General features: G+C 30.4%; 52 protein-coding genes and 2 pseudogenes. 18 read left to right on the forward strand and 36 right to left on the reverse strand.

Features of this window, described 5'->3' with window-relative positions; genetic code table 11:
* Positions 1-87 precede the first annotated feature (87 nt).
* The 4 genes from CLRAG_RS19665 to CLRAG_RS19680 all read left to right on the forward strand — a co-directional run bounded on the left by CLRAG_RS19665 (position 88) and on the right by CLRAG_RS19680 (position 5033).
* Positions 88-768 (forward strand): response regulator transcription factor, encoded by a 681-nt coding sequence (locus CLRAG_RS19665; RefSeq protein WP_065079965.1) that lies wholly within the window; start codon positions 88-90, stop codon positions 766-768.
* Positions 758-2191: a sensor histidine kinase gene (locus CLRAG_RS19670; RefSeq protein ID WP_065079966.1), complete on the forward strand. Its 1434-nt coding sequence runs from the start codon at positions 758-760 to the stop codon at positions 2189-2191. Before CLRAG_RS19665 ends, CLRAG_RS19670 begins: the two co-directional genes overlap by 11 nt.
* Positions 2192-2315: 124 nt before the next feature.
* Positions 2316-3839, forward strand: a complete 1524-nt coding sequence (gene pdxR / locus CLRAG_RS19675; protein ID WP_065079967.1) for a MocR-like pyridoxine biosynthesis transcription factor PdxR — start codon at positions 2316-2318, stop codon at positions 3837-3839.
* Between the two features lie 12 nt (positions 3840-3851).
* Positions 3852-5033: an aminotransferase-like domain-containing protein gene (locus CLRAG_RS19680; protein WP_065079968.1), complete on the forward strand. Its 1182-nt coding sequence runs from the start codon at positions 3852-3854 to the stop codon at positions 5031-5033.
* A 50-nt stretch (positions 5034-5083) separates the two neighbouring features.
* Here CLRAG_RS19680 and CLRAG_RS19685 read toward each other — a convergent pair whose 3' ends face one another.
* The 6 genes from CLRAG_RS19685 to CLRAG_RS19705 all read right to left on the reverse strand — a co-directional run bounded on the left by CLRAG_RS19685 (position 5084) and on the right by CLRAG_RS19705 (position 10160).
* Positions 5084-6340, reverse strand: coding sequence for a DEAD/DEAH box helicase (locus CLRAG_RS19685; protein ID WP_065079969.1), 1257 nt, complete (start codon positions 6338-6340; stop codon positions 5084-5086).
* Positions 6341-6502: 162 nt separating this feature from the next.
* A complete protein-coding gene (locus CLRAG_RS19690) occupies positions 6503-6700 on the reverse strand; it encodes a cold-shock protein (RefSeq protein ID WP_013238612.1) in 198 nt (65 codons plus the stop codon).
* Between the two features lie 202 nt (positions 6701-6902).
* Positions 6903-7388, reverse strand: coding sequence for a flavodoxin family protein (locus CLRAG_RS19695; protein WP_065079970.1), 486 nt, complete (start codon positions 7386-7388; stop codon positions 6903-6905).
* A gap of 87 nt (positions 7389-7475) precedes the next feature.
* On the reverse strand, positions 7476-8780 hold the full coding sequence (locus CLRAG_RS19700; RefSeq protein WP_338030896.1) for an ABC transporter permease: 1305 nt from the start codon (positions 8778-8780) through the stop codon (positions 7476-7478).
* Positions 8728-9429, reverse strand: coding sequence for a hypothetical protein (locus CLRAG_RS21345; protein WP_217302730.1), 702 nt, complete (start codon positions 9427-9429; stop codon positions 8728-8730). The genes CLRAG_RS19700 and CLRAG_RS21345 overlap by 53 nt, the downstream gene beginning before the upstream one ends.
* Positions 9430-9461: 32 nt before the next feature.
* Positions 9462-10160 carry an ABC transporter ATP-binding protein gene (locus tag CLRAG_RS19705; protein WP_065079971.1) on the reverse strand — a complete coding sequence of 233 codons (699 nt, stop codon included), beginning with the start codon at positions 10158-10160 and terminating at the stop codon, positions 9462-9464.
* A gap of 172 nt (positions 10161-10332) precedes the next feature.
* Between CLRAG_RS19705 and nudC the strand changes: the two genes are divergently transcribed.
* Positions 10333-11154: an NAD(+) diphosphatase gene (gene nudC, locus CLRAG_RS19710; protein ID WP_065079972.1), complete on the forward strand. Its 822-nt coding sequence runs from the start codon at positions 10333-10335 to the stop codon at positions 11152-11154.
* Between the two features lie 81 nt (positions 11155-11235).
* On the opposite strand, the gene CLRAG_RS19715 is transcribed toward nudC, so the two are convergent.
* Complete coding sequence (locus CLRAG_RS19715) at positions 11236-11433, reverse strand: cold-shock protein (protein WP_013238604.1); 198 nt, start codon at positions 11431-11433, stop codon at positions 11236-11238.
* Between the two features lie 473 nt (positions 11434-11906).
* On the opposite strand from CLRAG_RS19715, the gene CLRAG_RS19720 reads away from it, so the two are divergent.
* Positions 11907-12425, forward strand: a complete 519-nt coding sequence (locus tag CLRAG_RS19720) for a ferritin (RefSeq protein ID WP_065079973.1) — start codon at positions 11907-11909, stop codon at positions 12423-12425.
* A gap of 65 nt (positions 12426-12490) precedes the next feature.
* Complete coding sequence (locus CLRAG_RS19725; protein WP_065079974.1) at positions 12491-13180, forward strand: flavin reductase; 690 nt, start codon at positions 12491-12493, stop codon at positions 13178-13180.
* 401 nt (positions 13181-13581) lie between these two features.
* On the opposite strand, the gene CLRAG_RS19730 is transcribed toward CLRAG_RS19725, so the two are convergent.
* The 6 genes from CLRAG_RS19730 to CLRAG_RS19755 form a co-directional block, all read right to left on the reverse strand.
* A complete protein-coding gene (locus CLRAG_RS19730; RefSeq protein ID WP_065079975.1) occupies positions 13582-14955 on the reverse strand; it encodes a hypothetical protein in 1374 nt (457 codons plus the stop codon).
* 213 nt (positions 14956-15168) lie between these two features.
* Positions 15169-16632: a HAMP domain-containing sensor histidine kinase gene (locus tag CLRAG_RS19735; protein ID WP_242872189.1), complete on the reverse strand. Its 1464-nt coding sequence runs from the start codon at positions 16630-16632 to the stop codon at positions 15169-15171.
* Positions 16607-17308: a response regulator transcription factor gene (locus CLRAG_RS19740; RefSeq protein WP_065079977.1), complete on the reverse strand. Its 702-nt coding sequence runs from the start codon at positions 17306-17308 to the stop codon at positions 16607-16609. The genes CLRAG_RS19735 and CLRAG_RS19740 overlap by 26 nt, the downstream gene beginning before the upstream one ends.
* 155 nt (positions 17309-17463) lie before the next feature.
* Complete coding sequence (locus CLRAG_RS19745) at positions 17464-18396, reverse strand: DUF1848 domain-containing protein (RefSeq protein ID WP_065079978.1); 933 nt, start codon at positions 18394-18396, stop codon at positions 17464-17466.
* A gap of 12 nt (positions 18397-18408) precedes the next feature.
* Positions 18409-19299: a DMT family transporter gene (locus CLRAG_RS19750; protein ID WP_207644842.1), complete on the reverse strand. Its 891-nt coding sequence runs from the start codon at positions 19297-19299 to the stop codon at positions 18409-18411.
* Positions 19300-19316: 17 nt separating this feature from the next.
* The gene (locus CLRAG_RS19755) at positions 19317-20099 is read right to left on the reverse strand and encodes a PhzF family phenazine biosynthesis protein (RefSeq protein WP_065079980.1); all 783 of its coding nucleotides are present in this window, start codon (positions 20097-20099) and stop codon (positions 19317-19319) included.
* Between the two features lie 804 nt (positions 20100-20903).
* Here CLRAG_RS19755 and CLRAG_RS19760 point away from each other — a divergent pair.
* Together CLRAG_RS19760 and CLRAG_RS19765 are read left to right on the forward strand one after the other, a co-directional pair.
* A complete protein-coding gene (locus tag CLRAG_RS19760; RefSeq protein ID WP_065079981.1) occupies positions 20904-21296 on the forward strand; it encodes a hypothetical protein in 393 nt (130 codons plus the stop codon).
* A 1-nt stretch (position 21297) separates the two neighbouring features.
* A complete protein-coding gene (locus CLRAG_RS19765) occupies positions 21298-21501 on the forward strand; it encodes a helix-turn-helix transcriptional regulator (protein WP_013238592.1) in 204 nt (67 codons plus the stop codon).
* A gap of 51 nt (positions 21502-21552) precedes the next feature.
* On the opposite strand, the gene CLRAG_RS19770 is transcribed toward CLRAG_RS19765, so the two are convergent.
* The 4 genes from CLRAG_RS19770 to CLRAG_RS19785 all read right to left on the reverse strand — a co-directional run bounded on the left by CLRAG_RS19770 (position 21553) and on the right by CLRAG_RS19785 (position 25237).
* Positions 21553-22500 (reverse strand): AEC family transporter, encoded by a 948-nt coding sequence (locus tag CLRAG_RS19770; protein WP_065079982.1) that lies wholly within the window; start codon positions 22498-22500, stop codon positions 21553-21555.
* Positions 22501-22650: 150 nt separating this feature from the next.
* Entirely contained in the window at positions 22651-23322 is a 672-nt protein-coding gene (locus CLRAG_RS19775; protein ID WP_065079983.1) for a flavodoxin family protein, read from the reverse strand.
* A 1-nt stretch (position 23323) separates the two neighbouring features.
* Positions 23324-23896, reverse strand: a complete 573-nt coding sequence (locus tag CLRAG_RS19780; protein WP_065079984.1) for an NAD(P)H-dependent oxidoreductase — start codon at positions 23894-23896, stop codon at positions 23324-23326.
* Between the two features lie 138 nt (positions 23897-24034).
* Positions 24035-25237, reverse strand: coding sequence for an EAL and HDOD domain-containing protein (locus tag CLRAG_RS19785; RefSeq protein ID WP_065079985.1), 1203 nt, complete (start codon positions 25235-25237; stop codon positions 24035-24037).
* Positions 25238-25436: 199 nt separating this feature from the next.
* Between CLRAG_RS19785 and CLRAG_RS19790 the strand changes: the two genes are divergently transcribed.
* Positions 25437-26117, forward strand: coding sequence for a DUF3298 and DUF4163 domain-containing protein (locus tag CLRAG_RS19790; protein ID WP_065079986.1), 681 nt, complete (start codon positions 25437-25439; stop codon positions 26115-26117).
* 273 nt (positions 26118-26390) lie between these two features.
* Here the strand turns inward: CLRAG_RS19790 and pepT are convergent, their stop codons facing one another.
* A complete protein-coding gene (pepT, locus tag CLRAG_RS19795; RefSeq protein ID WP_065079987.1) occupies positions 26391-27617 on the reverse strand; it encodes a peptidase T in 1227 nt (408 codons plus the stop codon).
* A gap of 42 nt (positions 27618-27659) precedes the next feature.
* A complete protein-coding gene (locus CLRAG_RS19800; RefSeq protein WP_065079988.1) occupies positions 27660-28634 on the reverse strand; it encodes a D-2-hydroxyacid dehydrogenase in 975 nt (324 codons plus the stop codon).
* Positions 28635-28749: 115 nt separating this feature from the next.
* Between CLRAG_RS19800 and CLRAG_RS19805 the strand changes: the two genes are divergently transcribed.
* Positions 28750-29217, forward strand: a complete 468-nt coding sequence (locus CLRAG_RS19805) for an OsmC family protein (RefSeq protein ID WP_065079989.1) — start codon at positions 28750-28752, stop codon at positions 29215-29217.
* A 409-nt stretch (positions 29218-29626) separates the two neighbouring features.
* Positions 29627-30499: a LysR family transcriptional regulator gene (locus CLRAG_RS19810; RefSeq protein ID WP_065079990.1), complete on the forward strand. Its 873-nt coding sequence runs from the start codon at positions 29627-29629 to the stop codon at positions 30497-30499.
* Between the two features lie 110 nt (positions 30500-30609).
* Here the strand turns inward: CLRAG_RS19810 and CLRAG_RS19815 are convergent, their stop codons facing one another.
* The 5 genes from CLRAG_RS19815 to CLRAG_RS19835 all read right to left on the reverse strand — a co-directional run bounded on the left by CLRAG_RS19815 (position 30610) and on the right by CLRAG_RS19835 (position 35023).
* Positions 30610-31026: a TOBE domain-containing protein gene (locus CLRAG_RS19815; protein WP_065079991.1), complete on the reverse strand. Its 417-nt coding sequence runs from the start codon at positions 31024-31026 to the stop codon at positions 30610-30612.
* A 273-nt stretch (positions 31027-31299) separates the two neighbouring features.
* A complete protein-coding gene (locus tag CLRAG_RS19820) occupies positions 31300-31461 on the reverse strand; it encodes a DUF1540 domain-containing protein (protein ID WP_065079992.1) in 162 nt (53 codons plus the stop codon).
* A gap of 144 nt (positions 31462-31605) precedes the next feature.
* Positions 31606-31995, reverse strand: a complete 390-nt coding sequence (locus CLRAG_RS19825; RefSeq protein ID WP_065079993.1) for an immunity 22 family protein — start codon at positions 31993-31995, stop codon at positions 31606-31608.
* Positions 31996-32349: 354 nt separating this feature from the next.
* The gene (gene codA / locus CLRAG_RS19830) at positions 32350-33618 is read right to left on the reverse strand and encodes a cytosine deaminase (protein WP_065079994.1); all 1269 of its coding nucleotides are present in this window, start codon (positions 33616-33618) and stop codon (positions 32350-32352) included.
* A gap of 19 nt (positions 33619-33637) precedes the next feature.
* Complete coding sequence (locus CLRAG_RS19835) at positions 33638-35023, reverse strand: cytosine permease (RefSeq protein ID WP_065079995.1); 1386 nt, start codon at positions 35021-35023, stop codon at positions 33638-33640.
* Between the two features lie 204 nt (positions 35024-35227).
* On the opposite strand from CLRAG_RS19835, the gene CLRAG_RS19840 reads away from it, so the two are divergent.
* The 4 genes from CLRAG_RS19840 to CLRAG_RS19845 all read left to right on the forward strand — a co-directional run bounded on the left by CLRAG_RS19840 (position 35228) and on the right by CLRAG_RS19845 (position 38254).
* Entirely contained in the window at positions 35228-35935 is a 708-nt protein-coding gene (locus tag CLRAG_RS19840) for a 4Fe-4S double cluster binding domain-containing protein (RefSeq protein WP_065079996.1), read from the forward strand.
* 230 nt (positions 35936-36165) lie between these two features.
* Positions 36166-36336 (forward strand): hypothetical protein, encoded by a 171-nt coding sequence (locus tag CLRAG_RS20765; RefSeq protein WP_154105037.1) that lies wholly within the window; start codon positions 36166-36168, stop codon positions 36334-36336.
* Between the two features lie 11 nt (positions 36337-36347).
* Positions 36348-36494: a hypothetical protein gene (locus CLRAG_RS20925; protein WP_167351597.1), complete on the forward strand. Its 147-nt coding sequence runs from the start codon at positions 36348-36350 to the stop codon at positions 36492-36494.
* A 473-nt stretch (positions 36495-36967) separates the two neighbouring features.
* Complete coding sequence (locus CLRAG_RS19845; protein WP_065079997.1) at positions 36968-38254, forward strand: O-acetylhomoserine aminocarboxypropyltransferase/cysteine synthase family protein; 1287 nt, start codon at positions 36968-36970, stop codon at positions 38252-38254.
* A gap of 246 nt (positions 38255-38500) precedes the next feature.
* On the opposite strand, the gene CLRAG_RS19850 is transcribed toward CLRAG_RS19845, so the two are convergent.
* The 3 genes and pseudogenes from CLRAG_RS19850 to CLRAG_RS21430 all read right to left on the reverse strand — a co-directional run.
* Positions 38501-39346 (reverse strand): YitT family protein, encoded by an 846-nt coding sequence (locus CLRAG_RS19850; protein WP_065080030.1) that lies wholly within the window; start codon positions 39344-39346, stop codon positions 38501-38503.
* A 160-nt stretch (positions 39347-39506) separates the two neighbouring features.
* Positions 39507-40463 (reverse strand): annotated as a pseudogene (locus CLRAG_RS19855) (RNA-guided endonuclease InsQ/TnpB family protein).
* A pseudogene (locus tag CLRAG_RS21430) lies at positions 40441-40530 on the reverse strand (IS607 family transposase); the annotation flags it as partial. The pseudogenes CLRAG_RS19855 and CLRAG_RS21430, both read right to left, overlap by 23 nt.
* 177 nt (positions 40531-40707) lie before the next feature.
* Between CLRAG_RS21430 and CLRAG_RS19860 the strand changes: the two are divergent.
* The gene (locus tag CLRAG_RS19860; RefSeq protein WP_065079998.1) at positions 40708-41316 is read left to right on the forward strand and encodes a 3'-5' exonuclease; all 609 of its coding nucleotides are present in this window, start codon (positions 40708-40710) and stop codon (positions 41314-41316) included.
* Between the two features lie 345 nt (positions 41317-41661).
* Here CLRAG_RS19860 and CLRAG_RS19865 read toward each other — a convergent pair whose 3' ends face one another.
* The 4 genes from CLRAG_RS19865 to pepF all read right to left on the reverse strand — a co-directional run bounded on the left by CLRAG_RS19865 (position 41662) and on the right by pepF (position 47685).
* Entirely contained in the window at positions 41662-43419 is a 1758-nt protein-coding gene (locus tag CLRAG_RS19865) for a helicase-related protein (protein WP_065079999.1), read from the reverse strand.
* Between the two features lie 126 nt (positions 43420-43545).
* On the reverse strand, positions 43546-45258 hold the full coding sequence (locus CLRAG_RS19870) for a FeoB small GTPase domain-containing protein (RefSeq protein WP_065080000.1): 1713 nt from the start codon (positions 45256-45258) through the stop codon (positions 43546-43548).
* 52 nt (positions 45259-45310) lie between these two features.
* Positions 45311-45622: a FeoA family protein gene (locus CLRAG_RS19875; protein ID WP_065080001.1), complete on the reverse strand. Its 312-nt coding sequence runs from the start codon at positions 45620-45622 to the stop codon at positions 45311-45313.
* 263 nt (positions 45623-45885) lie between these two features.
* Positions 45886-47685 (reverse strand): oligoendopeptidase F, encoded by a 1800-nt coding sequence (pepF, locus tag CLRAG_RS19880; RefSeq protein ID WP_065080031.1) that lies wholly within the window; start codon positions 47683-47685, stop codon positions 45886-45888.
* Between the two features lie 201 nt (positions 47686-47886).
* On the opposite strand from pepF, the gene CLRAG_RS19885 reads away from it, so the two are divergent.
* On the forward strand, positions 47887-49623 hold the full coding sequence (locus tag CLRAG_RS19885) for a DUF4153 domain-containing protein (RefSeq protein WP_065080002.1): 1737 nt from the start codon (positions 47887-47889) through the stop codon (positions 49621-49623).
* Positions 49624-49924: 301 nt separating this feature from the next.
* On the opposite strand, the gene ggt is transcribed toward CLRAG_RS19885, so the two are convergent.
* From ggt to CLRAG_RS19910, 5 genes are all read right to left on the reverse strand, one after another.
* Positions 49925-51532 (reverse strand): gamma-glutamyltransferase, encoded by a 1608-nt coding sequence (gene ggt / locus CLRAG_RS19890; protein ID WP_065080003.1) that lies wholly within the window; start codon positions 51530-51532, stop codon positions 49925-49927.
* 312 nt (positions 51533-51844) lie between these two features.
* The gene (gene abc-f / locus CLRAG_RS19895) at positions 51845-53464 is read right to left on the reverse strand and encodes a ribosomal protection-like ABC-F family protein (protein WP_065080004.1); all 1620 of its coding nucleotides are present in this window, start codon (positions 53462-53464) and stop codon (positions 51845-51847) included.
* Positions 53465-53727: 263 nt separating this feature from the next.
* Positions 53728-55035 (reverse strand): VanW family protein, encoded by a 1308-nt coding sequence (locus CLRAG_RS19900; protein ID WP_065080005.1) that lies wholly within the window; start codon positions 55033-55035, stop codon positions 53728-53730.
* Positions 55036-55145: 110 nt separating this feature from the next.
* Positions 55146-57092 carry a M56 family metallopeptidase gene (locus tag CLRAG_RS19905; RefSeq protein WP_065080006.1) on the reverse strand — a complete coding sequence of 649 codons (1947 nt, stop codon included), beginning with the start codon at positions 57090-57092 and terminating at the stop codon, positions 55146-55148.
* 167 nt (positions 57093-57259) lie between these two features.
* Positions 57260-57643 (reverse strand): BlaI/MecI/CopY family transcriptional regulator, encoded by a 384-nt coding sequence (locus tag CLRAG_RS19910; RefSeq protein ID WP_083985816.1) that lies wholly within the window; start codon positions 57641-57643, stop codon positions 57260-57262.
* Positions 57644-57671 lie beyond the last annotated feature (28 nt).

The following is a 57671-nucleotide window of genomic DNA, read 5'->3' on the forward strand; positions in this document are numbered from 1 at the left end:
TGTTTATTAAGATTTTATTACAGTTAGCCAAAGCAATAGAAAAATGTATATAATAAATATAGATACAATAGGAAGGTGAATTTTTACATGGACAAAAATGTAGTTTTAATTGTAGACGACGATGAGAATATAAGAGAGCTTTTAACTATATTGTTAAAAAATCAAAACATAGCTTCCCTGTGTGCAAAAGACGGAATTGAAGCTCTGGAGATTTTAAAAAACAATAAAATAGATTTGATACTTTTAGATGTTATGATGCCAAGGATGGATGGTATGATGGCATGTATGAAAATACGAGAAAATTTAAATTTACCTATTATAATACTATCTGCTAAAATTGACGATGCAGACAAAATAATGGGACTTACTATTGGAGCTGATGATTACATCGCAAAACCTTTTAATTCAATGCTCTTAATTGCAAAGATAAGGTCTCACCTAAGAAGATATAAGGAATTTAACTCAAACTTTCATGACAATTCAGGCTTGATTAAAATTCAGGACATGCTTATAAATATGGATAAACATATTGTAAAAATAGATGACAGTGAGATAATCTTGACTCCTCACGAATTTGAAATTTTAGCTTTCCTTGCAAAAAACAAGGACAATGTACTGAGCATAAAGCAAATATATGAAAACGTATGGAAGGAACCTTACATAGAATTTGACAGGACAGTTACAGTACACATAAGGAGATTGAGACAAAAACTTAAAAAAGATTACATAAAAACTGTATGGGGAGTTGGGTATAAAATTGAAAGTTAAAATAGCAGGTATTCAAACTAAATTTTTTATATCATTTATATTTTCACTAATTGCAAGTTTTTTTATATATATGGCCTCATATTCAACCTACATAAGTTTTGCATCTCAAAAGTATCCTTATAAGTTTCAAAATTACAACTATAGCCTTAGCAGATTGTCGGGTATTTCCAGCGATGTAAGTTTAAGTATAAGTGGTGTAAATTTTAATAATAATTCCAAATATAAATCTGTATTGTCAAAATATGAAACTAAATATTCAAAATACAAACTAGGTTTTATTGTAACTGATCCCCAAAACAAAATTTTATATAATTCATCTAAACTTGCTGGAAATACAAGCTTGGAAAAAACATACTCTGACTTTTTAAAATACTTTAATCATACAACAAATTTAACCATGTATCATGACTATATATACAAAACACCTATAAAAACAGGTAATGATATTTCCATACTTTGGATTACTGCTTCTCCTATAAATACACCTCATGATTCAATAGGAACACTAGTGGGAGACAAAAACATTTTAATTTTGCTTTTTATATGTATGCTGATATTTTTCATAATAACCCATCATAGGATGAAATACATAAATGAAATGTGCTGCGGTATAAAAACTATTGCAAATGAAAACTTAAATTTTAAAATACGCCAAAAAGGTCATGATGAACTATCTGAGATATGCAAAAATATAAACCTTATGGCAGACAAGATAAAGGAAAAAATTGAAAACGAGAGAAAAATTGAAGCTTCTAAAAATATGCTTATAACAAATGTGGCTCACGACATAAGAAGTCCTCTTACAAGTATAATTGGTTTTTTGCAAATTGTAGAAAATAATGAATATAAATCAAAAGAAGAAATGCAAAGATTTATAAATATATCGTTAAAGAAAGCTGAAACCATGAAGAAACTTACGGATAACTTATTTATGTTCACAAAACTAAATGGTGGAGACTTAAAATTGCACCTATCTACAGTATGCTTAAATGAACTCATTTACCAGTTAATTGACGAGTTTTCAATTACTTTTGAAAATTCAAAATTAAATATTGTAGATAATATATGTGCTGAAAACATAATGGTCACAATTGACATCAATTTATTTGTGAGGGCTTTAAATAATCTGATGTACAATGCTCTAAAATACAGTATAAAACCTTCAGATGTGAATGTATCTTTAGTCCAATGTGATAAAAATGTTTTAATCAGTATAAGCAATAAATGTAAAAATTTAAATATAGAAAATGTAAGTATGCTATTTGAAAAGTTTTATAGAGCAGATAAATCCCGTACAAATCCTGATGAAGGCTCAGGATTGGGTCTTTCTATAACAAAAAGTATAATTGAAAGGCACAATGGCAAGATATGGGGAAATTATGATGAAGGAATAATTACTTTTACAATATTACTGCCAGATTAGACGTTTTGCCTATCATCATAATAAGATTGGATTGGTTTTAAATATAAGAATTGGTAGTTTAAATATAAAAATTTAATGTTATTATATATATAATATTTTTTAAATTTTAGAAAGAGTGATAGAAATGCGCATTTCTATAGACAAAAAAAGCTCCATACCAATTTATATACAAATTAAAAATGAAATAAGAAATATGATTTACTCTGGTATGCTTCCATCAAATTTTTTGCTTCCATCTGAACGTAAGCTTGCAGAAGAACTTAGTGTGAGCAGAAGTACAGTAATTAGTGCTTATGAAGAATTAAAATCTTTAGGTTTATTAGAGTCCCATAAAGGGAAAGGAACTATAGTGGCAAATAACACAAAAAATAAGCAGTTAAGTATTAGAAATCATACTGTACCGCTTTCATGGTATCAATTTTTTGATTTAAATGTAAGTTCCGCCAATAATCATGACATTATTGACATAATAAATTCCGTAGGAGGACCCCAAAATATATCTTTTTCAGCTGGTATTGCAGACCCCAATTTACATCCTCTTAAGGATATAGTAAAATTGCAGAAAGATTTATGGAAAAATTGTGGAAATGATATGCTAGCTTATATTTCTTCTTATGGATATTATCCCCTTAGAGAAAGCTTAAGTAGATTATTAAAATCAAGAAATATAATGGTTTCTCCTAAAGAAATAATGATACTTTCTGGATCTATGCAGGGAATAGATTTTATTGGAAGAGCTTTTCTAAGTAAAGGCGATGTAGTTATAGTAGAAGAACCTACATTTATGAGTGCCATTGAGTTGTTTAAGTTATCAGGTGCAAAAGTCATAGGAGTTCCTATGGAAAATGACGGTATGAATTTAGATGTACTTGAAATTTTGCTAAATAAATATAAGCCTAAATTTCTATATACAGTACCTACTTTTCAAAATCCAACTTCAATAGTTATGAGCTTGGAAAAGAGATATAAGCTGCTAAATTTGGCCTATAAATATCAACTTCCTATTATTGAAGATGACCCTTATAGCGAATTAAATTATGGCAATACATACTTGCCATCTTTGAAAGCCCTGGATAAATACGACTATGTTATATATTTAAGTACATTTTCCAAGACTATGTTTTCAGGTATGCGTGTGGGATGGACTGCTGCACCTATCCAGGTAATAAAAAAATTTGCTTTATTAAAACAAATGACGGATCTTCATGTTAACACAGCTTCTCAGTATATACTAGATAGATTTTTACGAGAAGGATTATACGAGGATCACATAAAGCTAATATGCAAAGAATATATGAAAAAAAAGGACTTAATGCTCAGCATACTTGAAAGAAATAAATCTCTTGGCATTAGTTTTAATCTTCCTAAAGGTGGTTATTACATTTGGTGCAAACTTCCTGAAAATATTTCACAAACACAATTATTATTAAAATGTTCTAAGGAAGGTGTTTCCTATGCTCCGGGAAATGTATTTTACCCTGAAGGAAGCGATGGTAAAAGCTATATGAGGTTAAATTACACTTTCGAAAATGCAAAAAATATAAATATTGGAATAAATAAACTCATGGAAGCTATAGCAGAACTATTGGAAAATACAAGTTCTTCAACAGTTAATCAAGACAATTGTTTTGGAAAACCTATTATATAAGGAGTGTTACTTATGAATTATACTAAATTTTCAAAAAGAAATAATTTTGTTAGGCCTTCAGAAATACGTGAGATTTTAAAGGTTACAGAAAGGCCTGAAATAATATCTTTTGCAGGAGGTCTGCCAGCTCCAGAACTTTTTCCTGTTAATGAATTAAAAAACGTATGCACAGAAGTTTTAACCGAATGTGGCGAAGCATCTCTTCAATACAGTACCACTGAAGGATATATTCCCTTAAGAGAAGCTATATGTAAGAGAATGGAGACACTAAGTATAAAAACATCTTTGGATAATATAATAGTTACTACAGGTTCCCAGCAGGCTTTAGACCTTTCAGGAAAGGTATTTATAGATGAAGGAGACACTATAATTTGTGAAAGTCCAACTTACCTTGCAGCTATCAGTGCTTTTAAAACCTATCTTCCAAACTTCAAAGAAGTTCCTATGGATGAAGAAGGAATGATTATGGAAGAACTTGAAAAGGCCCTTAAGGATAACCCTGATGCAAAATTTATCTACACCATACCAGATTTTCAAAATCCAACTGGAAGAACTATGAGTCTTGAAAGGAGAAAAAGACTGGTAGAAATAGCAAATAAATTTGATATTGTTATAATAGAAGATAACCCTTATGGTGCAATAAGATTTGCTGGAGAAGAACTTCCACCAGTAAAACATTTTGATACTGAAGGAAGAGTAATTTACTTAAGTACTTTTTCAAAGATATTTGCTCCCGGTTTAAGACTTGGATGGATATGTGCAGATAAGGATATTATTCAGAAATATGTTCCTTTTAAGCAAAGTGCAGATTTGCACACTGATATATTTGCACAAATGATTACTGCAAAATATATGGAAATGTATGATATAGAAGAACATATACAAAAAATCAAAGAAGTATACAGACACAGGAGAGAACTTATGATACAGTGCATAGAAAAGTATTTTCCTAAAGATATAAAACATACTCTTCCTGACGGCGGACTTTTCATATGGATTCAGCTTCCTTCAAATATGGATGCTTCAGATATTTTTACTAAAGCAATAAAAAACAACGTGGCATTTGTAGCTGGAGAATCTTTTTTCCCAAATGCTAATTTCAAAAATTCCTTTAGATTAAATTATTCAAACATGCCAGATGATAGGATTATAGAAGGAATTAAAAGATTAGGAGAAGTGCTTAAAAACAAATAAATTTTTAGTATTAGGTGGAATTTTAAACTCCACCTAACTTCCATTTTTAACTAACTTCTCTTTCTATTTCTCCTAAAATAACTGCTTTTGCGGCTTTTTCCATCAGACACTTTCTTTTTGACATCCTTATTTTTCACTATATCTGAAGAACTTACAACCATATTTGAATTACCCATAGCATAAGGATGATCTTTAATCACCGGTATTGACTTTGATATAACTTTTTCAATATCTGTTAAAAGCTGTTTTTCTTCCCTATCACAAAATGAAAGTGCAACTCCATCTGATCCTGCCCTTCCAGTACGTCCGATTCTATGAACATAGGTTTCCGGTACATCCGGCAAGTCAAAATTTATTACATGAGATACTTTTTCTACATCAATACCTCTCGCAGCTATATCCGTTGCTACTAAAACTCTTATTTTCTTTTCCTTAAAATTACTTAAAGCAAGTTGTCTTGCATTCTGTGACTTGTTTCCATGAATAGCTTGAGCCTCTATACCCGCTTTAACAAGATCTCCAGTTATTTTATTTGCACCATGTTTTGTTCTAGAAAATACAAGAACGGATTCAAAAGATTCATCCTTTAACAGGTGAATAAGCAAAGATTTCTTATTTCTTTTTTGAACAAAATACACTGCCTGGTTAATAGTATCAATAGTAGATGAAACAGGAGTCACTTCTACTTTTACTGGTTTTATAAGAATAGAATCTATTAGCTTTAAAATTTTCTGAGGCATAGTAGCAGAAAACACCATGGTCTGCCTGTCCTTAGGAAGTTTTGCTATGATTCTTTTTACATCCTGCCCCATTCCCATATCAAGCATTCGATCTGCCTCATCAAGTACAAGAAACTTTATATGCTGTAGATTTGCATATTTTTGTTGTACTAGATCTAGTAGTCTACCTGGTGTGGCAATTAAAATATCTACTCCTGCCATTAATGCATCTGTCTGAGGTTTTTGTGAAACTCCACCAAAAATAACAGTGTTCTTTATCTTGGTGTATTTTCCATAGGAAGTAAAGTTTTCTCCAATCTGAATAGCTAATTCTCTCGTTGGAGCTAATACTAATGCTTGAATATCTGAGGACCCATTTTGAGCTCCTTGTTTACTATAAATAAGCTGCAATATTGGTATAGCAAAAGCTGCTGTCTTCCCTGTACCCGTCTGGGCACATCCCTCAAAATCATTTCCTTCAAGTATAACTGGAATAGATTGTTCCTGTATAGGGGTAGGGTTAACATATCCTTCATCTTTTAGAGCTTTTAAAATAGGGTCAATAATATTTAATTTTTGAAACAACATTTTTCTCCCTTATAAGTAACTGCCAATTTTATATTATTAAATTCAATAAAACTAACTGTCTTTTTTATGTTAATTAACACTTCTATTTTATTGTAAAATCTAATCGTAGACAACTAAAAACCCCTCAAATAGAATAACTATTCAAGGGGTAAAATTCATTAATTAGAGAACAGTAATATTTTCTGCTTGAGGTCCCTTTTGTCCTTGACCTTCGTCATAAGAAACTTTTTGACCTTCTTCAAGTGTTTTATATCCATCTGAATTTATTTGAGAAAAATGTGCAAAAATATCTTTTCCGTCTTCTCCTGTAATAAATCCAAATCCTTTTTCTCCATTAAACCATTTTACTGTACCATTCATATGATGTGTACCTCCGAAATTTTATTATTCTTAAATTCATCGCAATAACTCACTAATAAAATTCCCATATCAACGTACTATGTCGTTAAGTACTAATTGAAATATATTTGTGTTTAATTATTAACTATTAATTTAAGTTCTTGTTAAGAATAACACAGTTTATTATATAACGCAAGTTATTTATGCTAAATATACTAATTTACTATTTGCAAATACTATTACACCACTTTTTAGCTCTATTTATATTTTTTTCAGTATCATTTTTAAGAGGATCTTTAAATTCAATTTCCCCTAGGAATTCGTTACCTTCAAGCTGCTCTTTCATATTTTCAAAAGTTTTTCCATTTCCTCCACCATTGCAACTAAATAGAGCTATCTTCTTACCTTTTAAATTTGTATTGGCAAAAAAGCTCCTTATAGCAGGTGAAAAAGTCCATGCCCAAACTGGAGTTCCAATAAATAGGACATCATAATCCTCAGGATTTATATCATAAGGTAAAATCTCTGGCTTTTCCTTAGTCATGGCCTGCTTTCCACCTATGAAGTATCTCATTTTACTATGTGGATCTATACTTTTTTTAGGCTTTATTTCTAAAATGTCACCAGATATCTCCTTTGAAATAGTTTCAGCTATAAGTCTTGTGTTTCCCTCAAGTGAGTAGTACACAACTAAAATCTTACCTTGCATAAAAAATCACTCCCTTTTTAATATTTCCAATTACCATTATTATAGTATAACTTATTATGAAAAATTTATAAAATTCTGCAAAATATTTTACTCCATTTCCGACTTTAAAGCTTCCTCCATCCTAATTCTATTTATTTTTCTTTTATTTAACATCTTTGAAATTTCATAAGTAAACCATAGTATAATAAATCCTAAAATGATATAAGGATAGTCTATAACAATAGGAAATTCAAAATTCATACTCTTTGTCAAAGATTTAAACATAGCCTCAAGAGATATCAAAAGCAAAGGTATTCCTAAAATATATCCAAGAACTACTATGAAAAAAGAGCTATTCAAAATGAGTGAGTAAATTTCCTTCTTTCTATATCCCAAAACTTTCATCAGAGATATACTTTTTCTATTTTCATCTATGATTAAAGAAGTTACAACATATACTACAATAAGTCCAATCAAAAATGATACAATTGATACAATTGCAACAGAGTATTGAAGTGGTTGTGTCATTGAATTAAATGCATTTTTAAGATCATCAACTGTTCCACTACTAAGTAATTTAGATTGAGAAATATCTATTTTATTAATATTCCAAAGTCCAATATAGCTATTAGAAGGATATTTAAGCATATTATTGAGATGTGAAATAGGCATAAATATATATTCTCCCGCATAAGTTTCAGCTATGTTATCAATAGTTATTTTATATGATTTTGAATTCAGTTTATTTATAATATCAATTGTATCACCACTTCTAATTTTTAATCTTTCAGCTAACGGCCTTGTTATTATAACTCTTTTATAATTGAGTTTTTCACCTGACCTATTCTTTAATAACACATATTTGGAATTAGGATTTATTCCGTATATAGTTAAATTTGTATTATTATCTTCTTTAACTACAAATGGAATTTCTAAAAAAGCTTCTCCAATTGCAGGTTTCTCTATTTGTAGAGAGTTAAATACATAATAGTATCTGTAGCTAAAAGCTTCGCCAAAGCTTTTATTTATTAAAAAATCAAAAGAGCTCTTTTGTGCAAACCCTAAAAGCAGCAGCATAGTTGCAAAAATAATTCCAAGTAATAGGAATGCACTTCTTCCAGTATTTCTAAGCTGTTCTCTTATTTTAAATTTAGTTGAAAATTTGAATCTATCAAGTTTTAAGTTTCTTTCAATAAAGCTGACTTTTGACTTTTGATCTCCTCCTCTCATAAGCTGTAAGGGTGAATATTTAAGTGCCTTATTTATAACAAAATATCCACTAACTCCAAGGAAAATCACTGGCAGTATAATACTTATGAAAATATATTTTAAATTAAACTCTATGCTTTCTATAGGCATATTAAAGTAAGTAATCATTAAATTTAACATGGGCTTTAGGGCAAAACCACCCAAAATTGTACCTAATATTCCCCCTAGTATTGCAATTTAAATAATCTTTAACATTGGACATTCTAAAATTTAAATTATTTCTACTGCCTTTAAATCTTATTGAGTAAGACCTGCTTCCCATATTTATTTTATCAAAATCGTCTTTTCCAATAACCGCTATTTCAAAACTATTTGGATCGCTAAGCAAATCATTTTCAGATTTCAAAGGATATATATAATTTGGAAGCGACATGAAGCCCGATATTTCAAAAATATTTTTATACAAAGTAATATGATCGCCAATTTTTAATTTATTTGCTCTTGCATATGCAGGATCTATAAGTATCTCTCCTTTATCAGGTAATTTTCCCTCAGTTACAGCAGGTATATTTACTTTTGTATTATAAGTTAATATTCGTAAAATCTTACCACTAGAAACTTCATAATCAACTGACGTGCTTTCTTCTAATACCATATTGAATTTTGATTCCAAACTTTTTACATCTAAAATCTTTTTTTCTGTTACAAAGCTTGCATCCTCAAGATTGTAATTTTCCTCAAATGAAGAAGTTATTTTGTTCATATTGCTTTTAAGTTGATTGAACATGGTAAAAAGCAAACAGCTTATTATGATAAGAGCTAGGGATCCAAAATACTGTGATTTATTTTCCATTATAGTTCTCTCAATTTTCTTATTTATAACCACTACCACTCAATCCTTTCTGCAGGGACAATTCTGTCATTTAAAATTTTATCTGTAATTTTTCCATTTCTAACTTTGTAAATTCTGTGGGCCATATGACTTATTGCTGTATTATGAGTTATCATAAGTATGGTTGTTTTAAAGTCTTCATTTACTTTCTGTAAAAGTTTCAATATTTCCCTAGACGTTGAAAAATCTAACGCTCCAGTTGGTTCGTCACATAAAAGAAGCTTTGGGTTTTTAACTACTGCCCTTGCAATTGAAACCCTCTGCTGCTCTCCTCCACTCAACTCTCTTGGAAATCTATATCTTTTATCAAACATCCCTACTGCTTTTAATATTTCATCTGTCTTTAAAGGTGTCTTACTTATATTTGAAACCACTTCTACATTTTCAAGAACAGTTAAGTTTTGTATCAAGTTGTAAAACTGAAATATGAATCCTATATAATTTCTTCTATAATCCGTAAGTTCATCTTCATTTAGCTTTGTGACTTCAATTTTATTTACTACTATTTTCCCAGAATCGCACCTGTCTATTCCACCTATCATATTAAGGAGTGTTGATTTTCCAGATCCTGATGGTCCTAAAATCACTCCAATCTCACCTTCATCCAGGTTCATTTCAACTCTATTTAAGACATTTGTAATAACTTCTCCGGTTTTATAGCTTTTCTTTAAATTTTCTACTTGAATAAGCATGTTTTTCCTCCTGAATTTTTAATTACATGAATTAGTGTAATTATTTTCAACTAGGATTATGCTTTAAAAATTAAAAATAAGAAAGGTAAGTAATCACCATATGTGTGAAATTAGGTGGTATAATAAAAAATAATTGCTTATTATATAAATAGTATGAAAGGACTTACTTCACATGAATAATAATTTAAAAATATTATCTGATACCTCTAAGAAGAGCAAATCCAATGACTTATGCTGTGTGTTTTCTAATGGAAAGCTGTTGGTAAAAAAAGATGGAACTACTTTAGTTATTCCCACTTTTGACAATATTAAATTTCTAAATATTGAGTATGAAACTGAATTTTTTTTAGGAAAGATTGGAGAAAAATCTTGCTTTGCAATTGAATCAACTTCTGAATTGAATTTACCAATTAATTTCAACTTAATGGACTTGTACGACCTTGGTTCTCTACTTGATGAACAATCTTTTTTAATATCAGGACGGGCTAGTCAAATACTGAATTGGGATAAGACCCATAGGTTCTGTGGCAAATGTGGCTCTAAAACGGAAAATAAAAAAGATGAAATGGCTAAAATTTGTCCAAACTGTAATCACATAATGTATCCTGTAATTTGTCCGGCCATAATAGTTGCAGTCACTAAGGATGATAAGATACTTCTTGCACATAACAATGGATTTAAAGACAATATGTACGGCTTAATTGCCGGTTTTGTGGAAGCTGGAGAAGACTTAAATAGTGCTGTAAAAAGAGAGATTTTTGAAGAAATTGGTATAAAAGTGAAAAATATTGAATATTACAGGAGCTCTCCATGGCCATTTCCAAATTCCTTAATGATAGGATTTTTTGCAGAATACGAATCTGGCCAAATAAAAGTTGATGGAAGTGAAATAAAACAAGCTGATTGGTTTACAAAAGATAACTTTCCTAACATACCTAAAAAATTCACTATTGCAAGAAGTTTAATTAATGAATTTTCTAAAAGAAATCAATAATAAAATAATAGGCATCACAAATTTTTAGATAACTAAAAGCCCCTCAAATAAGATGATTATTTAAGGGGTAAATTTCATTAACTAAATAGTAGTAATATTCTCTGCTTGAAGTCCTTTTGGTCCTTCAACTACATCATAAGAAACTTTCTGACCTTCATCCAGCGACTTGTAACCATTTGAATTTATTTGAGAAAAATGTGCAAAAACATCTTTTCCATCTTCTCCTGTAATGAATCCAAATCCCTTTTCTCCATTAAACCATTTTACTGTACCATTCATATAACGTGTACCTCCCAAATTTTATTATTCTTAAATTTATCATAATAACTCACTAATAAAATCTCCATATGTAGTTGATTTTATAATAAATTACTATCAGTCTATTTAAATTTTTAATATTGTACTAAGGTTGTGTTAGAAAATTCTTAGACTAATTACAAATTTAGTATGGCAGTAAAAGAATTTATTATGTATAATTGTCAAAAATTTATTGTTTACATTAATTTTAATTTACATAATATTTAAAATGTTAATACATATAAAAAATATCACATTTAATATAAATATTGAAAATTTATATTAAATGTGATATTCTAACATTATATATTAAATAATAATAATTTTATTTTAATATCTAATATCTTCACAATGCTAACTTTTGAGATCTCAAGGAAAATTGTATAATTTTATTTTATATAATTTATACTAAATTATGATTTAATTTAAACTATAGAAGGAAGGAAACTTATACTATGTTAAGTGATAAACTTATAAAAGCTATAAATGATCAGATAAACTATGAAATGTACTCGGCAAATATATACTTTTCCATGCAAGCTTACTGTGATTCATTAGATCTGGATGGATTTTCAAACTTCTTTAAAGTACAAATTGAAGAAGAAAACTACCATATATCAAAATTTTACGATTTTTTAAAAAGAACAAATGCCCGAATACTCATTGGATCTATAGATTCACCTGATAACAATTATGATTCAATAAATGATGTTTTCAACAAAGCACTAGCGCATGAAAAAAAAGTTACTGCAAGAATTTATAATTTGATGGATCTTGCTACCGAAGAAAAAGAACATGCCACAGCAAGTTTACTCAAGTGGTTTATAGATGAACAAATTGAAGAAGAAGATACTTTTAGTAAGATAGTTAAAAAGTTGGATAAAATAAGTGATAATTCTGCAGCACTTTATATGCTAGATACAGAACTTCAATCAAGAACTTTTGTACCACCAGTAAATGAAAATGCCAACTAATAATTTTTTGAATATATAAGGGAGGGGGATTACTTACATAATCATACATGTAAGTATATAAATTTATGATTGATAATAAGGCTTTTTACAAATTAAGCTATGGATTATACCTTGTAAGCTCTATTTCGGAGGGAAGAAAAAATGCTCAAATTGCAAATACAGTTTTTCAAATAACATCAAATCCTGCTATTCTTGCAGTGAGCATAAACAAGAAAAATCTTACCCATGATTATATACAAAGAAGTAAATTGATAGGTGTATCTGCCCTATCTATAGAAACTCCTATTGAATTCATAGGTAAATTTGGATTTAAATCAGGAAGAGACATTGATAAATTTGAAGGAGTATCATTTAAAACAATTGAAAGTGGTGTCCCTATAATATTAGACAACACATCATCCTATTTTGAGTTAAAAGTTGAAAAAGAAATTGATGTTTTAACTCATACAATATTTATCTGTAAAGTACTAAATGCAGAACTACTCAACGATGTAGAACAAATTACCTATAAATATTATCAGGATATAAAACGTGGGAAATCACTTAAGGTTGAAACAAATATCCAACAAAACAAAAATGAAACTTCGGAAAATACAGGAAAGTATGAATGTACAGTATGTGGATACATTTACGATCCAGCTGTTGGAGATCCTGACTCAGGAATTCCAGCTGGTACTCCATTTGAAAACATACCAAATGATTGGACTTGTCCAATATGTGGAGTTACTAAAGATAATTTTAAACAAATTGTATAGATCCACGATTATAGCCCAATTTTCGCAGTTTAAAAAAATTGCGAAGCAACTTTTTCAAGAGGACAATTGACAGAGGACAGAGGACAATGAAGGTGAGTTTTCCTCCTTACGTCAGAAAACTAATTTATTTTTAAGCTTGTTTTGCTAATGCAAAACAAGCTTAAGCAGGCTTTAAAATCTGTGATTTTCAGATAATTGCTTGTTCAGAAAGTACTTTTTAGGAACAAAAAAACATGAGTTTCTTTTAAATTAAAGATTTTTCGTAGTGTAACGGAGAAAAATCCTCCTTCACTGTCCTCTATCAATTGTCCTCTGTCCTCTTAAAAACTTTGCTTCGCAAAGTTTATATATTAAATCAAAATTTTATATGTGCAAAAGTTAATTTATAATTTATAAAGAGGTTATTTATCAAAAGTAACTATATAAGTATTTATGTTATCTTTATTAAACGGATCTGAAGAACTTCCATAAGTAAATGACAGTGCAGTACTTGTACTATCCCAACAAATGTTCGAAATACAAGGCACTCTTGCGATCTTCTTTTCTTTAATTTTGCCATCTTTATCTTTAATTTTAATTGTAATATAATTATTTCCCTGATTTTTATCCTTTAAGCTAGCTGCTTTTACTATTTCCTTTATATCACCTGTTTTAATATCTATAACCTTAATGGATATATCAAGATCCTTATTATCCGAACCTACCTGACGACTAATTTCATTATTGCTCTCCACATAAGCAGCTTTACTTCCATCAGGTGATAATATATAGTCAGAATTAGGTGATCCAGAGCTTATTCTACCTTTAGGAAGTTTAACATCTTGAAGTACCTTTCCTGATTCATTCATAACAAATGCTCCAAAAGTTCTATTCACATAAACCATTCCATTAACTGCCCCACCATTAACTGGCTTACCATTGTTATTATAGTTGTCCATTATAATTGTCTTTCCCTTTTTATCTGCATGCAAGGAATATTTATTGGCATAAATATCTTTTATCTCTTTAGTCTTCACGTCCATGGAGCATACTTTTACTCCTTCTTTTCCATTCTTATCTTGAGTATAATAAAACTTACCTTCTACACTACTTCCTAAATCTTTAATATCATCTACACCGGATATCCATGCACTATCCTGTTCTCCAGCATTATAACTTCCATCAGCATATACTTTTCCAGTTGTATCAATTATTGCCCAATGATTAAAATAATTTGCTAAAATTTTATTCTTACTTATCCATATAAACTGAGCATCGCTGTTTAGCTTTTCCGTATTTACGTCCGTAATTTGACCTGTAGACAAATTTAATAATTTTACATTTTTATGGAGTAAATCTCCTGAAGCAAGAGCATCTTTCCACTCCTGGCTTTCAACTTTTGGAATATTCCTTGCTTCTGCATAAAGAACATATTTCTTATCTGATGATACCCCTAAAAATTCATCTATATTTACATTCTTAAAATCTTTAGAGCTTTTTGTATTTAAATTATAAATACTGCAATACCTTATAATTCTAGTTGAATCGGGATTTTTAAATTGACTTTTTCTAGTTAAAGTCAGCACTTCATTTTCATTAAGCCATGCAGTACTTTCAATATTTTCATATTTATCAATCTGGTATCCGTTTTCATTGACTTTAGCAGAAGGTTTATATGCTGTTACTTTTATGTCCTGTTTAGATTTAGCAATTACATGATGATTTAATTGAACTGCACTTACACCTCCTATAACTCCTACAGCCAAAATCAGAGATAAAACCTTTTTACTCAACATTGAACTTTCCCCCTTTTTCTTAATAAACAGAGTCCTTGGCATCAGATGAAGTTTTGACTCCACCTGATGCTTAGAAATCGTTATCCAGGGACGTAGCTGCTCTTTACTTCCACTTGGAGAAGTGGGAGTATTAGAGCAGGTAGTCATCGGATAAATTAATGTTATCAAAACTTATTCACAAAGTTATAAATAGATGTCACAATCTTGTAAACTTTATGTGGAAAATTCAACACAAAAAATAGTACCTTCGTTTAATTTAGAATTTACCTTTATGGTTCCCCCTTGTTTTTCAACTAGCTTTTTAACTAAAGCTAGTCCAAGTCCAGCTCCTCCCGTTTCACGGCTCCTGTGTTTGTCAGCTCTATAAAAAGGTTCAAAAATTTTAGGAATTACTTCTGCCCTCATACCTATACCAGTATCTTTAACACTTATAATTATCTTGTCTTTATCATTTTTATAACACTGAATATATATACTTCCACCTGGTCTATTGTATTTTATAGCATTATCAATTAAATTAATTAAAATGTGCTTTAAACTATCTTCATCCAAGGTAACAACAATATCCTCTGCATCATATTTTAAAATCAAACTATTTTTCTTGACTTTTGCCATCATTGTTTTACATATTTCATCCAATACTTTTTTAAAATTAACTTCATTTTTTTCTATTTCAAAATCATATTTTTCAAGAGCAGATAGGCTCAATATATTATCTACCATGCTCGAAAGCCTATCACATTCTTTTGATATACTTAAAGTACCTTCTTCAATTAATTTTAAATCATCCGTGTACATTCCAATCACATCTGCATAGGCCTTTATACTGGTAATTGGAGTCTTGAATTCATGAGTTACATTTCCTATAAACTCTTTTTGTTGCTTGTCCATTTTTTTTAATTTATCTACGGCCCTACTTAAATAATCCCTTTCAACTTCAAGTTCCTCAATATTTTGTTCTATAGTATTACTCATAAATATAAGACCACTGCTCAATTCTCCCAATTCATCATTTCGATTTACCTTATGTACTTTACTAAATTCACCCTTTTGAATGCTTTCTACTGAATCTTTCATTTCATATATATCTCTAGTTAGCCTGGAAAAATAAAGGATTCCTACAAATATACCAAGGACTAAAGCCAAAAAACCTATACCATAAAACAATTTTTCTATATCACTATAAAATAATTTATTTTCTCTAATTGAATATTCCAATTCTAAAATTGCTGCTGTATTTCCCTTATATTTAATGGGTGAATAAAAATATATCACATCATTAATTTCTCTATAAGATACTTTGCCTTTAATTGCATAGTCTATCATAATCTTTTTCTCATCATTTTCATTTAGCTTTGCATCTGTCTTAAACCCTGAAAGGAGTTCACCTTTTGTATTATATATATTTGCAGGTATAGTTCTCAGCCATGCTTTATTAAAAATACTACCTCTAGCTAAGCTATCATCATAATTAGTGTTTTTATTCAAACTCATGCGTTCACTAAAGTATTCTTCAAATATATCCTTTTGCTTAAATAAAATGGCCTGTGTTTCCTTATTTTGATAACTTTTTATTCCATTAAGTACCAAGAAGCTCAAAAATGATATTACAATCAATAAAAGTGAAGCTGTAAAAGATATGAGCTTGAATTTAATTCCCACCTTCAAATAACTCATCAACCCCTTTATATCCAATACCATAGACAGTTTGTACTAAATCTTGATAACTATGACCTAACTTTTTTCTTATCCTTTGGATGTGTGTATCTACAGTTCGTGTTCCTCCAACATAATCCATATTCCATATTATATTTAAAAGCTGTTCCCTGGAGTATACTATGCCTGGATTTGAAAGGAGTAAATATAGCAGATCAAATTCCATAGGTGTAAGCTCTAGCAAAACATTTTTTATACTTACAGTTCTCTTTTTTTTATTAATAATAAGATCACTTATTTTTATGACACCGATATCCTTTTTTTCATCAATAGTTTTATTAAGTCTTCTTACAAGTGACTTGATTCTTGCAAGAAGTTCTCTTATGTCAAAGGGTTTCGTCATATAATCATCTGCTCCAAATTCAAGGCCAAGTATCTTGTCCACAATATCTTCTTTTGCTGTAAGCATGATGATCCCTATATTTTTGCTTTCTAATTTTTTACAAACATCGTATCCGTTTATTACAGGGAGCATTAAATCCAAAATTACTATATGCGGATTAAAAATATCTACTTTATGAAGTGCTTCCTCTCCATCATAAGCTCTTTCTACTAAATACCCTTCTCTTTTTAGTGCATAGGTCAGCACATCTAAAATGCTCTTTTCATCATCTACTAAAAGTATTTTTTCATTCACTTTTTATTCCTCCGCTCAAATTATCGTCCTTATACAGTGAAATTATACCATAAAGTAGATGTTTATTTAGATTACATTACATTTCTCCTCTTCATATGTAAATAAAAATAATTGTATCAATTTACATCAATACAATTATATCATAATCCCATTTTCTATAAAAAAGATAACTGACTATCTCTATATGACTTCATCTTTCTATCTACAATCTTTTCATCTCCACATAATTCGCCAATCAGCAGAGGGAACTTTTTATTATGCTTCAATAAATTCTTTTCAACAGCATTCCTATTGAAATTTGCATAGCAGTATAAACAACCATGATTACATGTATTATAAGCTCCTATATCAATGCTCTTTACACATCCACAAACTTTCCTCTGGTTTGGATCTTTATCTATAGACATCTTTTCCTTGGCTATCTTAGAAATCAACCTACTATCTATACATTTACCATGCTTAATATTAAATTTTGATAGATCTACTTCTTCCGAACAAGTTTCAATAGTCACATTATACTTAGAAGCTATCTTTGAAAACTTCCCTGCTAACTCAAACATATCATCCTTATCTATTGGTAAAATGTTTATTTCTTTTAAATTGCGCTCAGTTTTCCTGTATAAATCTAAAAAGCTGATAACACACTTATTTGTATATGGGCACAATCTTTTTGCAAGATACTCAAACCACTTATAATGGTAATTCTTTGTAAACTTATCAGTTAATATTATGGGATCATACCTCCATATAACTCTATCCTTACCAATTCGTTTTGATAATTCTATAAATGTATTTATCAAATACTTTTTCTCTGGAATGTTTGTCTCCAATGTCTTATCATATGAATTTAAAGTGAATTGAAAACAATAGTTGTATTCTTTAATTTCCTCCAATCTCTTCATCATTTTCTTAGGATTTTTGGTCCAAAATACTATACAATCTATGACTTTAGTACTCAATTCAACTTTACTTACCTGATTTGAGTTAAATGGATTTTTTACTAATACAAATCCTTCCTTTATTCTATTGAAAAACCAATCACTATAAAAAGCCGGTATATCCGTTCTTCTACTTACACTTAATATCATAAAATTATCCTTTTAATCTAACATATATTCCTTTTCATCTGATTTTTTTCCTGATAACTCATTGATAAAAGTTGTCCCCAATATGAGAATGCCACCTAGTACCTGTATAAATGTCATTCTTTCTCCTAAAAATATACTGGACATAACTATTGCCGATATGGGATCAATATAGCTGAATATTGCTATTGTCTGCCCTTTAAGTTTTAGTATGGCAGAAAAATACAAAAGATAAGCTATTCCCGTATGTATTATTCCCACAATCAAAAGAAGTACAATGGACTTAAAACCTAACTGTGAAAGTGACACTTTTTCCGTAACAAGTACATAAGGCAGTAGAACTACTGCAGCTGCAGTAAGTTGTATCATACCGCTTTCCATACCTGATAAATTTTTTATAAACTTATTTATTATAATCACACTAGCATAGAGAGCTGCTGCTGCAAGACCATATATAATACCTAGCAATTGATTGTTTTCTGCCGCACTACTTCCAGCTCCTACTATTAAAAACATACCTGCCATAGCACCTATAATACACATAATCTTAACTGCATTTAATTTTTCCTTCAATATAAATGGCGATAAGAACATGACAATTACAGGAGCAAAATAATAACACAAAGTAGCTTTTGATACGGTAGTATACTTATATGCTTGAAATAAAAAAATCCAATTCACACCTATTGCAGCTCCAGATATTATTAATGGAATCAAATTAGATTTGATGGCTTTCCACGATGTCTTTTGTCTTGTTATGTAACTTGCTGTAAATAAAAATATACTTCCTATTATTCCCCTTACCAATGCAATCATGCTAGAAGACAAGTCTATATTTTTGACAAACAGCCCAACACTGCCGAATATGAGCATTGCAGCTACAATTTTTATCTTTGCATTTTTCATCATTTATCTCCTCATAACTATATATTAATATTTCCCACCATATATAGTGAAGCTCTTCCACTTATTTTAACCCTATCACCACAAAGTTCACAATATAATGTTCCACCGCGTTTTGACAGCTGTTTTGCTATCATCTTATCTTTATTCAATTTTTTTGACCAAAAAGGTATTAAATTACTGTGTGCAGAGCCTGTTACAGGATCTTCATTTACACCAAGCTTTGGATAAAAACAGCGAGATACAAAATCCACATAACTGCCCTTTGCAGTTACGATAATTCCTGAGCCATCTTCTAATTCTAACATTTTAGAAAAATCAGGATCTAAATTTTTAACCTGCTCTTCTGTTTCAACTACTACAAATAAATCCCTTGATAAATATGTTTCTATAGGTTCCACCCCAATGATATCCGAAATTGTTTCTGGTATTTGAATTTTTTTAGGTTCTCTTGTAGGAAAATCCATTTCATATAAATCACTTTTATGATTGACTTCAAGTATTCCACTTAAAGTATGAAATATCATTTTATCTGTTCCAACATCTACATAATTGGAAACAACATAGGAAGTCCCCAGTGTAGCATGTCCGCATAAGTCTATTTCTGCCTTTGGCGTAAACCACCTTAGTTCATACTCATTTTTATTTTTACCTTTAACTACAAAAGCTGTTTCTGACAAATTGTTCTCTTCTGCAATTTTTTGCATTACATCCTCCTGCAGCCACTTATCTAATACACATACCCCTGCCGGATTCCCCTTAAATACTTCATCTGTAAAAGCATCAACAACATAATATTTCATATACTTAGCCCCCTTTTTTAAATAATATTATATTACTATACTAACCACTTCTTGTAAACTGAACTTCATCAAACTTGAACTTTACTTACAAATGAAAAAATAGTTGCGCAAATTTATTGTGCTAAAAATATATCTCTATCGATTCCTTAATCTACCATATATTATCTACTTGCAATGACATCTTAAATATGTTATTATAATCTCACAAAAGGAAAACGACTACATTCCTAGTTGATAATTTTTCTTTTTATTATGAATTTTATAGTGTACAACTTCTGAAATACACGTTAAGCTTTTATTTTGAACCTACATTTAAACATCGGGAGTTCAAATTTAGATGAGAATATGTACTTTTTTATGAGTCCTTTTAAGGCATTAAGAGCGATAGATACATCTGTGAGAACACCCACCTATCGAGAGATAGGTGTCAAAATTAAAGCACCGATATTTTGGATATAAATATAAAATTCAAAGCCAATGCTTAATTAAGCATTGGCTTTTTAATATTTAATAAAGTTATCCGATGACTACCTGCTCTAATACTCCCACTTCTCCAAGCTATACATTGCACATAACTTTGGTAACTAATTGGTAAGCTGGTTCAAGCCTTATGGAATATCCAAGTGGGAGTAAAGAGCAGCTACGTCCCTGGATAACGATTTCTACGCATCAGGTGGAGTCAAAACTCCATCTGATGCGTAGAACTCTGTTTATAAATAATTCACTTTTTACTTGATTTTAAAAATTTCATGTGATATATTTATAACATAAGTTACAAATATATCACATGAAGGAGATTATATTATGAAAGATAAAAAGATTAGTTTAAGAATTTGGATTAGTGCTAAAATAATCCCGGCTTTATTATTTCTCATGTATTATTGGATGAGTGTAAGTCTCACTTTCAAACCCATTCATACACTAATAGAATATTTATTACTAGGACTCACACTTGTATTTTTAGCACTACTCAAAGGAAACTCAGAGATCTTTGATGAATTTGCAAAAGAAACCCTTAATAAAACAGATTCTATTTGTCTAAAACTTTCTTATCTATTTATGGCCGGTATTTTACTTCCATCAGCATTTATAACCCCAAGTGGCGTAATGACAGGCTACTTGATTGCTATAGGTATAGTAGCATTAACTATCCTGCGGGCAATTATTTTCTGTGTAATTGATATGCGGGGTATATAATATGCCAACTCTTAAAACAAAAGTAAAGGAATATAGAGAAAAAATGAATATGAAACAAAGTGAATTAGCAGAATTAATAGGGGTAAGAAGAGAAACCATTGTTCACCTTGAAAATGGTAGATATAATCCATCACTTAAATTGGCAATGGACATCGCAAAAGTATTCAATACTTCTGTGGAAGAATTATTTAAATTTGAAGATTAGGTTATCAATTTGGTGGAGGTTATATCCTCCACCAGTCCACTTAAAAACAAATTATATGATAAATTTAAAGCTCTTTAATACAAAAATCCAGAACGTTAGAGTAAAAGCTGATAATAAAGTAGTGGCTACAACAACGCTTGAAGTCAAAACACCATCATTGTTCATATTCTTTGCCATTATATAACAGCTTACTGTAGTTGGAGAACCAAGCATGATAATTAGAGCAACAAGTTCTTGATCTCTAAATCCAAAATATGCTGCTAATGGCAAAAATACAGCAGCTTGGGCTACCAATTTTATAAAGGAAGCTGCTAAAGTTGGTTTTATTTTTGCAATGGCTTTTGTTCCTTCAAAGCCAGCTCCAATAGTTACAAGTGCCAAAGGAGACGCCATAACTGCAAAATTTTTAAGTGTTTTATCTATTATTTTAGGAAAATGAATATTTAATAGTGACACTATCATTCCTAGCAAAATTCCTATGATAATGGGGTTTTTTATAATATTGATACATGCTTTTCTTATACTATCATTTCCTCCTCTGCTATCTTCACTTTCAAAAGTAAGTACAATAACAGAATATATATTATAAAGTGGAACAGCTCCTATAATCATCATAGGAGCCATCCCCGCATTTCCATAAATATTTTGAACAAAAGCAATTCCTAGTATAGCTGCACTTCCTCGGAAAGATGCTTGTACAAAAGCCCCTGTCATAGAAGAATTCTTCATAAATTTTTTAGTAAAAAACCAAATTGACCAGAAGCAAATGGACGTAACTACTGCACAAAACAATATGTACTTTCCATCAAAATTTTTAATTATATTAGTTGATCCAATATCAGTTAATAATAATATTGGTAAAGTAACTTTAAAGTTAAATTTATTAGCTACCTCTATGAAATTATCATTTAACATTCCTATTTGTTTTAACGCATATCCTACTACAATAACTAAAAACACAGGTACTGTCGCATTTAAACTGTATATTAAACTCTCCATTTTGTAATTTTCACCTTTCTAAAGCATATAGCTAAATTTAAGTACACATATTACATTATAATAGAACCTGTCTAATATACAAATTTTATTACGAAAAATGAGATATCTCAAAATAGAAAATACTTTCTAAGTGAAATATCTCATTCATTTTTAATATACCTTTTTTAAAAGATCCTCTTTTGTCATATTATTTTCTTTCACCATTTTTACCCATCCGTTATTTCCGTTAAGTATGAATTGTGATCTAGGCACCTTAGGGCTTACGAATACTCCTTTTTCATCATCCTCTCTGCCACTTTCTATACTATCTTTAAGTTTGCAAAGTGCTAGATAGGTGTCTCTTTTTACTTCACTCTCAATTGGTATTATATCTTTTGTACCCTTAATGAATTCGCCTCCGCCTATGCCTATTACAAATTTGAATTCAAATCCTGTCTTTTTCGAAAAGTTATAAATTATATTTACAGCATTTCTGTTTTGAACACCTTCTACAAATCCACAATTGATAATACCGTATAAATCTGGAAGTTTATTTTTATCAATCTCATTTTCTTTTATATAACTTTCAAGTTTCCATAAAAAATCAAGAAAATTAGATGGTATGCTATCAACATAAAGTGGGAAAACAAATATTACGCTATCTGAGTTTACAATTTTCTCAAAACTTTGAGCTATCTTACCTGATTTTAAATCTTTAATTGCATAAACACATTGAGTTTCTATATCATTATCTTTAATTAATTTCTGTATTTCTCCTATGAAATAAGCTGAAGTGCTTCCACTTTCTCTAGGACTTCCATTTACAAAACATACCTTTTTCACTTTACCTAACCTCTCTTCCTTTTAAATAGCTTTCAAAATCACTTATATATTCATCTATATCAACATCGTTTTTGCACACATAAGCTTTTGCTCCACTTTTTTGAAGATTTATTCCATTAGCTGTAACAAGAGAACTAAAAGTTTCTTCTTCTTCACTAGAAACATCTTCACCATATCCTAAAGTAACTAGTTCTGGATACTTGTCATAACGTGGTGAATGATGCATTTCTCCATTTACTTCTTCAAAAAACGGAAGTATATTAGGTATTTGCCTATCCAGTGCTCTTTTTATAACAGGACTGTAACATCCATATTTTATTGGACCTACATATAATACGATGTCACTTTTTATAAAATCCTCACATATATTTCTTCCCAGGTCATCAAATACACAAATGCCCGGCGTTTTAATCCAACAATTAAAGCAACCAATACAATAGTGCAAATCGTCTAAATTTAAATTGTAATCTTTAAATTCAAATTTTTCACTCTTAAGCATTTTCACAGTTTTCTCTCTTATTTTCTTTCCAAACTTGTCCTCATTTTGACTGTCATTTATAACTAATATTTTCATGGGTTCAAATTACCTCCTTAATATGTTACCAGTGTCAACTTATGAATATATATTACATCACTAAGTTTACATTGTCAACATAATTTTAGGAAAGTGAAAGTCTAGTTCTCAACTCTCAACTCTCAACTCTCGATTATGTCATATTATGTTAGCCCAATTCAATGCAAAAATGTATTCCTTTACAACTGTGCTTATATCTATATTTAACTTTTTTGAAAATTCTATAGATTTATCCCATCTAGCCCTTTCATAGGAAATTATTAAATCAAGAACTTCCCTATATTTATTACCTTTTCCAATTAGGGCTTCCCTTACATCCTTCTCTAAAAATAGTTCATCTAACAGACTTTCCATATTCCTTTCAAGTATTACATCAAGCATAGAAAGCATACCTACTATAAAAAAGTTATACTGCTTTTCCAAATTATCAGGGTATAACCTTGATCCAATTCTTTCACAAAATTTAGCCCTTACAAGAGATGCCCTTACAATTTCACTTGATTTATAAGATCCCATACTTCCTAAAACTATAACATAAAGCCATTTGCGAGATTCTATTTCTCCAAGATAGGTTATTGCTTGATGTGGTGAAACAATTTTACTTTTAAGCCCATACATAGATGAATTTATGAGCTTTAAAAATTTATATATTATAGATAAATCTTTTATTATAAGTGATTTCAATTTTATAATATCTACATTTTTTTTGCTTAATTCAAAAAGTATTTCTACGTATATTAACTTTTCCTTTGGAATATCTTTAGCTGATACTATAGTTGGCTTACTAAAAAAATATCCCTGAAAAAGGTCATATCCTAAATTTTTTGCTTTATTATAGTCTTCTTGTGTTTCAACTTTTTCCGCTAAAAATTTAATATTATTGTTTTTAGTATTATTTAATATGAACTTCTTTTCATATCTTGCCATCTTAAAATCCACTTTAACTATATCTGTCAAATCCAATAATTCTATGTACTTTTTATCAAATATAAAATCATCAAGTGCAAGTGTATAGCCACACTCTTTCAAATATCTGCATGCATGCACTACTCTTGGAGTTGGCTCAACAGTTTCAAGTATTTCAATTACTACATTCTTAGGTAACATTGGAATAATATCATCCGTTATGAGATTTTTAGGGAAATTGATAAACGCCTTTTTACCCCATGTAATTTTATCTACTCCAACGAGAGAAAAAACGTTTGCTATGACATTACAAGTGGCTTTATCTTCATCATTACCATTATAGTAATTTTCAAAACTATCCCTATAAAGTAATTCATAAGCTACAACTCTTTCTTTTTTATTAAATATTGGTTGCCTAGCTATAAATGCATCCAAATTATCACTTCCTTAAAACATACTTAATATATATATATTAGCGTTTATTGGAATTATTTTAGAAGTTATCCTATTATAAACTTATCGTACAAATTTGGGTACTTCTTTATTCTTTATTTTTTAATTAAAAAACTAGAAGAACACTTTTACCCCTTAATAAATAAATTATACTATAAAAACTATTATTGAGAGGGTACAAATGCCACATAATCATAATATTTCAAAAAATATCTGTCCATTTGCTAAATACTTTTTTAGAAATGAGTCAAGTAGTGGAGTTATCTTAAATACAGCAAAGATATCACCTGAAAAATTTAGTATAAGCTATCCATTTATACCAAATCCAAATAAGGATCAAATAATGAATAAGATAAATACTTCTATTATAAATGAAGTAAGTAAACTTTTTACATCTCAAGTCCTATTTCCAGAAGAAATAGATTTTAATGAAATTTTAGGTACTTATGACGTAATGTTAAATAAAAACGGTCTTTTAAGTATACTGTTTAATATGTATACTTATGTAAACAAAGCTGCCCATGGATTTACAGCTTATTCTTCCATAACACTAAATGTTAATACAGGACAAATTTACAACTTCAGCGATTTATTTAACCCTAAAATCTATTACGTAGGTTTTTTAAATGAACTTGCTAATCAATATATTAAGGACAATAACATTACACTGATAAATGAGTACAAAGGTATAACTCCAGATCAAAAGTATTACCTTACTCCTAATTCACTAGTACTTTATTATCAAGTTTATGAATACACACCTTACTACTATGGAATTTTTGAAATTGAATTGCCTTATAGTAAAATAAAAAATCTTTTGAGTCCAACAAGTCCAATAACTATGCTTAGGCATTTGAAATAAAATAACAAGTCAAAGATGCGACGGATATTTTTTATCAGACAAGGAGGCAGGTTCCGCAGATAGTGAATCCTATCTAAGGGTTCTGCCAACGCAGTATGATAAAAAATAGGCTAGCATACTGACTTGCTATTTCTTTGAAAATGCCTTAAAAAACCAGGGCCATGCACCCTGGTTAACTATTTACCCCTATGAAATTTTGAAAATTAAGATATTATTGTAATTCTTTTTTACTTTTCTTTTCATATGATCCATTCATCTTTATTAATTTATTTATTACATTTTCCCGTATAACTGAACTATTTTAAGTATTACTTCTACAGCTTTTTCCATAGAATACACGGGTATGTACTCAAATTTACCGTGAAAATTATGTCCTCCAGTAAATATATTTGGCGTAGGAAGTCCCTTAAAAGATAAGCTAGCTCCATCTGTACCACCTCTTATAGGTTGAACTTTTGGAACCACATCCACCAATTTCATCGCTTCAAAAGCAATATCAACTATATGTTTTACAGGCTCAATTTTTTCCTTCATATTTTTATATTGGTCTTTTATTTCAATTTTAACTATACTTTTGCCATATTTCTTGTTTAAGCTTTCTACAGCACCAGTTATAAATTTTTTTCTTTTTTCAAAATTTTTCTCATCAAAGTCTCTTATTATATATTCAAGCTTTGTTTGCTCTACTCCACCGTTAAGTGCAACTATATGATAAAAGCCTTCATAACCTTCTGTAGTTGATGGAGTTTCATTCTGTGGAAGCATACTCATAAATTCTCCAGCAATAAGCATTGAATTTATCATTATCCCTTTTGCACTTCCCGGATGAACATTTCTTCCATTAATAATTACTTCTGCACTTGCAGCATTAAAATTTTCGTATTCCAATTCTCCAAGAGATCCTCCATCTACAGTATAAGCTGCATTTGCATTGAATTTTTCAACATCAAAATGATCTGGTCCTCTTCCAATTTCTTCATCTGGTGTAAATGCAACTTTAACGCTTCCATGCTTAATTTCTGGATTTTCTATTAAAGTTTCTAAAGCAGTAATAATCTCAGCAATTCCTGCTTTGTCATCAGCACCTAAAAGAGTAGTTCCATCTGTAGTAATAAGTGTTTTGCCAACATAGTCTTTTAATTCTGGAAAATCCTCTGGAGAAAGGACAATATTTTTTTTCTCATTTAAAACTATATCCTTACCATCGTAGTTTTCGATAAATTTAGGATTTACATTCATTCCTGAAACTTCTGGGCTTGTATCCATATGTGCAATAAATCCTATAGTAGGAACTTCTTTATTAAGATTAGACGGTAACGATGCCATTACATATCCATTTTCATCTATTGAAACCTCTCTCATTCCTATTTTTTTTAACTCTTTTTCCAATTCTTTTGCTAGCACCATCTGTCCTGAAGTAGTAGGAACCGTATTCATTTCTTCGTCTGATCTAGTATCAAATTTTATATATTTAGTAAATTTTTCTACAACCTTAGACATGTTCATCCTCCTTAAAATAATATTATTGTAAATGCAATCCACCTAAAGTATGATTACATTAATAGGATTTCCTTCTAAAAACTTTTTTAAGTTTTCCACAGCAATATTTAGAAGTCTCTCTCTTGTTTCCTTTGCTGCCCAGGAAATATGTGGAGTAATTATGCAATTTTCTGCTTTTAAAAGAGGACTTTCTTTTTCTATAGGCTCTCTAGAAGTTACATCCAGTGCAGCACCATATACTTTTCCATTATTTAATGCATGAGCTAAATCTTCTTCTACAATTAAAGAACCTCTAGCATTATTTACTATTATCACTCCATCTTTCATACGTTCTATAGATTTACTATTAATTATACCCTTAGTTTCTTCAGTTAATGGACAGTGGAGGAAAATCACATCTGATTTTTCAAATACATCATTTAGCTCTGCATATTTTACATTTTCACTCTCAAGTACCTTATTTTTATGTCTATTATATGCAAGCACTTTCATTCCCATAGCCTGAACTATCTTACTAGTTGCTTGCCCTATTTTTCCATATCCTATTATCCCTGCTGTTTTACTGCCTAATTCCATAAGTGACTTTTTCCAGAAACACCATTCTCCAATTTCATTCCACTGTCTCTCCTTTACAGCCTTATTGTGAATCGATACATGATTTGTGAGTTCAAGCAAAAGTGATACTGCCATTTGTGCTACAGCATCTGTGCTGTAATTTGGAATATTTGTCACTACAACACCAAATTTTTTTGAGGCCTTTATATCTACAATGTTATATCCTGTTGCAAGTACTCCAAGATATTTTAATTTAGGACAATTTTTAAATACATTTTCAGATATTGGAGTTTTATTTGTAAATACTATTTCTGCATCCTTAATCCTCTCAATTATAAGATCATCATTGCTATTATCAAATACAGTTTTGTCATAGACAGTTAAATCTCCAAGCTCCTCTAAAGATGACCAGCTTAAATCACCTGGGTTTAGTACATATCCATCTAATATTACAATTTTCAAATATACCACTTCCTCTATGTAAATTATACTTTTTAGTATAATACTTCTTCAAATTAGAATCACCATAATAATTTAATTTTATTTTGAAATACTATATTTGAAGGGAGTGATTTTAATGCCACTTACAACTGTAAAAGCTGTAGTTGAAAAAAAAGATGGAATAGCAGTAGAAGCACATTCTGGTGGATTTAAAGTATTGCTAGATAAGACTAAACAATCAGGTGGCACCAATAAAGGTATGAACCCTGCCCAACTTTTACTATGCACTTTGGGAGGATGTCAGGCAATGTCTATAGCATCCTACGCGGATAAATATGGAGTAAATATAAAATACTTATCAATAGAACTTGAAGGTGATATGGATTTAAATACCTCTCCAGGTCCTTCTACCTCAAGATCTGGATATCAGGATATAAGATTTAACGTTAATATAAGAACTGATTCCCCAGAAAATAAAGTAAGAGAACTTGTTGAATTTGTTGAAAAAACATGCCCTATGGGAGACAGTATAAGAAATAGCGTACCAATAGAACCAGCTAAAATTTCAATAGAAAAACAAATGCACTATATGGGCAGTTTATAGTTTATAAGCTTAACAACTCAACTTTGGCAGTTTAAAAATATTGCGAAGCAAAGCTTCGCAAGTTAAGAATTAATAATGAAAAATTAATAGTAAAGGATGATTTTTAGCTATCGCAAAAAATCTTTAAATTTATATAAGCCAGTGCTTAATAATGTTTTGCTTTAGCAAAGCAAGCCTTCAAAAATTTAATTAAAGATTTTTTGTAGTGTAACGAAAAAAATCCACATTAACTATTAATTCTTCATTATTAACTATTAATTAAAAATATTGCTTCGCAATATTTTTATATTCTTCCTATTATTGATACATCATTAGTATCGGAAATGCTGTTTATATATTTTTATGTTAATATAAATATATAAAAGGATACTACTATACAAATATCTATATAAAAATAGGAGTAATTAGCATGACGATACGCCATTTAAAAATATTTATAACTGTATGTGAGGAAGGAAATATGACTTCTGCTGCAAATAAATTATTTATGACACAACCTTCCATAAGCCAAGCCATTAAAGAACTTGAAAATTATTATGAAGTTACCCTTTTTGAACGTTTATCTCGCAAATTATATATTACTTCATCCGGAAAAAAATTATATCAATATGCTAAGCATATCATCAAGCTTTTTGATGAAGCAGGCAATGACCTTAGGCAAAATTCTCTTCAAAAAAAACTTATAATAGGAGCGAACTATACAGTTGGTGTTGTTTTAATACATAAATATATAAAAAAGTTTAATAAGTTATATCCAAATTCAGAAATCATGGTAAATGTAAATAAGTCCTCTATTCTCACAGAAATGCTTAGAAAAAATGAACTAGATCTTGCCCTTATTGAAGAATTTAAAAATAAATCTGATTTTGTAGAAGACTTTTTTTATAATGATCGTATTGTGGTGGTTGCCCATCCGAAGCATCACCTATTTTCAAAAAAAGAAGTAACTGCATATGATATAGTCAATGAACGACTCTTACTAAGAGAGAAGGGCTCCGGTGTCAGGAATCTATTTGAATTAAGAATGAATGAAATTGGATTATTTTTTAATCCCTATTGGGAAAGTACAAGCACCACAGCCTTAATTAATGCATCCGAAAATAATATTGGAATTGCTGTACTGCCTTTTCAACTAATCAAAGATCATATTACCTCAGGTTCTCTAAGAGAACTGAAAATAAAGGATATGGATTTTAATAGGAAACTAGCTATTGTATATCACAAGAATAAATTATTGACAAGTGCTATGAAAGATTTTATAAAGATATGCCATGAACCATAAAATATCATGTCCTTAAGAATTTCTAACACACATTTGTATCTTTGAAATTCCTAAGGACTTTTACTTACTTTTGGAACAATCTTATGTAGCTTGCAAAAATTTTATATAATTTATACAGCCATCATAACAGACGTAGCTTTAATAACAGCTTTTGCTTTAACTCCAGGTGCAAGTCCAAGATCTTTCACTGCAGCCATTGAAATGGTAGAAGTAATTGTGTTTCCATCATCAGTCTTTAAAGTAACAGATGCGTTTACTACACCTTCCTTAATAGATTCAATTTTCCCTGCTATTTGATTTCTTGCACTGAGTTTCATATCTCCTATGCCAATCATTACTTCTGTAGCCTTAATTACAGCAGTTGCTTCTTTTCCTGGAGCAAGTCCAAGATCCTTTACAGCTGACATTGAAATAGTAGAAGTAATAGCAGCACCTCCATCTGTTTTTAAAGTAACAATTGCATTTACTGCACCTTCCTTAACAGATTCAATTTTCCCTGTTATTTGATTTCTTGCACTAATAATCATTTTTTACCCCCATCTTGCCGCCATAAGCGACATAAAATATTAATATTTACTATGTTTCCATAATATCACATAGCCTACCATAAGTATAATTGTATAATATTATATTTATCATAGCTAAATGCCTATATATAATTTAATATTTAATCTTTTCTTTAATTATCACTTAACGGATATAACTGACTATACAGCATTCTTTATCTCTTCACATTAATAGATAAAACTCTAAAAAAATAACTCCGGTTTAAACCTAAACCGGAGTTATTTCTAAAATTCTCACTTAGACGGTTTGAATGTTGTACAGCAAGTATCATCACTAGTGTCGGGGTCTTTACCTTGCATTGGGTTAACTTCCAAAGACTTAGCATTACAGCAGTCATTTTTCCAATAGTGACAACAATCAACGCCACATTTAACTTCCATTTTTGGTGCATCCATAATTAAATCCCCCTTTCAATATATATATTATATATTTAAGTTATATATGTAGTATGACCTAAAACATAAATACTATCCAAGCAATCCATTAAATAAATCAAGTAATTGTGGAAATTTTTTCTTATGAATAACATCTTTATATTTCTATGTTCTATATTTAAAACTTCCAATAAATTTTACATATACACTGTTGTCATGATCTTCTATTACAGAACCATCATAATTAAAGTTATATAATAATATAATTGAGTTATACTTCCTATCCAGTTTATCTGAAAACTTTTTGCTATAATCTGAAATAATATTTTGTGAAAAAGATTGATCTTTCATTATATCAGAAAACAAATCCGAATCTCTTTCAATAAAGTTTATTTCCTTTAGTTCCTCATCAAAACACTCAACGTTAAAATTTTTTTCAAACTTAGAATTTAAATAGTCACCAAAATTAGAATAATTTACTTGAAGATAATGCTGTAAATCTTTAATATCTTCACATTTTGCCATCCATATAGATACTATTCCTTCATACTCCATTAAGACTTCTCCTTTACATTTCTAAATATACCTTTATTTTATCATAGGAATAAAGGAAAATAACTTTATAAATCCATAAGAGTTTCTAACTTAAAAATAAACTTATACGCAGAAATATTTTTACAATAAGCAAGCACATTTAAATATTTTGAATATAAGTGTTAGTGGAAAATTTATAAAAAAACTTAGGACTTTTTAATTGTTTGAGGCACGAGTTTTCAAAAGTCCTTAGGTTTTTATAAATTTTCTGCTTAGACTTATCAAAATATTTAACGAGCTTTTAGTTGTAAAAATATCCGGAGTATGAGTTTATTTTTATTTCTGAAATACTATATCTCTCATAAAAAACTAATACTATTTATTTATATCAAAGGTAATTCTCTCTTCCCCATCCATATAAATATCTGTCTTTTTAGGTTCAGTTTTTGAGAGTATTTTTCCCTTTCTTATGGAATACAGCACCTCTGATTGTTTTCTTATAACATCATATTCATCTTTTCCATTTAATATAATGAGATTAGCAGTATTTCCTTTCTTTATTCCATAATCATCTTCAATATGCATTGTCTTTGCACTATTTTTTGTTATGAGATCAATAGAATTTACAATCTGATCATAGCCCATGAGCTGACATACGTGTATACCCATTTGAAGTACCTGAAGCATATTACCTGTTCCCATTGGATACCATGGATCACATATGTCGTCGTGTCCAAAACATACATTAATGTCTGCATCTATCATCTCTTTAACTCTTGTAATGCCCCTTCTCTTAGGATAAGTATCAAACCTTCCCTGAAGATGGGTGTTTACTATAGGATTAGATATGAAGTTTATATTTGACATCTTTAAAAGCCTAAAGAGTTTATAGGCATATGCATTATTATAAGAATGCATAGCAGTAGTATGACTTGCCGTAACCTTTTCTCCTATTCCGTACTTATATGCCTCTGCTGCAACTACTTCCACAAATCTAGACTGCTCATCATCAATTTCATCACAATGGACATCAACCAGTTTATCATACTTTACTGCAAGTTCTATTGCCTTTTTTACAGAATCAACTCCATATTCCCTTGTAAATTCAAAATGTGGAATAGCCCCTACTACATCTGCACCAAGCTTCAATGCTTCCTCCAAAAGTTTTAATCCGCAGGGAAAAGAATTTATACCCTCCTGTGGGAAAGCAACTATCTGTATATCTACAAATTCTTTCATTGCTTCTCTTACTTTAATTAAAGCTTTTAATGCTGTAAGATCTGGATCTGTAACATCTACATGCGTTCTTACATATTGTATTCCATTTGCTATCTGCCATTTAAGTGCAGTTATAGCCCTTTTTATAACATCTTCTTCTGTAAGCATTTTTTTTCTAAGTGCCCAGGTTTCTATACCTTCAAAAAGAGTTCCACTTATATTCCATTTTGGCTCTCCTGCAGTGAGAGTCGTATCAAGGTGAACATGGGGTTCAACAAAAGGTGGAAGTGCTAAATTTCCATTCCCCTCAATTATGTTTTTATCTTCTTTTGCTATATTTTTAGAAATCTCCTTTATAACTCCATCTTCAATTAAAATATCATATATTCCATCTTTATTTCTAAGTCTTACATTTTTTATTAACATGTTGCGCTTCCTTCCTATATTATTTGTTCTTTAAAAATATTTTACTACTTATAAAATACAAAATTGCCGAAATTATAATTATAGGATAAATGGCTCCTATGGTTTTGGTAAACATAGGTAAATTCTTCATAAATAAAAATATAATGACAGAAATTATCCATACACTAATAGTAACAAGGTTAAATCCAGATTTATACCAATACTTACCTTTTTCATCATCAAATTGTTCTGCAGCATACTGTTTTTTTCTAACCAAATAGTAATCTGTTATCATAATTCCAAAAATAGGTCCAAATACCATGCCTATATAATCAAGGAACATTTCAAAGGAGTCCAAAAAACTAGAAGCATAAATTGGAACAATAGTTAACAGAGCTGCAAGTATTGTAACTGCAAAAAGAGCTGTTTGGGATTTTATTTTTTTATTTAAATTTGTAACAGAAATTCCTGCTCCCATAAGATTTATTGCATTTGCTGTAGTACTCGTCAATATAATAACTAAAAGTGCTATAACTCCAAGGCCAAGCTTGCTTACTATAGTGCTTGGATCAGAATTGTTAGGATCATATACTCCTGTTGTAACTGCTGTACCAATTGCTCCAATTATGCCCACAAAGGCAAACCAAAATAATCCAACATTTGCCCCAATTATAGGAGCTACTGTAGATGCTTTTTTACTCTTACTATATCTTGTAAAATCTGCAATAGCAGGAACCCATCCTAAACTAAAAGCAGCCATAGCATCAAAAGCAGAACCAATGTCCATAACTTTTCCAGAAGGAGGTCTCCAAGCTATAATTTTACTTAAAGGAACCTGTTTTAAAACAACTGCTGTTTCCCATACTCCTAAAATTAATATAAATATAACTCCTATTTTTTCTACCATTTTTACAGACTTATGTCCTGTAGCAATGGATATAAGATGAAGTATGCTCATTACAGCAATTCCTATAAGCATCGTCTTTTCACTTCCGTTTGAACCATAAGCAGGAAGCCCAAATATATCTTTTAATATAAAGCTTATAGAAATTGCAGCTATAAAAGTATTTACAGCCGTCCATCCTATAAATTGAGTTATGTTGAGAACAGATGGTAGAAAGCTTCCTCTAACACCAAAAGATGGTCTTGTGAGCGCCATAGTAGATGTTCCAACTTTGTAGCCTATAAAGCCTATTAAAGCCATTATTATATAGGCAATTGGATTTGAAACTAAAGTTACCAGCACAGCTCCACCAAAAGTAGCCCCTGCTACAACTCCTCCAACATACCAGGTTCCGTTGTTTGCATTGGCACCAATCCAGGTTGTGAGCATGTCCAAAAAACTTATTGTTCTTTCACTCTGTGGTACAGTTTCAAGGGCAGCATATTCCTTATGTACTTTTTCATTTGTTTCCTTGTTATCCATCAATTACCTCCTAAATTAATAATTTTTTCTTCATATTATACCACGCTTTTCTAAAAAATGCATATATTTTTTGATAATTTAGCAAAATAGTTTTGCAATTATAAATTTAATTTTATGAATTTTACATTCTACCATAAAAATTATGATACTATTAGAAGATAAATAAAAGGCTAAAAATACCATATTATAAAGGAGGACATACTTATGTTGGAATATAATATACAAAAAATATTGAATAACTTTATGATAGATTATTATGGAGTTGCAGATATAAGTAAATATGAAAATGAACTTGTAAAATATGGGGGATCTCTTGTAAAAGGTTATCCAAGAGCTATTTCATTAGGTATTGTGTTTCCATCTAGTATTGTAGATCATTTAAACGATGACTCCAACAATATTGCTAAATTGGAATATGAAAATTGTTATAAAACTATAAATGCTAGGTTAGATAATATAGCCTCTATAATAAGTTCTTATATAATAAGAAAGGGTTATAGAGCTTTGCCTATATCTGCAGCAGAAAGAGTAAATAATGATTATATAAATGCAGCCTTTTCACATAAACTTGCAGCAAGACTAGCAGGGCTTGGCTGGATAGGCAAAAGCTGCTTACTGATTACTCCAAAACATGGACCGAGAGTAAGATGGGTAAGTATATTAACTGATTTACCATTAAACCCTACAGGTAAAGAAATGGAACAAAAATGCGGTGAATGTATGGCCTGTGTGAAAATATGTCCGCAGAAAGCATTATATGGTAAAAATTATGTAGAAGGTGAAGATCGTGAAAAAAGATTTGATGTAAAAAAATGCGACAGCCATTTTAATGAAATGGAGCATAATAAACAAGTACCTGTCTGCGGCATGTGTGTGTATATATGCCCTTATGGCAGACAAAGTGATAAATAACTCAACTTTCGCACATATAAAGTTTTAATTAATAGTTAAGAATTAATAGTTAATATGGATTTTTTTCCGTTACACTACAAAAAATCTTTGATTAAAATTTTGATAGTAATAAAATACTTGTCTTAAGTAAAGACTATAAAGAAAGTAATAACCTTTATAGTTTTTACTTTTTAAAGATTTTTTACTTTCCATATACTTCAAACTTATTAATTTTATAGGAGGAACTTTATATGGATAACAATAAGAATAGAATGAAAGATAAACCTAAGTCTAATGCTGAAATGAGAAAAATGTACTCTGAAGCAGGATCTGAAATAGGTATTGAACACGGTAAAAAGATAGGTTCTCATTCAAATGGTAAAAAATATACAAAAAGATCAAAGTTGTCTCATAACAAATAGGTGGTGATATTATGAGTAAGAAAAATTCTTCTAGTAAAAATTACAGTAATACACAATCTCCTACATCTAAAAATTATACTAAAAATGTAAAAAATAAAGCCATTGAAAAGAGCCCTTATGGAAAAGATGAACCTTCTACCCATACAGAGTACAAATAACATTAACTTATACCGACTATAGTAATTCTAATTAAAATTTGAACTTACACATGAAATATAATGACAAAATTGAAATCACATTTAAAAACTTTTTTAAATAAGGCATTTGAAAGAAAATAACAAGTCAAAGATGCGACGAATATTCTTTATTCGATGACTAACCCGCTCTAATACTCACACTTTCCCAAGTGTGAGTAAAGAGCGGCTATGTCCCTGGATAACAATTTCTAAGAATCAGGTGCCAAGAACTTTGTTTATCAGACAATGAGGCAGGTTCCGCAGATAGTGAATCCTATCTAAGGGTTCTACCGACGCAGTATGATAAAAAATAGGCTAGCATACTGACTAGTTATTTCTTTCAAAATACCAAACTTTAGACTTATTAAAAGTTTTTATACTAATTTTCACTTGAAGTGATAGAATATTAAAATTATAATATTTATATTATTATCTTCAAGAAAGGATGTAATAAAATGACTAATTATAAAATGAATACAAAATGTGTACAAGCAGGCTACAGGCCAGGCAACGGAGAACCCCGTCAGGTTCCTATTATACAAAGTACAACTTTTAAATATGATACCAGTGAAGATATGGGAAAGTTGTTTGACCTGGAAGCCACTGGCTATTTTTATAGCAGGCTTCAAAATCCAACAAATGACCATGTAGCTGCTAAAATTGCAGATATGGAAGGCGGTACTGCTGCAATGCTAACTTCCTCAGGTCAAGCTGCCAATTTCTTTGCTTTGTTTAATATTTGTACTTGCGGAGACCATATTGTTGCTTCTTCCAGCATCTATGGAGGTACCTTTAATCTGATTTCCACAACTATGGCCAAAATGGGTATTACTGCCACATTTGTTTCTCCTGATTGTACAGAAGAAGAACTAAATGTCGCTTTTCAACATAATACAAAGGCAGTTTTTGGTGAAACAATTGCTAATCCTGCTCTTACCGTACTAGACATCGAAAAATTTGCAAATGCTGCTCATGCACATGGTGTTCCACTTATTGTAGATAATACTTTTGCAACACCTATTAATTGTCGTCCTTTTGAATGGGGTGCAGACATTGTTACCCATTCCACTACAAAATACATGGATGGTCATGGTGCAGCCTTAGGTGGAGCTATTGTAGACTCTGGAAATTTTGATTGGATGGCTCATGCTGATAAATTTCCAGGACTTTGCACACCGGATGACAGTTACCATGGTATTACCTATGCCAAGAAATTTGGCAAGGAAGGAGCTTTCATTACTAAATGTACTTCCCAATTAATGCGTGACTTTGGTTCTATTCAATCACCACAAAATGCATACATCTTAAATCTAGGACTGGAAAGCCTTCATGTTCGCATGCCGCGTCATTGTGAAAATGGTCAAGCTGTTGCAGAATTTCTTCAAAGTCACCCAAAGGTTGCCTATGTTAACTACTGCGGCCTGCCAGGTGATAAATACTATGAAGTTGCAAAAAAATATCTACCAAATGGTTCCTGTGGTGTTGTTTCCTTTGGTTTAAGAGGCGGACGTGAAGCAGCAGGAATATTTATGAAAAATCTTAAGCTTGCAGCCATTGAAACCCATGTGGCAGATGCTCGTACCTGCTGTCTAAATCCTGCAACAAGTACACACCGTCAGATGAATGACGAACAATTAAAGGAGGCAGGTGTCCCAGCAGAGTTAATCCGTATAAGCTGCGGCATTGAAGACAAGGAAGATTTAATTTCTGATATTTCACAAGCACTAAATTGTATTAAATAATTTTAATCGCAAAAAGGGATCGGTTAAATGTATTAGCCAATCCCTTTAACATTTATTAAGTGATTCTTAGGTTCAGGTGGAGTTTTCTTATAAGGATGACTTTCTCCAGCTAAGCCTTAGAAGAACTTATCCAGGTGCATAGCAGTGCTTATCCCCCACTTTGATAGAAGATGGGGTTAGCCATGGTAGCAATCGGATAAATTTGTTTTAACTATGTGAGACTACATATTTAAAATAAATTAGCACTTATTTTTGAAAATTTTTGCCTGAAACCTCCACACTTTGCATTACTATAAGGGCATCATCATCTATGTCATTTACTATTGACTTCAAGCGTGATATCTCAAGTCGTGACACTATTACAAAAATTACATTAGTAGGGAGATTTGAATATCCTCCTTCTCCTTTTATAAGAGTTATTCCACGTCCTGATTCTTTTAAAATCCTATCTGTTATTTCTTCATGTTCGTCTGAAATTATCATAACTGACCTTGACTCATCAATTCCCTGAGAAGTTACATCTATAGCTTTAGATGCTATAAAATAAGCCACTAATGAGTACATTGCCCTGTCCCATCCAAATGCAAAACCTGCACTTCCAAGTATGAATACATTAAAACACATTACTATTTCACCAACAGAAAAGCCACTTTTTTTATCTAAAAATATAGCTACAATTTCTGTTCCATCCGACGACCCTCCGCTTCTTATCATAAGTCCTACACCTATTCCAAGTATTATACCACCAAATATAGCTGCAAGAAGTGGGTCATTTGTTACCCCTATTTTAGGATTAAATACTGATGTCATAACTGAAAGTGAAATTACTGAAAAAAATGTGGCAATTGTAAAATCCTTGCCAATATTTTTGTATCCTATAATGATAAAAGGAATATTAAATAATAGTATAAATACTCCAAGAGGTACTGATGTAAAGTGACTTACCATAATGGATATACCACTTATTCCTCCATCAATAACATCATTTGGTATCAAAAAGAACTTCAATCCTACTGCATCCAAGCACGCTCCCACTAACATTAACAATATTCTTATTGCAATAGAAACTCTTCTATTATGTTTCTTTTTCATAGTACCCGTTGCCAAAACATTATAGGACTCTATAAAGCTTGTTTAATTCCCTGTTCAACCTATCCCATTTTGCTATAAAGCTACTTTGGTTTGATATAATAGTCCGAGGGCTTAAATTTCCATACAACACATGGTACATATTAGTAATATCTTTAAGTGATTAGCCTACTAATCCATATCTTGATAGATTGATACTTGCATTATAATCTCTATCTATAACACAACCACATTTCTCACAGATATATGTCCTTTCAGATAGTGAAAGTTTTGGTTTTATATGTCCACACTTACTACAAGTCTTTGATGATGGATACCATTTATCAGCTTCAATAAACTCAATTCCATTGAACTCACATTTATATTGCATTTGTTTTTTTAACTCATATAAACATTGTTTTGCTATTGCTTTTGATAAATACTTATTCTTCATCATGCCTTTAATATTAAGTGTTTCCATAACAACTCTTGATGGCTTGGTTTTCGCTATCTTATTCGTTGCTTGGTAATTATAATTGCTTCTTATATTTGCTAATTTTCTATGAAGTAATTTAACCTGCTTTTCGATTTTTATAATATTACCTGTTTTGACAAACTTACTCCCTTCTTTATTTTTTAGGTATTTGCGAGATACCCTACGTTGTAATCTACGTAGCCTTTTTCAAGTTGCTTTACAACTCTTGTCTTATTAATATTTTTAAAAGTCATTCCGTTAGAGCATACAGCTAAATCCTTTATCCCAACATCAATACCAATACTTTCACTTGTTAATTCTACTATTGGATTTTCTTTTTCTATGCATACTGATATAAACCAATACTTTCCGTCAAAACTTATTCTAGGATTTGTATATTTACAGTTCATAGGTATTGTATTTTTCTTAATGGTTATCCAACCTGCTTTTTCAATTAGTACCGAATTTTCTTTAACTTTTAGCTTTGAAGTATCATTATAAAAAGATGGCTTAGATTTTTTTCTACTCTTAAACCGTGGTCTTTCAGCTAACTTCTTGCCTTGCAAGTGTCCAATTATAAATAAATCTTGCAGTACCAACCGATTTCCATAACTTTTGTTCTTGCTCTTTAGTTGGAAATATTCTAACCTTCTTCCCTAGTATCATTTTCTAACAACTCCTTAATCATCTTCTTAGCTTTATTTGCCCTTTTACCTTGCCTTTTATATCTAAAAAATAATTAAGTTGCTCTTGTAAATAATATCTATACCCTATGGGAGTAACATGATGTGGTTTTAATATATCTTCTTTTGCCCTATAATAATTTTACCATTAATTTTATTAATTGCGCAAATATAACTCTCCATAATGTTATAATGGATATAGCTTAAATTTAGGAGGACGTCTTTGAATGAACATGATATTTTTTGACACAGAAACAACTGGTTTAAAGCCCGGAAACATATGCCAACTAAGCTACATTCTTGTTGACACCAGTGCAAAGCCAACCAAAACCATAGGTAAAAATATTTTCTTTACTGTGGATTATATAGAGCCTAGTGCAGAAAAAGTACACGGTTTTTCTGTGGAAACCTTGTACAAGCTAAGCAGCGGTATGAACTTTAAAGATCATTTAGATGAATTTTTAAATGAATTTCAAAATGCAGATATTCTAATAGGCCATAATGTAAACTTTGATATTAAATTTTTATCTTCTGAATTTAAAAATTGCAATGAAATATTAAACATCAAACATACCTTTTGCACTATGAATTACTATAAAAATATATGTAACCTTAAAAACAGATATAATAAATGCAAGGCTCCTAGACTTGAAGAGGTTGTACGATTTCTTAATATAGAAGATCCATACATAAACGCTGTAAGTAAAAAATACTTTAGCGGTACTGGAAATTTTCATGATGCCAGATTTGATACTACAGCCACCTACTTGGTGGTAACAGAGGGAATTAAAAAGGGATATATCCCTAAAAGATATTTTTCTCACATAATACAATAAAATTATATTCTAACTCAACTTTCGCACATATAAAACTTTTTTAATATAAAAATAATGCGGCGCAACTTTTTAGAGGACAATTGACAGAGGACAGATGACAATGAAGGTGAGTTTTCCTCCTTACGTCAGAAAACTAATTTATTTTTAAGTAATGTTTTGCTAAAGCAAAACATCACTTAAGTAGGTATCTAAAATCTATGATTTTCAGATAATTACTTACTAAAAGAGTACCCATGAAAAACAAAAGAACATAAATTTCTTTTAAATTGAAGATTTTTCGCAGCATAGCGGAGAAAAATCATCCTTCACTGTCCTCTGTCAATTGTCAATTGTCCTCTTGAAAATTTATATTCTAACTAATATTTCATTTATTTCTTCACTTACTTTTATTCTTTCACTGTAAACCCAGTCAACGTCAAATTCTAAATTAAATATTTTAGAAAATGAGTAATACATATTTATCTTTTGATAATATATTTCCAAGTCATCTAAATTACCCATAAAACATTGTGGTTTAAATAAACTATCTTGTTTATTGACAAATAATTCGTCTACGTATTCCAAAAACTCATTCATTAAATCTTCTCTTGAAACATCAAAGGGAACCTTCAATAAATCCCACTGATCTTCTTCTTTTAGCTTATATGTCTTTATTTTATCTAAAATCAATATATATTCGCTGATATCCATCTTTGTATAATAATCTAATTTTTCTTCTCTAGTCCCCCACAAAGCTAATTTTTCATTTAAAGATAAACTCTTGATTTTTAATATTGCATCTGATGGTCCAATAACTGCTCTTTCTATTTTTTCATCTTCAGCTTCTAATTTGGATTTAATAAAATCTTGAGTATCTCCAGCACTAGCTACATAACCTATATCATAAATACCTATTCGTCCTGCACGTCCACTTACCTGTTTTACTTCTTGTGATGTAAGTTCCCGTACTTCTTCGCCATCAAACTTTTTTATATTGATAAAAATAATTCTTCTAATAGGCAAATTAACTCCCATCCCTATTGCATCAGTGGTAACTAGCACCTTTGTCTCCTTATTTGTAAATTGCTCATACTGCATTTTTCTAACTTCTGGAGGCAAATCTCCATATATTATACTGGCTTTAATACCTTTACTTGAATATTTCTGTGCTATCTCCAGCACTCTTTTTTTAGAAAAAACTACAACAGCGTCACCTTCCTTGATGTCATCATAATTAAATTTCTTATTTTCAACTTCTAGAGGAATAATTCTTTTATATTCTTTTATCTCATACTCATCTTCACAATCACTTATAATTGTTTCTAATATGTCTTTAGCATTAAGAGCTCCACATATATGAATTTCATCACATTTTAGCCCTAATAAGGCTCTGCTCCATGCCATTCCCCTTTGTTTATCATTAATCATTTGAATTTCATCAATAACAGCTATATCATAGTGTTCCTTTAAATTAAGCTTTTCTATTGTACAAGAGGTATGAGTTGAGCCTATCTTTAATACTTCTTCTTCACCAGTTAATAAGTCACAATTTATGCCTTCTTTATTTAATTTCTCAAAGTTCTCCAAAGCAAGAATTCTAAGTGGTGATAAATATACTCCTTTTTTTGCCGTTTTGAGGCGTTCTACAGCATTATAAGTTTTACCTGTATTCGTATCCCCTAGATGAATATAGAATTTTCTCTTCATGTGCCTAGTCTCAATATATTCATCCTTGGGATTATCAGGAAATGTCTTTTCAAACTCTTCAGCAATTAATTTAGGTATATGATTTTTAGTAAGTACTGTCATTATGCCTGAATTCAAAAAAGCATTGTAATTTTCTTTTATAATTTCATAAAAATCAAAGTGTGTATTATTCTTCTTATTGTAACTATCAAGTATTCTCTTTGATACATTTTCCAGTAATTCTTCATAGCTTTCATATACATATTCAAAGTCCTTTAATCCTTCATTTTTCATCTCTTTAAGTTTAACTAGCTTTTTTCTTATGGAACTTTCATGTTCTATAAGTGCTCCTGGTTTTGAATAATATACGATCTCTTCAATGTGATTAATTTGACTTTTTAATTTTTTAAATTCTTTTTGTGATGAATTCTTCTTCATATGTTTTCCTCCGCCTAGTCTATTTAATTATTCAAATATTATATTCTCCTATCTTATTGAGTTTATCCGATGACTACCTGCTCTAATACGCCCTTGCACACAGCAAAAGCGACTATCACCAAATCTTTATAAAATTAATGTAAATAAAAGATGTAATGATGTGGTTGTTATAATTGAAATCATAAGAATAAGTCCCACCATTTTTAAAGTGGTTTTTGTGCTAAGTTCTTTAACCATTGTAAAGAATGATGCTAAACATGGTGTTGAAAGCGTCAAAAAAATGCAGGCACAAATAAACTGCGGGGCAGTAAGGTTGAGTGGAACAAGAAGTGCAACAGAGGCATCTTTGCGTAGAAAATTTAGAAGCATAATTGGAGCAATTTCCGCAGGCAGTCCAAATAAAATTTTTGTTGGCCATTTTACAATTTCTATAATAAAACTCAGTACATGAAGCACACTTAGCACATTCATTACCAGAACACCCACTGCAATCATTGGAAGAACTTCAGCAAAATATTCGGCAATACGAATCCACAACTTTCCAGCCATTAGCTTTATTGATGGAATCCTACATGCCGGAAATTCAGTAAAAAATTCTATTGAATCCTCATTTTTATAAAATTTGTTCATAAGTACATTCATGCTTATTGCAAGAAAGATTAAAATGGCATAAATCGTAATTACAGTTAAAACTCCGTAATTCATACCAAGTGATACAATCATGGCACTTTGAGAAAGACACGGCGCACTCATAAAAATTAGTGTAATGGTTAGAATTTTTTCACGTCTATTTGTCAGACTCCTCGTTGCCATAAATGCAGGTACCTTACAGCCAAGACCCAACATAACTGGAATTGAAGAATAACCATGCAGCCCAAGATGATGAAAAAATTTATCAAAAACAACTGAAAGTCTTGGTAGATACCCAAAATCCTCTAAAAAGCCAAAAACAAGATAGAACGAAAAAAAGTATGGAAATACAGATACAAGTGCAATATAGACTCCACTTGTGAGTATACCAAAAGACTGCAATGGATCTGAATAAGCTGTATTTCCAACAAGGATCTCCCTTAAACCCAAAATTGGAATATGCTTTACCATAGATTGCAATAGAGGATTATACAGATGTGAATAAAATGGCTCAAATACTCTATTTATCAAACCTTCTCCCAAAAATCGAACAATAATAAGTGTGAATACAAGTACGAAAATTGCTGTTATGATACCGCCAACTGGATGAAGTGTAAAATCACTGATACGTTCAAGCAGCGTATGGTGCCGGTGTGACAATTTCTGTACTGATTTAATAATGCTGCCAATTAAATTCCAGCGATCTGCTTCATTTAATTCTATATTGCATGTTTTTGCATGGGCTAAGGAATCAAGAAGTTTAGAAATTCCCTCAGAGCGAAGAGCACTCACTGGTATTACTGGAACACCAAGCAGTTTTTCTAACGCTTGTACATCAATTGTAATGCCTTTGTGTACTGTGTCGTCCCAAAAATTCAAACAAACCACAGTAGGTTTTTTCTTTTGAAGAAGTTGAAGAGTTAGATTGAGATTGCGTTCAAGATTTGTGGAATCAATAATGTCTATTATAATGTCTGCCTCATCAATCAATTGAAGTGCTATTTCATCCGTTTTTGAAAATTTTTCAAGCGAATAGATACCTGGACCGTCAATAATTTCATATTCATTGCTTTTATACCTACATTTCCCGGCCTTCATTTCAACTGTGGTTCCAGCATAATTGGCCGTAGCTATTCTAATTCGTGTCATGCGTGAGAAAATAAGACTTTTCCCTACATTCGGATTACCTGCAAGTATAACTTTTTTCATATATTCCCCCTAATTTTAAATATCAAAAGCTTTAAAATTAAACGTTCTTTTGCTATATTGGATCAACAATGATATTTCTAGCCATCTCATATCCTACCGCAAATTGCATGGGACCTTTTTCAATAACAATTGGCCCTTCAGCTAGTATTGCACTCTTTTTTATAATAATTGTATCAGGAATTATTCCCATAGATTTCAGCATTTTTATAAGGATAGTATTTCCTTGAAGTTCTCGTACTTTTGCAGATTTCCCAACTTCAATTTCCGTAAGATTTACTCCAAATTTATGTACAGGCAATCTGTTTTTTGATTCTGACATATTTTTAGATTTTCTTAACTTATTCATTGATAAATTTGCAAACATAGTATTCATCTCCTAAATAATTTTTTATAACCAAAACTACCTAAACTTATTTTGATAGGACAATCATGATAAATTCACAGAGACTTTCTTATTTTTAATATCATATATATAATATTAACTGTCTTCTAACTGATAATTATAATCAATTTCAATAAAAAAGTCAATAGCTTTATTTAATACAATTATTCTTAAATTGTACTATATCAAAAGTAAAAAAAGTTTACAGCTAAATTTACTGCAAACTCTTTTTCATTATGGAGAGTTCATTTTATTTTCAATACAGTTTCTAACATATCTAATATTTCATCAAATCTCTTTATAGTATCTTCTAAGGGCTTAGATGAAGTCATATCCACTCCTGCTTTTTTCAATACATTTATTGGATAATCACTGGACCCACTCTTCAAAAATCCCTTATACGCTTCTACAGCCTTTTCTCCATTTTCTAGTATTGCATTAGCAAAAGAATGTGCTGCTGCGTAGCCTGTAGCATACTGATATACATAAAAATCCCAATAAAAATGAGGAATTCTCGACCACTCCATATCTATTTCTTCATCTACAACCATATCCGGTCCAAAATATTTTACATTCAATTCTCTCCAAATCTTACATAAATCTTCTCCTGTAAGTGGTGTTCCATTTTCTATACTTTCATGAGTTACTTTTTCAAATTCGGCAAACATAACCTGTCTGAATACAGTAGTCCTAATTTGCTCTAATTCTTGATTTATGAGATAAAGCTTTCTTTTTTTATTCTTTTCGTTATCAATTAAATAATGTATTAATAAGCTTTCATTAGTAGTTGAAGCCACTTCTGCACAGAAAAGAGAATAATCTGAATATATATAAGGTTGATTTTTTCTCGAATAATAGGAATGTATGGAATGCCCCATTTCATGTGCTAAAGTAGAAACATCTGTAAGCTTATAGTCATAATTTAAAAGTACATAAGGCATAGTATCATAATCCCCTGTGGAATAAGCTCCTCCTCTTTTGCCTTTGTTTGGATATATATCTACCCATCCATCCTTTATTCCTTCATCAAATATATCTAAATACTCTTCTCCTAAAGGTTTTAATCCTTCTTTTACTATTTTTACTGCTTCATCAAATTCTATATGTTCTTCTACAGTGTCTATTAGTGGTACATACAAATCGTACATATGCATTTCATGAAGTCCTAAAAGTTTCTTTTTAATGCTTACATATCTGTGCAGGGATTTTAAATTGTTATTTACAGTATCAACTGTATTATTGTAAACATCTAATGGAATATCATTAGGTTTTAATGAACATTCCATTGAACTTTTATACTTTCTAGTTTTTGATATAAAAACAAAATTTTTAATATTTGAGGTAAGTGATGCGGCTAAAGTATTTTTATACTTTTTATAAGTGTTAAATAGTGATTTAAAGGCTTCTTTTCTAACAGATCTCTTTTTAGACCTTATAAAACCTGAATAATTTACATCAGTAAGTTCAACTCTTTTTCCCCTCTCATCCTTTATTTTGGGGAAAGTCATATCTGCATTAGATAACATACTGTACACTTTCTCTGGGGCATTTAAGCAATCTGATACTGAAGCTATAAGTTCCTCCTGCTCCACACTTAAAATATGAGGTTTCTTTTTCAAAATTCTTTCTAGTAAAAACTTATACATATTTAATTCGGGAACAGCCTTCATAAATTTATCTATAGTTCCTTCTGGCAAACTCAATATTTCAGGAATAAAAAATGCTTCCATGCTTTTTATTTCAGCACTATATGCATATATTTTATCTCTTAAAACTTGAAAAGTAGGATTAGTTGTATCTTCATCATTTTTCATGTGTGCAAAAATAACTAGTTTTCCTGCCAATCTTGAAACTTCTTCATCCAGCTTAAAATATTCTAAAAGCTTCTCGCCTTCAAATAATTTACCAGCGTATTCACTTAATTTTGGTGCTATGGATTTTAACTTTTCAAAATCCTTTTTCCAGCTTTCTATATCCTTATATATTTTCTCTACCTTCCATTTATCTTCTTTTAATATTTCATCTCTTCTTTTTGTCTGTACCATATAAAATTCTACTCCTTTTCTATAAAAATAATATTTAGGAATCTTCAAAATTAGTTTTCCTACATTTTACTTTAATTATAAAGATTTTTACTTCATATTACTACACTATTGCTTTTACAATACTGTTGAATAAAATTATGAATTATACGATAAAATAATAATTATATTAAATGTACTATCAAAATAATAGGAGAGGATATTATGAAATTTGCCACATATATTAAATCTATTTTAAATGGCTTGTATTTAAGTCTCAAGAGATTTCCTTTAACTATAATGTTCTCAGCTTCTGTTTTCTTAACACTTATAGTAATATCTGAAGCCAATCCTAAAGAAAATACCTTGACTAGAGTTGCTATGGCATTGGCACTAGGAATCCCCATTTCACTTTGCATAAAACTTTTCTTTGAAAAAACAAATGGAAAAAGCATATTTAAGCTCACTTCAGCTTACTTATGCGGAATTTTATTTTTAATTGCTTATTACTTTTTATTTTTTAAAACTATGGATATGGTTTCTGTTACAAGATATGCTGCTATAAGCACTACATTATATTTAGCTTTTCTATTCATCCCCTATTTTCTAAAAAAAGAACAATTTGAAATGTACGTTATAACTATATTTACAGGATTTTTTATCACTATAATCTACTCAATTGTACTATACTTGGGACTTTCTGCCATTTTATTTACAATAGATAAATTACTTGGAATAAAAATCTTAGGAAAAATTTATTATTATGTATGGTTGTTTGTAGTCTTTATATTTTCACTGTTATACTTTCTTTCAGGAATACCAATTAGTCATGAAGAAATATCAGTAAAATCTTATCCAAAACTTTTAAGAATACTGCTTTTATATATTGTAATGCCTCTTTTAACTGCATACACAATAATATTATATATATATTTTGGTAAAATAATAATAACAAAACAATGGCCTGTTGGCTTAGTTTCCCACTTGGTTTTATGGTATTCAGTTATTGTTACAATAGTGCTGTTCTTTATTACTCCTATAAGGAATCATAATATATGGCAAAATAAATTTTTTAAAATTTTTCCTAAAATAATTCTACCTCTTATTATAATGATGTTTGTCTCCATAGGCATACGTATAAATGCTTATGGAGTAACAGAAAAAAGATACTTTACACTTATCTTAGGTATTTGGTTATTTTTTATAATGATATATTTATCATTTATTAAAAAAATTAGAAACATATTGATCCCTTTTACTCTTTCCATAGTAGCTTTAATCTCAGTATTTGGACCTTTAAGTAGTTACTCTATTTCAAAAACAAGCCAAAATAATAGACTTGAAAATATACTTATAAAAGATAAGATGCTCAAAAGCGGAAAGATACAAAGTTCTCCTGATATTTCTAAAGAAGATAAATCTGAAATTAGCAGTATACTTGATTACTTTAATAAAAATCACAGTTTTCAAGATGTTAAATATGTTCCTAAAGGCTTTAAGTTAGATGATATGAATAATGTATTTGGATTTTCTTTTGTACCTCAAAGCTATGGTTCCTATATGGGATACTTTAATTTTATAAGAAATCAATCAGAAAAATCCATTGATATAGCTGGATATGATTATCTTTTTGATATGAAAAGCCTAGAAAATGGTGCAAATACTTCAATTTCACCTTTAAGCGCTTCTTATAACTATGAAACATTTGTTATAAAAGTAATTTATAAAGGCAATCAAATTTACACTAAAAATTTGAATTCTTTTGTAAAAGATCTCATTGATAAATATGGTATGCTTTCAAAAGAAAATGCATTATCACCTAAAGAAATGACTCTAACTGAAGAAAATGGAAAAGTAAAAGTTAAATTTATATTTTTAAATATATCTGGCAATAAAAATGATACAAATAGAGGAGTTAATGCCAAAGAAATCAATTTTTATATGCTTGTTAAAATCAAATAAAAATGCTCCCCTTTCCAGTAACAGATTCTTAATTTTTTAATCTGCCTGACTTAAGGAGAGCATGTCAATTTTAAATAATACGGTGTCCTTCAAAATTGTTCGTTTTTTAGTTTAGTCAATTTAATTCTATGAAAAATCCCCCTATATACCGATTAGTATAGAATACTCTCTCACTTACATCGTTAACTGTAAAATTTATTTTCTTAGATAACCTACTGCAATCACAACAGGAACAGTAATAGCAACTGCTGCACCTATAGCAATATTCACGCTTTTAGATCTTGTCCTAATTAATCTAATTTTACCATGCATATATGGTTCCATCAGTTCTCCAATCAGTTCCACCTGATAAAACTCCATTTTCATCTCTCCAGATTATCTGACCTCTTCCAAAATCGGTCTCATCAATGGCATAACTTATTTTGTGCCCTTTATCGTACAAAGCTTTTGCCAAATACTGAGGAAAAGCATGCTCAATACTAATATTTTTTCCCTCATTCCACATCCATCTTGGAGCATCCAGTGCTGCTTGTGGATTTAAATTAAAATCAATACAGTTCATCAATACCTGTACATGAGCTTGAGGCTGCATAAAGGCTCCCATAATTCCAAAAGGTCCTACAGCTTTGCCATTTTTCATTAAAAATCCAGGAATTATTGTGTGATATGGCTTTTTTTCAGGTTCCAGTGCATTGGCATGATTGGGATCAAAGGAAAAATTTTTTCCTCTGTTATGCAGAGCAATACCTGTTCCAGGTACCACTAGCCCTGAACCAAAGTCCATATAATTACTCTGTATGTATGACACCATATTCCCATATCCATCAGCAGTAGCAAGATAAACCGTTCCACCTTTTGGGTTTTTACTAAATTCAGGCATAAAAGCAGTTTCTTTTATTCTTTTCCTTTTTTCATCAGCATAAGCATCAGACAGCAAGTCCTCTATTTTAATTGTCATTTTATTTCTATCTGTTACATACCTTAAAGTATCTTCAAAAGCCAATTTCACTGCTTCCATTTGCTTGTGATAAGTATCTACAGAATTTTTTTCATTGAATTCAAACCCCTTTAATATATTAAGAGCTATGAGTGCAGTGATACCCTGTCCATTTGGAGGAATCTCACACACATCATAACCTCTGTAATTAATACTTATAGGTTTTACCCATTCAGCATGGTATTTTTCTAGATCCTCTTTTCTTATATATCCACCAGTTTTCCTTGAAAAATCATCTATTTTTTCAGCCAGTTCTCCTCTATAAAATGCTTCACTTTTAGTCTCAGCTATAATTTTTAATGTTTTTGCATGATCCTTTAAAGTAAACATTTCCCCTATTCTTGGAGCCCTTCCCTCTGGTGCAAAAGTATCAAACCAGTATTTAAATTTTTCATTAGTTAAATTTCTTTTGTATAACTCATAAGCTCTTCTCCAAAATTTTCCTACTGTTGGAGTTACAGGGAAACCTTCCTCTGCATACCTTATAGCAGGTTCTAATAGCTTTTCAAAAGGCAATTTCCCAAATTTTTCTGAAAGTGATGCCCATGCTGCAGGAATTCCTGGAACATTAACAGGTTCCCATCCAAACTGTGGTATTTGATTATATCCTGCTTTTTTCAAAATAGGTATAGAAATTCCTTTTGGCGATGGTCCACTTGAATTTAATCCATGCAATTTACCATTAAACCATACTGTAGCAAAAGCATCACCACCAATTCCATTTGATGTTGGCTCACATACAGTCAAGCAGGCAGCTGTTGCAATAGCAGCATCTACTGCATTGCCCCCCTTTTTTAGAATCTCAAATCCAGCTTCTGCTGCGAAAGGTTGAGATGTAGCCACCATTCCTCTTTTCCCATAGGCCGTGCTTCTTGCTGAACTAAAAGGATTGTATAAGGCATTAAAATTCATAATATCCACCCCCTATAATACTAATATGAAATAAAAGTAACATATTACATATATTATTAAAGTCATGATACAGCAACGTAAAACTTATGTCAATATATTCCTCTATCCTTTATCCGATGACTACCTGCTCTAATACTCCCACTTCTACAAACGTACGTTGCGAGCAGCTACGTCTCTGGATAACGATTTTCCCTAAAGGATAACGTATTCTAAGTGCTTAAGCACTAAGAATCCTGTTAATAAGCATCAGGTGGAGTCAAAACTCCATCTGATGCCAAGAACTCTGTTTATATGTTTTCCTCCCCATCAGCCTTACATCTTATTTAATTGTTTCGCAATACATTGATATTCTTTATCCAATGCTTCTTTATCACAATCTTTTAAGGACATTCTAGAAACAATTTCAGTAAGCTTCATCTGTAAAATTGATTTTTCTATATACACATTTTCCTGATTTTTTGATACCTTTTTATTTTTCTCAAATTGTTCCAAATTTCCTTCAAATTCCGTTATTTTTTCATTTTCAAGTATAAACACTCTATTCGCTACAGAATTTATAAAAGCTCTATCGTGAGATACAAAGAGTACAGTTCCTTCATAACCTTTTAGGAAATCTTCTAGTGCCTCAATAGACTGCATATCAAGATAGTTTGTAGGTTCATCAAGAAGCAGTACATTAGCCTTTGATGCAAAAAGCTTTGCAAAAGAAACCTTTATTTTCTCTCCACCGCTTAAAACTTCAACCTTTTTATTCACTGCATCACCAAAAATCAATAATCTTGCTAAAATTGTTCGAACACAGCTTTCACTTTGAATGCTACTAACCATAACATTTTGGAGTACAGTTTTATCAAAATCAAGATCTTCAAAGTTCTGATGAAAATATCCAATAACCGCTTTTGGCACAGTATAAATTTGCTCATCCTGCATATTTATAAGATTTAATAGTGTAGTTTTTCCAGAGCCATTATCTCCTACAACTGCTGTCTTCATTCCATTATAAACCTTAAATTTAGCATTATGAAAAATCTCATTTTTATTATATTTAAAACAAAAATTAGAACTAGATATAATAATTTTATTCTGTGGAGGGTTGGTCAAAGAAAAATCAATTTTTACTTTTAAAATTTTATCGGGTTTTTCCTTAACTTGCAGCTTTTCAATACGTGACTTTATGCCCTTTACTGCACCATCTAATTTTTTCTTCTTTTCATTGACTGCACGTTTGTGAAGCCTTGCTTCAGAATTTCCCATTCTCTTTGGAGTTTTTTTCATAGATTTTGATTTACTGTTTACATCTCTTGTTGCTTTTTCAAGCCTTATTTTCTCCTCTATATATTCTTCATATTCCGTCTTCTGCCTTTTTATTCTCAAATCTTTTTGCTTTTTGTAAAAAGAATAGTTTCCTTCGTAAAAGAAAAGTTTGCCATTTCTTATTTCAATAATTTTATTACATAGGGTATCCATAAAATCTCTATCATGGCTTATCAGCACAATAGTTTCTATCTTACTCAACTTTTCCTTTAGTATTTTAATACTTTTATAATCTAAATTGGACGTAGGTTCATCTGCCAGAAGCAAAGAACTGTTTTTACTTAACTCAGCTGCAATACTAAGTTTAGCACGTTCACCTCCACTTGCCTTCTGACAATCAAACTTATCATCGACTCCAAATTCTTTAAAAAGCTTACCTTGCGTATTCACATTTTCATCTGAAAATTGTTTTATATACGCTGCAGAACAATACCTTTTAATAACACCTGTATCTGCATCTGTCTCTCCTGATAAAATATTCAAAAGTGTAGTTTTACCTGCACCGTTTTCTCCTACAATACCAATTTTATCTCCTCTTCGTATTTCTAAATCATTGGTAGATATGATTAATCTATCTCCATAATATTTTTTCAAATTCACAGCTTCTAAAATAAGCATAAAAAAAATCTCTCCTTTGCAAACGCTGGAAAGATAAATGAATCCATAAGTATATAGCTATGCCAAAAAAGCATAAACATCTATAGTAATTATTATTTCATTTAAACTAACCCAGCAAAAATAAAGGCACAAAAAGCCTTAAAAATAAATCACAATTGATTTTAAAAAACGCTGAATTAGTTAATCTTCATTAATTACATACCTTGACCTTTCTATAATATATTTTATATATTACTATATTTAGAATAATATATCAACCTATCTCATTTCACATAACAATCACTGTTTATCTCATCTCTTGAAATTTCTTTTCCATATTCATAAGTAACTTTATAAGCTTTTGCCTCACAAACTGCCTTACCAGATCTATTTACTGTTTTCACACTATTTACAAGTTTATAGGTCTTTTTAGTCAACTTAGAATTGGAATAAATATTAAATGTAAGTTTCTTATCATCAGTAGTACATTCTATATATATGGGATACCCCAGTGTATTTTTAAATTTATAATCTATGTTTCCATAATCCACAGTAGCATCCATTCCAATACCTACATAACTCACAGGCATATTATGGTGATCTCTTTCTGTAGGCACTATACCTGATTCTACTACAGCATTATGAAGAGTACTTGATACCTGACATACTCCTCCTCCTAATCCAGATTCCACTTTATCACCTACAATAACATGTGCGGCTTCATATCCTCTTTCTGCTGTTCTCTCTCCTACTATTTTGTTAAAACTAAAGGTTTCATTTGGCATAACAACAGTTCCATTCAATGCTTTAGAAGCTACCTGTATGTTATTAGCTCTGTTTGCTGTAGAAGAAGAAAAATCCGTAGCAAAACTGGATATTTTCGTATCTATTTTCTGCAAATCCGATTTCTTTATAGCAGGCTCAACTTTTTCTATTTTAACATCAACTATAATATCCTTAATATCCCTATTTCCTATTTCCCTATCAATATCCCTAAGAAGCTTGTCCTTATCAACCTCATATCCTACATCTTCTTTAGTAATTTGGAATTTATCGTTTTTACCTTTAGTTATACTTGCACTTACTTGTTTTTTATCACATTCACCTTGAATTTTTGATATAGTTTTTTCAATTTCTTTTTTATCATAACTGTATTCTAGAGAAAAATTTTTTTCTTTGCCACTGCTTATGATCTTGTATTTGTAAGACATGTCTCCACTTTTACCATAGTCAAAAGCATTTTTTATTGTATCTTCTAGGTTATAACTTATGTTCAACTTTGAATAATTTATTGTATACATCTTATTGTCAATTTTAATCACTATATTTTTCTTTAATATCTCATTTATGTACTTATTCCTTAAAGTACTTACCGCTTCTTCTTGTGTTTTTCCGCTTAATTTTATACCTTCAACTTTAACTCCTGGATATATGAGTTTATTATATCTATTAACTAAAAAATGTACCCATATTACGTGTAAAGCATATATAAATAAAACTAATATACAAAGAGACCTTACTGCTTTCTTTTTATTAATTTTTAATTTTTGTTTTTTTATTAATCTTTCTTCTCTGTCTATACTTTCTACCATTTACTACTATGAATCCTCCTAAAGCTCAAACTTACTTTTAATAAAAGTTAATATATACTTGAAAATGTACCCTCTTATTCCCAAGTATATATCAACTTTTCACTTAGTATCTATTTAGAAGCTTTTTCTTTAAGCTTGTTAAATTCTTCTTGGGACGGATAACCTGTATTTAAATTCAAACCTTCTTCTATGGATTTTATTGCTGATTCTTTATCTCCTGCTTTTATTTGTGAATCTGCTAGATCATACCAGTAAAATCCTACCTTTGGCATTTCCTTTACTTTCTGCTCATAATAAGGAACCACTGACTGCTTAAAGTAATTAGGATAGAGTTCTTCTGCTGATTTAAAATCTTTTCCATTCCACTTTAATATATCAACAACATAGGCATTGCCAGTATCATGGTTCCATGTAGCTATTGCCTTCATACTTTTTCCTGGAATATCTACTATGTCTAGTTTAGAATAATATATATCTTCATTTGATATTTTACCTAAGGCATTATTATTCCATTTATAAACGGAAAGTTGTCCTGTAGTTCCACCAATTCTTCTGCCCAGAAGCACTTCATCTTTTCCATCACCATCTATATCTGCTGTCTGTACAAAATCTATTTTAAAACCTTCTCCAGGCTCATCCAAAACCTTAGTCCAATTTCCACCTGCTTTTTTTAAGGCCATTACATTTATTTTTTCATTTTCTTCATTTAACTTATATGAAGTAATAATTTCATTCGTGCCATCCCCATCCAGGTCCTTTAAAAAAACATTATCCTCTTCTTTGGTATTACCCCAAGTTACAATTTGTGCATTTTTAGGTAAAAAACTTTTTACTATACTTACGTAATTTGTTTTATTTTGATCTGTTTCTAATAATCCACTTTTAGTTTCTTTTTTATTACTGGAAGTCGTAGTTTGTGAACTTCCAGTCGAAACTTCCTTAGCTATATTGGGATAATTTATTTTACTCTCTTTTGGTTTTAATACTTTATCATTAGTTTTTAATCCCATAGCTTGGGCAGGTATATTAGTTATACCAATCATGCACACAGCAGCTAAAATTGAAACAGGTACTCCTATCCATTTAAACGGATGTTTCTTAAAATTTTTTATCATAATTACCCTCCTCTTTATATTTGACCCTCTTTTAATTATTCCACTAGTTCCAGGAACCCACTTAATACCTGAAACAAATCGAGCAAGTTTTATAATAGTTTCACCGTATTTGTTTTGCTCTTCTTCCCCTAAATAGGACAGCACATGAGCATCACAGGCTAATTCGGAATCTTCTCTCATCTTGCTAAAAGCAAACCATATTACAGGATTAAACCAGTTAATTATTTCCAAAAGCAATGTTATCCAGTTTACAAAGATATCTTTTCTCTTAAAATGAGAAAGTTCATGCAAAAAAATACACTTTTTTTCCTCAAGAGAAAGTTTCTGCACTAAATCCGAATCAATTAAAATCTTAGGATTAATAACCCCAAAAAGTGAAGGAGTCTTTACATATTTATCATAAATAATAGGTATAGATCTAGAAATATTCATAATAGCTTTGGATTTTTTTAAAATTGTAATTGTATCCATATCTTCGCAATGAGACTGCTTTCTTACCTTTAAAAAGAATATTCCATTCATAGATAATATAATAGATAAAATTAGGATAACACCTAATGCCCATACTACACTTGCTGCGTTAAAATAGTAATTAAAATCCTTAACTTTTGTTTCTTTGAAGTCACTCTTTTTTTCTAAATCAGATTCTGGAATTTGGCTGTCACTCTTAATATTATTTTCTTCATAGTTAGTATTTCTAACTATACTTTGAGATGTCTGAATTCTCTGGGTGGCATTTGCAAATACATTAAACTTACTTAGCGGGGTGTCGAATTCAGTAGGTATAATCAACCTAATGATAAGCAAAAACCATATAAAATATTGCCAAGAGGCATTAAGTTTATTTTTTAATAAATTTTTTAAAACAAGAATTATAATTGTAACTATACTACCTACAACTGACGATAACACAACCATTTTAAATATATAAGAAAGCTGCATGAAAACTGTCCCCCCTACTTCTTTTTAGGAATTTGGAAGAAACTAACAAGTCAAAGATGCGACGGATATTTTTTATCAGACAAGGAGGTAGGTTCCGCAGATAGTGAATCCTATCTAAGGGTTCTACCGACGCAGTATGATAAAAAATAGGTTAGCATACTGACTGGTTATTTCTTTGAAAATCCCTTATCATCTAATATTTGTTTTAATTCTTCTATTTCCTTCTCGGATAATTTCTCATCTTTTATAAAATTGGAAATCAACAAATTGATTGAGCCATCATAGACTTTTTTAATAAAAGATTTTGTCTCCACCTTTTTACATTCTTTCTCGGATATATTAGGGGAATATAAATAAAAAGGTTCGTCTTTTTTTACATTGATAGCATCTTTAGTTACCAGTCTGCTAATAAGAGTATGAATAGTTTTGGGATTCCAAGAACTATTCTCCTTTAAAATCTCAATAATTTCGCTGGAAGTAAGGGGCGATTTTTTCCATAAAACTTTCATCACTTCCCATTCTGAATCCGATATTTTAGGTATTTTGTTCAATTTTTTCACCTCCTTTTGTACTACAAAT

Origin of the sequence: Clostridium ragsdalei P11 (assembly GCF_001675165.1) — a bacterium.
GTDB lineage: Bacteria > Bacillota > Clostridia > Clostridiales > Clostridiaceae > Clostridium_B > Clostridium_B ragsdalei.

Bases quoted from the DNA above. Each gene is read 5' to 3' on its own strand.
- CLRAG_RS19665 (WP_065079965.1), top strand. From the start codon at position 88: ATGGACAAAAATGTAGTTTTAATTGTAGACGACGATGAGAATATAAGA.
- pdxR (WP_065079967.1), top strand. From the start codon at position 2,316: ATGCGCATTTCTATAGACAAAAAAAGCTCCATACCAATTTATATACAA.
- CLRAG_RS19680 (WP_065079968.1), top strand. From the start codon at position 3,852: ATGAATTATACTAAATTTTCAAAAAGAAATAATTTTGTTAGGCCTTCA.
- CLRAG_RS19685 (WP_065079969.1), bottom strand. From the start codon at position 6,340: ATGTTGTTTCAAAAATTAAATATTATTGACCCTATTTTAAAAGCTCTA.
- CLRAG_RS19690 (WP_013238612.1), bottom strand. From the start codon at position 6,700: ATGAATGGTACAGTAAAATGGTTTAATGGAGAAAAAGGATTTGGATTT.
- CLRAG_RS19695 (WP_065079970.1), bottom strand. From the start codon at position 7,388: ATGCAAGGTAAGATTTTAGTTGTGTACTACTCACTTGAGGGAAACACA.
- CLRAG_RS21345 (WP_217302730.1), bottom strand. From the start codon at position 9,429: ATGGAAAATAAATCACAGTATTTTGGATCCCTAGCTCTTATCATAATA.
- CLRAG_RS19705 (WP_065079971.1), bottom strand. From the start codon at position 10,160: ATGCTTATTCAAGTAGAAAATTTAAAGAAAAGCTATAAAACCGGAGAA.
- nudC (WP_065079972.1), top strand. From the start codon at position 10,333: ATGAATAATAATTTAAAAATATTATCTGATACCTCTAAGAAGAGCAAA.
- CLRAG_RS19715 (WP_013238604.1), bottom strand. From the start codon at position 11,433: ATGAATGGTACAGTAAAATGGTTTAATGGAGAAAAGGGATTTGGATTC.
- CLRAG_RS19720 (WP_065079973.1), top strand. From the start codon at position 11,907: ATGTTAAGTGATAAACTTATAAAAGCTATAAATGATCAGATAAACTAT.
- CLRAG_RS19725 (WP_065079974.1), top strand. From the start codon at position 12,491: ATGATTGATAATAAGGCTTTTTACAAATTAAGCTATGGATTATACCTT.
- CLRAG_RS19730 (WP_065079975.1), bottom strand. From the start codon at position 14,955: ATGTTGAGTAAAAAGGTTTTATCTCTGATTTTGGCTGTAGGAGTTATA.
- CLRAG_RS19735 (WP_242872189.1), bottom strand. From the start codon at position 16,632: ATGAGTTATTTGAAGGTGGGAATTAAATTCAAGCTCATATCTTTTACA.
- CLRAG_RS19745 (WP_065079978.1), bottom strand. From the start codon at position 18,396: ATGATATTAAGTGTAAGTAGAAGAACGGATATACCGGCTTTTTATAGT.
- CLRAG_RS19750 (WP_207644842.1), bottom strand. From the start codon at position 19,299: ATGAAAAATGCAAAGATAAAAATTGTAGCTGCAATGCTCATATTCGGC.
- CLRAG_RS19755 (WP_065079980.1), bottom strand. From the start codon at position 20,099: ATGAAATATTATGTTGTTGATGCTTTTACAGATGAAGTATTTAAGGGG.
- CLRAG_RS19760 (WP_065079981.1), top strand. From the start codon at position 20,904: ATGAAAGATAAAAAGATTAGTTTAAGAATTTGGATTAGTGCTAAAATA.
- CLRAG_RS19765 (WP_013238592.1), top strand. From the start codon at position 21,298: ATGCCAACTCTTAAAACAAAAGTAAAGGAATATAGAGAAAAAATGAAT.
- CLRAG_RS19770 (WP_065079982.1), bottom strand. From the start codon at position 22,500: ATGGAGAGTTTAATATACAGTTTAAATGCGACAGTACCTGTGTTTTTA.
- CLRAG_RS19780 (WP_065079984.1), bottom strand. From the start codon at position 23,896: ATGAAAATATTAGTTATAAATGACAGTCAAAATGAGGACAAGTTTGGA.
- CLRAG_RS19790 (WP_065079986.1), top strand. From the start codon at position 25,437: ATGCCACATAATCATAATATTTCAAAAAATATCTGTCCATTTGCTAAA.
- pepT (WP_065079987.1), bottom strand. From the start codon at position 27,617: ATGTCTAAGGTTGTAGAAAAATTTACTAAATATATAAAATTTGATACT.
- CLRAG_RS19805 (WP_065079989.1), top strand. From the start codon at position 28,750: ATGCCACTTACAACTGTAAAAGCTGTAGTTGAAAAAAAAGATGGAATA.
- CLRAG_RS19810 (WP_065079990.1), top strand. From the start codon at position 29,627: ATGACGATACGCCATTTAAAAATATTTATAACTGTATGTGAGGAAGGA.
- CLRAG_RS19815 (WP_065079991.1), bottom strand. From the start codon at position 31,026: ATGATTATTAGTGCAAGAAATCAAATAACAGGGAAAATTGAATCTGTT.
- CLRAG_RS19820 (WP_065079992.1), bottom strand. From the start codon at position 31,461: ATGGATGCACCAAAAATGGAAGTTAAATGTGGCGTTGATTGTTGTCAC.
- CLRAG_RS19825 (WP_065079993.1), bottom strand. From the start codon at position 31,995: ATGGAGTATGAAGGAATAGTATCTATATGGATGGCAAAATGTGAAGAT.
- codA (WP_065079994.1), bottom strand. From the start codon at position 33,618: ATGTTAATAAAAAATGTAAGACTTAGAAATAAAGATGGAATATATGAT.
- CLRAG_RS19835 (WP_065079995.1), bottom strand. From the start codon at position 35,023: ATGGATAACAAGGAAACAAATGAAAAAGTACATAAGGAATATGCTGCC.
- CLRAG_RS19840 (WP_065079996.1), top strand. From the start codon at position 35,228: ATGTTGGAATATAATATACAAAAAATATTGAATAACTTTATGATAGAT.
- CLRAG_RS20765 (WP_154105037.1), top strand. From the start codon at position 36,166: ATGGATAACAATAAGAATAGAATGAAAGATAAACCTAAGTCTAATGCT.
- CLRAG_RS20925 (WP_167351597.1), top strand. From the start codon at position 36,348: ATGAGTAAGAAAAATTCTTCTAGTAAAAATTACAGTAATACACAATCT.
- CLRAG_RS19845 (WP_065079997.1), top strand. From the start codon at position 36,968: ATGACTAATTATAAAATGAATACAAAATGTGTACAAGCAGGCTACAGG.
- CLRAG_RS19850 (WP_065080030.1), bottom strand. From the start codon at position 39,346: ATGAAAAAGAAACATAATAGAAGAGTTTCTATTGCAATAAGAATATTG.
- CLRAG_RS19860 (WP_065079998.1), top strand. From the start codon at position 40,708: ATGAACATGATATTTTTTGACACAGAAACAACTGGTTTAAAGCCCGGA.
- CLRAG_RS19865 (WP_065079999.1), bottom strand. From the start codon at position 43,419: ATGAAGAAGAATTCATCACAAAAAGAATTTAAAAAATTAAAAAGTCAA.
- CLRAG_RS19870 (WP_065080000.1), bottom strand. From the start codon at position 45,258: ATGAAAAAAGTTATACTTGCAGGTAATCCGAATGTAGGGAAAAGTCTT.
- CLRAG_RS19875 (WP_065080001.1), bottom strand. From the start codon at position 45,622: ATGTTTGCAAATTTATCAATGAATAAGTTAAGAAAATCTAAAAATATG.
- pepF (WP_065080031.1), bottom strand. From the start codon at position 47,685: ATGGTACAGACAAAAAGAAGAGATGAAATATTAAAAGAAGATAAATGG.
- CLRAG_RS19885 (WP_065080002.1), top strand. From the start codon at position 47,887: ATGAAATTTGCCACATATATTAAATCTATTTTAAATGGCTTGTATTTA.
- ggt (WP_065080003.1), bottom strand. From the start codon at position 51,532: ATGAATTTTAATGCCTTATACAATCCTTTTAGTTCAGCAAGAAGCACG.
- abc-f (WP_065080004.1), bottom strand. From the start codon at position 53,464: ATGCTTATTTTAGAAGCTGTGAATTTGAAAAAATATTATGGAGATAGA.
- CLRAG_RS19900 (WP_065080005.1), bottom strand. From the start codon at position 55,035: ATGGTAGAAAGTATAGACAGAGAAGAAAGATTAATAAAAAAACAAAAA.
- CLRAG_RS19905 (WP_065080006.1), bottom strand. From the start codon at position 57,092: ATGCAGCTTTCTTATATATTTAAAATGGTTGTGTTATCGTCAGTTGTA.